The sequence below is a fragment of the Caulobacter sp. SRI_008 genome, from assembly GCF_057586355.1.
In genome coordinates, this window is sequence record NZ_JBYCZS010000001.1 from 55,985 (window position 1) to 110,912 (window position 54,928).

The following is a 54,928-nucleotide window of genomic DNA, read 5'->3' on the forward strand; positions in this document are numbered from 1 at the left end:
CTGGCTGGGGGTGGCGTTCGTCCCCTTCCTGCTGGCGGGCCTGCGCCGACCAGCGGCCCATCGCACGCTGCTGACCCTCGGACTGGTCGCCCTGGTGCTGACCCCGTTCAGCACCGACCTGCTGCAGCTGCGCGCCAACCGGTGGCTGACGCGGTCGGAAGCGGACGTCCCCGCCGGCCTTACCGAGCTGCGCTACGACCACGACGACCCCAACCCCACGGAATACGAGGCGACCGTCACCGTCGCCGATCGTCCATCCGACTGGGTCCTGACCAAGCAGGAAGGCGACCTGGCCCGCCAGGGCAGCCTATGCGTCGCCGGCGTCGTCGCCACCGGCCTGCGCGACCTGCGCTACGTCAAGCGGGTGCGCACCTGGGAATGCCCCGGCCAGGGCCCGCTCGAGGAGCCCTACGTCCCCGAGCCGTAAGGGGGATCAGCACCCGATACCGCGAGCTTATTTTTCACCGAGCGTCCCCGCGAAGGCGGGGATCCAAGCCGAGTCCGGGGATGATCCACGGCCTCATCTCGTCCTGAAAGTCAGCTTGGATCCCCGCCTTCGCGGGGAACGTCGGATCTAGGGATGCGGCAATCGGACGACCGTCGCTCCGAGCCCTAGAAGTCGTTCTTCCAGCGCTGCATCGAGGCCAGCGGCAGCCAGGCCTCGAACGTCAGGCCCTCGGGGCGGAAATCGAAGCGCGAGCGGCCCTTCAGCTCGCGCTGGGTCAGGTTCTCGATCAGCCGCGCGCCGAAACCGAAGGTGGCCGGCTCGCTGACCGTCGGCCCGCCGGTCTCGGTCCAGATCAGGCGCAGTTGGCGGGCCGCCTCGTCCAGGCTCCAGCGCAGGGCCACGCGGCCTTCCGGCGCCGACAGCCCGCCGTACTTGACGCTGTTGGTGGCCAGCTCGTGCAGCACCATCGACAGCGACACGGCCACGTGCGGGCTCAGCGTCACGCTTGGCCCCTCGGCGTCGATGCGGTCGCCATGGGCCCGCACGCAGATCGCCACAACGTCGGTCAGGTCGGCCTCGGTCCAGCCGGTGCGGGTCAGAAGGTCGTGGGCGGCCGAGAACGCCACCAGGCGCTCGGTGAAGATCCGCACCTGCTCGGCGTCGAGCTTGGCGAAGGTCTGGCGGGCCAGCGACTGCACCGTGGCCAGGTTGTTCTTCACCCGGTGGTTCAGTTCGTTGATCATCACCGCCTGGCGGGCCTCGCGCGCCTCCAGTTCGCGGGAGGCGGCGACCAGGGCCTCGCGCACGGCGGCGATCTCGGCCAGGCCGTCGCCCCGTCCCGGACCCAGCGGCCGCCCCTCCCCGATCGTCGCGGCGTCCTCGACCAGGTCGGCGACCTCGCGGTTGATGCGGTTGGCGAAGAACAGCGCCAGGCCGATGCCCAGCAGCAGCAGCAGCGGGAACACCGCCGCCGTGCCCAGCGCCACCGAGACGCCGCTGCGGGACATCTCGTCGCGCGGAATGGCCACCACCAGCGTCCAGCCCGTCCGCGGCGAGCGGGTGTAGGCCACGTGGGTCTTCACCTTCTCCAGTGAGACGCTCTTGCTGATCCCTTCGCTGGCCCGGGCCAGGTTGCGGGCCATGTCGGGCGAGGCCGTCGCCCCCATCCAGCGCTCGTTGCGCACCGAGCGGGCGATCACCTTGCGTTGGTTGTCGAGGATCGTCGCCACCCAGCGGTCAGGCGCGCGCTGCTGGCGGAACACCGAGGTGAAGCTGGAGGCCTCGACCACATAGGCCACGACGAAGGGCTCGTCCTTGATGGTCACCGGCGCGCCCACCGTCACCACGTAGCGCTTGGCCAGCGCCCCCATGCGCAGGTCCGAGACGACGGTGCGGCCCTCCTCGCGGGCGCGGACCATGTAGTCGGGCGGCGGGGTCCTGGGCAGGGACGCGCCCCAGGGAACCAGCGTGTTGACCATCTGCTGGCCGTCGGGCCGGGTGACCACGATCCAGCCGGGCCGGTTGGCGGTCGTGCGCTTGGCGCGGGCGTGAAAGCTCTTCCAGTCGGCGTTCAGCAGGGCCTGGTCGGTGGCCAGGGTCTCGGCCACGGCCACGCCCTCGGCCACCTGGCGGTCGACCGCCCCCGACAGCGCCCGGGCCGTCGCCATAAGCTGCTCGTCGAGCTGGTCGCGGCTCTGGCTGTTGGCGCGCTCCAGCAGCAGGGCCGTGGCGACCAGGGCCGGCGCCAGCAGGCTGACGGTCAGCAGCACCAGCAGCCCGCGGACCGATCCGCGCAGCCCGCGCCGCCGGGAGGCGGGCGTATCGGAGGGAACTGGGGCCATGGGAGGGTTTACGCGACGACTGACCGAAGGTTGCCGGGCGCCTTGTGGATCAACCCGCCCGTCACCGCCATGATCGTCTCCCGCCCAGTCCCGGATGACGCGACCTTACGCGATGCGTCAGCCCTGTCATCCGGTAAGCGATCGGCGTTATTCGGCGGGGCGCGGCTTCAGCAGGACGAGGGCGACGAAGCTGATCCCCGCGGCGACCGCCAGATAGATCCCCACCGGAACCAGACCGCCCTTCGCGGCCAGGGCCGTGGCGGCCATCGGCGTCAGGCCGCCGCCGATGATGCCGCCGACGTTGAAGGCCATCGAGGCCCCGGTGTAGCGCACCCGGGCCGGGAACAGCTCGGGCAGCCACGAGCCCAGCGGGCCGTAGACGAAGCCCATGGCGAACAGGGCGAGCGACAGGAAGGCGCAGATCAGGGCCAGCGAGCCGGCCCCCATCATCACCGGCAGCAGCGCCCCGGCGGCCACGGTCATGGCGCAGCCGGCCATCAGCACCCGGCGCGACGACGAGGCGTCCGACCAGTAGCCCGAGACGACGATGCCGCCGGCCATGAACAGGATCGCGAACAGCTGCACGCCCAGGAACAGCTGGCGGTCGTAGCCCAGGGTCTTGGCCCCGTAGCCCAGCGCGAAGGCCGTGCTCAGGTAGAACAGGGCAAAGCAGCAGACCACGGCGAAGGTGCCGCCCAGGGTCTCTTTCCAGTGGCGCTTGAGCAGCTCGGCCAGCGGCACGGCCGGCGGCGGTTCGTGGGCCAGGGCGGCGGCGAAGGCCGGGGTCTCGGTCAGCTTCAGACGCACCCACAGGCCCAGGCCCACCAGCACGGCGCTGGCCAGGAACGGCAGGCGCCAACCCCAGGCCTCGAACTGCTCGGGGCTGAGCAGCAGCCCCAGGATCAAAAAGAGGCCGTTGGCGGCGATGAAGCCGACCGGGGCGCCCAGCTGCGGGAACATGCCGAAGCGGGCCTTCCAGCCGGGAGGCGCGTTCTCGACCGCCAGCAAGGCCGCCCCGCCCCACTCGCCGCCCAGGCCGAAGCCCTGGCCGAAGCGCAGCAGGCACAGCAGGGCCGGCGCCAGCCAGCCGGCCATCTGGTAGGTCGGCAGGAAGGCGATCAGCAGGGTCGAGCCGCCCATCAGCATCAGCGACGCCACCAGGGTCGACTTGCGGCCGATGCGGTCGCCGAAGTGGCCGAAGGCGATCGCCCCGACCGGCCGCGCGAAGAACGCCACCGCCAGGCTGGCGTAGGAGGCCAGCAGCTGCATCGACGGCGAGTGCGACGGGAAGAACAGCGGCCCGAACACCAGCGAGGCGGCCGTGGCGTAGATGTAGAAGTCGTAGAACTCCACCGCCGTGCCCACCAGGCTGGCCAGCAGCACGCGGCGGGAGGAATTGGCGGTCGGATCGGCGCTGGCGGTCATGGCGTCCTCGGGAACTTGACCACGGCTTGGCTTCCGAAGACCGCCACGTCAACCACGCAGCGGATAAAAATCACCCGCCGCCCTGGAGAATTGCCCCGATATCGATGCGTTTTCTTCTCACGACCGCCCGTTCAGGAAGAGACTTGCCCCGCCGCGCGAACGGCGGGGCCGATCCCGTCAGCGCGCCGAGAAGCCGCCGTCCACCAGGTGGTAGCTGCCGGTGATGAACGAGGCGCGGTCCGACAGCAGGAAGCAGGTCAGGGCCGAAACCTCCTCCGAGCGGCCCAGGCGACCGATCGGGTGCAGGGCCACCAGGCCGGCCATCGCCGCCTCGTCCATCGAAGCGCGCACCGCCGGGGTGTCGATGAAGCCCGGGCCGACGGCGTTGATGCGCACGCCCTGGCCGGAATATTCAATGGCGGTCGTCTTGGTCATGCCGACCAGGGCGTGCTTGGCGGCGACATAGGGGCCCGAGCCGGCCCAGCCATGGCTGCCGAGGATCGAGGCCATGTTGACGATCGAGCCGCCGCCCGAGGCGAGCATCGCCGGGATCTCGTACTTCATCGAATAGAGGACGCTGTGCAGGTCGACGTCGATCACCCGCTTCCAGGCGTCGATCGGATAGTCGGCCGTGGGCGCGCTGGGGCCGCCGATCCCGGCGTTGTTCACCGCCAGGTGCAGGCCGCCATAGGTGTCGATCGCGAACCTGACCATGGCCTCGACCTGCGCCGGATCGCCGACATCGACCTTGAAGGCGGCGGCCGAGCCGACCTGCGCCGCCAGGGCCTCCGCGCCTTCGAGATTGAAGTCGGCGATCACCACCTTGGCGCCGCCGGCCGCCAGCTCGCGCACCACCGCCTCGCCGATGCCCGAGGCGCCGCCGGTGACGATGGCCACCTTGTTCGCGAATTCCGTGCTCATCAGGGACTACTCCACTTACTGTTACACTGTACGCCCCCGACCTCCTATCTGGGGATGGCCGCCCGCGAGCGCCACCATGTCATGCATGCGCCATAGCCCTCCGCCGCGCTCATGCGTTAGAACGGCGCCATGAAAGCCCTGCCCAACATCCTGACCTCCGCCCGCCTGGTCATCGCGCTGTTCATGTTCGTCGCCCTGGCGGCCGCCGCCGGCGGCGTGCCGTGGCTGAGCGAGCAACTGACCGCCGACCAGCAGTTCTCGCTGCAGCGCTGGGCGTTCTGGGCGTTCGTGGTGGCGGCGGTGACCGACTTCTTCGACGGCTGGCTGGCCCGCAAGCTCGACGCGGTCAGCATCTGGGGCGCGATCCTCGACCCGATCGGCGACAAGATCCTGGTCTGCGGCGCCCTGCTGGGCCTGATGGCGCTGGGCCCGAACCCGCTGGTCATCCTGCCGGCCGGCCTGATCCTGTTCCGCGAATTCGCCGTCAGCGCCCTGCGCGAGGTCGGCGCCGGCAAGGGGATCAAGCTGCCCGTCACCCTGCTGGCCAAGTGGAAAACCACCCTGCAGTTGGTGGCCATCGGCGCCGAGATGATCATCGTCTCGTGGGGCGCGTTCAACCTGCCGCAGGACCCGGCGATCTTCGAACCGGCCTCGTGGATCACCCATGGCCTGCTGTGGCTGGCCGCCGTGGTCACCCTGATCACCGGCGCCCAGTACTGGGAAGCCGCTCGCAAGGCCCTGACCTGACCCCTAGCCCGGCCGTAAATTCGACACACGCATAGGACGAGCTTTCACCTTCGACGTTCGATGGCGGGGGCTCGGCTATGCTCGGCTTGCTGTGGCGTGCGGTGTGTGTCGCGTTCCTGCTCGCCGCGCCCATAGCCGCGCGGGCGGAGAGCCGGCTGGTCGACTTCGAGGTCGCCTCGAAACGCTTCGACGGTAACCGGGTCGGCGTCTCCCCGACCCGCAAGGCCGTGGCCTATCTTCCCGACGGCTATGAGACCGGAAGCCGGCGCTATCCGGTCGTCTATTTCCTGCCCAACCTGTTCGACGACCACCGCGCGATCTTCGACCGCGACGGCGCCAGGGCCGTGCTCGATCGCGCCGTCGCGCAGGGCAAGGTTCCGCCGCTGATCCTGGTGTCGGCCGACTTCTCCACCCCGACCGGCAGTTCGTTCTACGCCACCTCGCCGGTGACCGGCGACTGGACGGGGTTCCTGGCCAAGGACCTGGTCGCCGCCGTCGACGGGCGCTTTCGCACCCTGCCCCGCCCGGAAGCGCGCGGCCTGCTGGGCGACCGCATGGGCGGCTATGGCGCGATCCGCACGGCCATGCTGGCGCCCGGGGTGTTCGGCGCGGTCTACGCCCTGCATCCGGTCGGCACGGGCGTGGGCCTCCAGACCATGAACTCACGCCCCAACTTCGAGCGCCTAGCCTCCGCCAAGTCCCTGGACGACCTGGGCGACGATGGTTTCTCACGGGTGTTTCTGGGCATGTACCAGGCCTTCCTGCCCAATCCCGACAGGCCGCCTTTCTACGCGGACTTTCCGGCCAGCGGCCGCGGCGCGAGCCTGGCGACGGATCCCGTCCTGACCGCGAAGCTGCAGAACGCCTTCCTGCTGGATCGCCTGCTGCCGGTCCACGCGGCCGAACTGAAGGCCCTGCGCGGACTGATGTTCGACTGGGGCCGCTTCGACGGCAACGCCGACCACGTGGTCGCCAACCGCGCTTTCGCGGGCCTGCTGGAAGAGTTCGGCGTCGCCAACGAGGCCGAGGAATATCGCGGCTGGTGGGGCGAGCGGCACTGGTCGCGCGGCGGCCGCGTCGAGGACAGGGCCCTGCCCTTCTTTGGGCGGGTGCTCGCTTTCGATCCCTCTCCCGCAAGGCCTACAAGCCCCGCAAGGAAAGAAGGATGAGGGGTCACTCCCCCGCCAGGATCTCTTCTTCGTCGTCTTCTTCAGAGGGGCCGTGCAGCAGCCATTCGCTGTCCGGGCGCTCGTCGCCGCCAGCGCGTTCGGCCATCATCATCAGGGCCAGCCAGCGGGTTCCCGTCATCCGCAACACCATGATCGCCTCCAGGACTCAAGGTCGCTATTGAGAGTGACTCTCAATAGCGACCTGATCAAGGCGATTTCGACGCTTAAGGTTCGCTACTTAGAAGCGCGCCGTAGCGGCGCAACGCGACATCAGCACCTTCTCGCGACGGCGCGAGGCCTCGCGCTCCAGATGGGGCGCAACCTCGGCCGCCTGGCGGCGTTCGTCTGGCGTGCCGCTGACGTCCAGTCGGCGCACATTGCTGAGCAGTTGCGCCAGTTCAGAGTCCTTCAAGGTGGGAATGCGGTCGATTAACGTCATGGTCACGCTCCACTCAAATTCAGCGGTGTTGATAACCACAACGCGCAAAGAGCTTCGAAGGTGACGCTTGCAGGCGAAAAAATAAAATCCCCATATTTCGCTTGCCATCCCCGACCGCGCCTTTTACAGATCACCCATCGAATTCGCTGCCGCTCGATCTGCTACTCCATGCTTCCTTCCAAGGAGCGCCGAGCCAGCCCTCCGACCCTCAACGAAATTGATCGTCGCCGGCACGCGCCTCGCGACGCCCTGAACTATGAACTAAAGGACTACCCAAATGGCTATCGGCACCGTGAAATGGTTCAACGGCACCAAGGGCTTCGGCTTCATCCAGCCGGACGACGGCGGCAACGACGTGTTCGTGCACATCTCGGCCGTTGAGCGCGCCGGTCTGGGCTCGCTGAACGAAGGTCAAAAGGTCAGCTACGAGCTGGAACAAGACCGTCGCAGCGGCAAGATGTCGGCCGGTCAACTGCAGTCGGCGTAAGCCGCTCTGACCTGACGAACTGAGACGGGCCGGCGCAAGCCGGCCCGTTTTGCGTTTACGGCTCCCGTTTTGCACCGCGGCGCCTTCCGGTGGACGCGAGCGCCCGCCCCGCCTAGGTTCGCGCGGTGCCTCCCAACCAGTCCGCCCACCCAGTCGCCATGCGTCCGCTCCGCCTCCTCGCCGCCGCCCTCGCCCTGCTGGCCCTGACCGCCTGCGGCTCGATCTCGCGCGACGCCTACAAGGCCAGCGACATGGTCGGCCCGCCGCCCACGGGCCTGTCGGACATCCGCTTCAACGCCAGCGACAGCGCCGCCGGCATCCGCTTCGCCGAAGCCGCCCGCAACCGCGCCAAGGGCCAGAAGACCTTCGACGTCCTGGCCCTGTCGGGCGGCGGCTCGAACGGCGCCTACGGAGCCGGCGTGGTCACCGGCTGGACCAAGACCGGCGAGCGACCCGAGTTCGACATCGTCACCGGCGTCTCCACCGGCGCCCTCACCGCCCCCTTCGCCTTTCTCGGCCCCACCTGGGACGAGCGGCTGACCGAGGTCTACACCGGCCCCGCCGCCGACCGCATCCTGCAGCCGCGCGGCCTGGGCGTGCTCTTCCACCCCAGCTTCTACGACAGCGGCGCCCTGCGCGGCCTGGTCGAGAAATACGCCGACGCCAACATGATGCAGGCCGTCGCCGCCGAGCACCGCCGCGGCCGCCGCCTGCTGATCGCCACCACCAACCTCGACACCGAGGAGACGGTGATCTGGGACATGGGCGCCATCGCCTCCAAGGGCGACGAGGCCTCGCGCAAGCTGTTCCAGGACGTGCTGGTCGCCTCGGCCAGCATTCCCGGCGTCTTCCCGCCCGCCCTGATCCAGGTCGAGGGCCAGGGCCGGCGACTGTCGGAGATGCACGTCGACGGCGGCGTCTCGATCCCGTTCTTCGTCGCGCCCGAGTCCCTGTTGCTGTGGACCGTCGACAAGGGCGAGGCCCGCCCGGGCCGGATCTTCGTCGTGGTCAACGGCCAGGTCGGGGGCGTCTTCGGCTTCACCAAGGGCAGCGCGGCCTCGATCGTCGGCCGTTCGTGGCAGACCATGAGCAAGGCCCTGATCCGCACCCACCTGGCCGCCAGCGCCGGCTTCGCCCAGCGCAACGGCGGCCAGCTGTTCTACAGCGCCATTCCCGACGCCGCCGAAGCCGACACCTCGGGCCTCGACTTCGCCGCCGACAACCGCAAGGCCCTGTTCCACATGGGCTACGACCGCGCCGTCGCCGGCTGGGCCTGGAGCCTGGCGGCTCCGCCCGCCGAGGTTCCGGTGGTGAAGGCCCCGGCGGCCAAGCGCTAGACCCAGCCCGCCGCGCGCACCGCCGGCGCATGTCGCCGGCTGACCGGCGCGTTCACGCCGCCCGCCAACACCAACTCGCCCGCCCCGCGCCGCCAGCGCACGCCCTCGATCGCTTCGGCCGCCACCCACCAGGACCGGTGCACCTGCAGACCGTGAACGCCGGCGAGATCCTTCAGGGCGTCGGAAAAGCGCAGGGTCAGCAGTTCCTCGCCCGCATCGGTGTGGACCTTCAGGTAGTGGTCGTGGGCCTCGACCGCGATCAGCCGCGCGCCCCGCCGCCGGGCCGACAGGCGGCGACGGAAGGCGGCCTCGGCCTGCGGCAACGGCGGCTCGACCACCACCCGGGTCTCGACCACCCTGCGCGGCGCCCGCCAAACCAGGGCCCGCATGGCCATGACCAGTGTGCTGATCACCCAGACCCGCCACCAGAGCTCGAGCGGCATGTGGACGTCTTCGGCGCCGTAGAGGGCCTCGATCGACGACACCCAGGCCGTGACCAGCGGCGTCATCAGCAGGGTCACGACGACCAGCCGCTTCCAGAAGCCGCCAAGGCGCCGGCCCAGGACCTCGTCTACCGCCACGCCGATGACGCCGCCGCCGACGATGCAGGCCAGCCAGTAGGTGATCTTGCCGACCGGGCCGAGGTCGGCCGTGCCCCACGGGGCCAGCACGCCCATGAACAGGCCCAGAGCCGTCAGCAGCGCCAGGTCCGCCGCCAGCCGCCGCCCGATGGGCCAACCGTCTATGGGCGTCATCCTTGGTCCCCGACCTCCCGCGGCGCCGCTCGCGCAGAATGGGCGCCGCTCGCGCAACCCCGGTAGCGCGCTCCGCCTCCCCTCGCAATCTCGGCGCGAACCCGACCGGAGACCATCCTTGCCCCGCGCTCTTTCCCGCACGCTCTGGACGCTTTGCGCCCTGCTCAGCGTCGCCATCGCCTTCTACGCCTACCGCTACGTGGCGCCGACCACGCCCGCGCCGCCGGGCGTCCGCGCCAACCCGTTCTTCTCGCCGTTCCTGTTGCTGCACGTGACCGGAGCGGCCACCGCCCTGCTGGTGGGACCCGTCCAGTTCCTGGCCGGCCTGCGCGCTCGCCGCCCGGCCCTGCACCGCGCGCTCGGTCGGCTCTATGTCGCCGGCTGCCTGGTCGGCGGGCTCGCGGGCCTGGTCCTGTCGCTCGGCTCGACCGCGGGTCCGATCGCCACGGCGGGCTTCGGCCTGCTCGCGCTCGCCTGGCTGTGGACCACCGTCCAGGCCGTGCGCCACGCGATCGCCCGCCGCATCCCGGAGCACCGGGCCTGGATGATCCGCTCCTTCGCCCTGACCTTCGCGGCCGTCACCCTGCGGCTCTACCTGCCGTTGGCGGCGATCTCGGGCCTGCCGATGCGCGAGGCCTACCTCGCGATCGCCTTCCTGTGCTGGGTTCCCAACCTGGCGATCGCCGAGCTCTGGCTGCGCCGCCCGTCCTGGGCGCAGGCCTCCGCGATCGGGGCCTGACAACGCCCCGACGCCTCGCGCGCCGGCCGCCTAAGCTTCACAGCTAACAGCGCTTTTCCAGACTCCCCGACTCTGGGGTTGCGCCCGCCTGACTCCCTCTCTAAAGGGGCGGCTTAACCTGCAAGATGGTCGACAGCGGGCGCGCGGATGTGCGCGACCGTGTCTTTGCGCGAGTTACCCATGCCCAAACGTACCGACCTCTCCTCGATCCTGATCATCGGCGCCGGCCCGATCGTCATCGGTCAAGCCTGCGAGTTCGACTATTCGGGCGTCCAGGCGTGCAAGGCCCTGCGCGCCGAGGGCTACCGCATCATCCTGGTCAACTCGAACCCGGCCACGATCATGACCGATCCGGACGTGGCCGACGCGACCTACATCGAGCCGATCACCCCCGACATGGTCGCCAAGATCATCGAGAAGGAGCGCCCCGACGCCCTCCTCCCGACCATGGGCGGCCAGACGGCCCTCAACACCGCCCTCGCCCTCGAGGAAGCCGGCGTCCTGAAGAAGTTCGGCGTCGAGATGATCGGCGCCAAGGCCGAGGTCATCGACAAGGCCGAGGACCGCCAGAAGTTCCGCGACGCCATGGACAAGCTGGGCCTCGAAAGCCCCAAGTCCAAGGCCGCCCACAACATGGAAGAGGCCCGTGAGGGCCTGGCCTTCGTCGGCCTGCCGGCGATCATCCGCCCGTCCTTCACCCTGGCCGGCACCGGCGGCGGCATCGCCTACAATCTCGAGGAATTCGAGGAGATCGTCGCCCGCGGCCTCGACCTGTCGCCGACCACCGAGGTGCTCATCGAAGAGAGCGTCCTGGGCTGGAAGGAATACGAGATGGAAGTGGTCCGCGACACGGCGGACAACTGCATCATCGTCTGCTCGATCGAGAACATCGACCCGATGGGCGTCCACACCGGCGACAGCATCACCGTCGCCCCGGCCCTGACCCTGACGGACAAGGAATACCAGTGGATGCGCGCGGCCTCGATCGCCGTGCTGCGCGAGATCGGCGTCGAGACCGGCGGCTCGAACGTCCAGTTCGCGCTGAACCCGGCCGACGGCCGCATGGTCGTCATCGAGATGAACCCGCGCGTGTCGCGCTCGTCGGCCCTCGCGTCGAAGGCCACCGGCTTCCCGATCGCCAAGGTCGCCGCCCGCCTGGCCGTCGGCTACACGCTCGACGAACTGAAGAACGACATCACCGGCGGCGCGACCCCGGCTTCGTTCGAACCGTCGATCGACTACGTCGTCACCAAGATCCCGCGCTTCGCCTTCGAGAAGTACCCGGGTTCGGAGCCGCTGCTGACCACCGCCATGAAGTCGGTCGGCGAAGTGATGGCCATCGGCCGCACCTTCAAGGAAAGCGTCCAGAAGGCCCTGCGCGGCCTGGAAACCGGCCTGAACGGCTTCGACGAGGTGGAAATCCACGGCGCCGAGGATCCGGACACCGGCAAGGCCGCGGTCATCCGCGCCCTGGGCGTGCCCACCCCCGATCGCCTGCGCGTCATCGCCCAGGCCTTCCGCCACGGCCTGACCGTGGAAGAGGTCAACGCCGCCTGTTCCTATGAACCCTGGTTCCTGCGCCAGATCGCCGAGATCGTCCGCCAGGAAGGTCTGGTCCGCGCCGGCGGCCTGCCCAAGGACGCCCAGGGCTTCCGCGCCCTCAAGGCCCAGGGCTTCTCCGACGCGCGCCTCGCCAAGCTGACCGCCTCGAACGAAAAGGCCGTCCGCAAGGCCCGCCAGGACCTGGCCGTCCGCCCGGTCTTCAAGCGCATCGACAGCTGCGCCGGCGAGTTCCTGGCCTCCACGCCCTACATGTACTCGACCTACGAGTTCGGCGCCCTGGGCCAGGTTCCCGAGTGCGAGAGCGAGCCGTCGGGCGCCAAGAAGGCCGTGATCCTCGGCGGCGGTCCCAACCGCATCGGCCAGGGCATCGAGTTCGACTACTGCTGCTGCCACGCCGCCTTCGCGCTCGACCAGATCGGCGTGGAGTCGATCATGGTCAACTGCAACCCCGAGACCGTCTCGACCGACTACGACACCTCCGACCGCCTGTACTTCGAGCCGCTGACGGCCGAGGACGTGCTGGAGCTGCTGCATGTCGAGATGAGCAAGGGCGAGCTGGCCGGCGTCATCGTCCAGTTCGGCGGCCAGACCCCGCTGAAGCTGGCCCACGCGCTTGAAGAGGCCGGCGTGCCGATCCTGGGCACCAGCCCCGACGCCATCGACCTGGCCGAGGACCGCGAGCGCTTCCAGCAACTGCTGAACGGCCTGAACATCGCCCAGCCGGAAAACGCCATCGCCCGCACTTGGGACGAGGCCCGCGCCGAAGGCGACAAGATCGGCTTCCCGTTCGTGATGCGTCCGTCCTACGTGCTGGGCGGGCGGGGGATGGAGATCATCCGCGATCACGAGCAGCTGGAACGCTACATCGCCAACACCGGCGAGATCTCGTTCGAGCACCCAATCCTGCTCGACCACTATCTGAGCCGCGCCACCGAGGTTGACGTCGACGCCCTGTGCGACGGCGAAAGCGTGTTCGTGGCCGGCGTGCTTGAGCACATCGAAGAAGCCGGCGTCCACTCGGGCGACAGCGCCTGCTCGATGCCCCCCTTCTCGCTGAAGGCCGAGACCGTCGAGGAACTGAAGCGCCAGACCGTGCAGATGGCCCTGGCCCTCAACGTGCGCGGCCTGATGAACGTGCAGTTCGCCATCGAAGAGCCGCACGGCGACAACCCGCGCATCTACGTGCTGGAAGTGAACCCGCGCGCCTCGCGCACCGTGCCGTTCGTCGCCAAGACGATTGGTCAGCCGGTCGCCGCCATCGCCGCCAAGCTGATGGCCGGCGCCAAGCTTTCCGAGTTCGGCCTGAAGGACGAGCCCTACGACCACATCGCGGTCAAGGAAGCGGTCTTCCCGTTCGCCCGCTTCGCCGGCGTCGACACCATCCTCGGCCCGGAAATGCGCTCGACCGGCGAGGTCATGGGCCTCGACTGGATCCGTGAAGGCGAGACGGGCCTGGGTCCGGCCTTCGCCCGCGCCTTCGCCAAGAGCCAGCTGGGCGGCGGCGTCACCCTGCCGACCTCGGGCACGGCGTTCGTGTCGGTCAAGGAAAGCGACCGCCCCTGGATCGTCGAGCCGGTGAAGCTGCTGCAAGCGGCCGGCTTCAAGGTCATCTCCACCGTCGGCACCCGCGGCTACCTGGCCGAGCAGGGCGTCGAGGTCGAGCTGGTCAAGAAGGTGCTGGAAGGCCGTCCGAACATCGTCGACGTGATGAAGAACGGCGGCGTGCAGCTGGTGTTCAACACCACCGAAGGCAAGCAGGCCCTGGAAGACAGCTTCGACATCCGCCGCACGGCCCTGATGATGAAGGTGCCCTACTACACCACCAGCGCCGGCGCCCTCGCCGCCGCCCAGGCCATCTCCTCGGCCCCGGCCAAGGCCCTGGAAGTGCGCCCGCTGCAAAGCTACGCGTCGTAAGACGCGCCTATAGCTTCTAGACAGGAAGGCCGCCCGGAGCGATCCGGGCGGCCTTTTTCGTTTGGCCTCACGGGAGCGGCCTCAAAACACGCGCCCCGCGAGAAACTTCACCACGAACACACGCATCCCGCTTGCCTGCCTGGACACCGGTGTCTTAGCATCGAGGAACAACGGTCGCCGAACCATCACGATGGCGGCCGACAAGGGGGAAACGACCATGTTCTTCGCCTGGGGGCATCAGGGCCAACGACGCGTGTTCGCCAACGCCGGCGCGTTCCAGTGCAGTCACTGCGAGAAGGAACAGCCCAGCACCGTGGTCCTGGACTACACCGTGCGGCACCTCTGGTTCCTGTTCCGCTGGACCACCGGCAAGGTCTGGCACAAGGTCTGCGAAACCTGCGGCCACGCCGACCGCCTGCTGAACTCGAAGACCTTCGAGGCGGGCCTCTCCAAGCCGCCGATCCCGTTCATCGACCGTCGCGGCTGGCTGGTGGGCCTGGGCGGCGCCGGCGCCCTGGTCGTGCTGCTCGGCGTCAACGCCGCCATCGACGACAAGAACAACCTGACCTATCTGCACGCACCCCACGTCGACGACGTCTATACGATGGATTTCGGCCGAGACAGCCGCAACACCGAGTGCCCCGATTGCCAGTACGGCGCGGCCGTGGTCAGCGCGGTCAAAGCCGAGGGCGTCTACATCCATCCCAGCAAGAAGATCTACAACCGCTCGTCCGACGTCCCCTGGGGCGCCAGCCCCTCCGACTACGTCGCTGGCGAAACCTACTTCATCTCCAACGCCCAACTGCTCGACATGCACCAGAAGGGCAAGCTGATGGACGTGCGGCGGTAACCCCCTCCGGCCCTCCGGGCCACCTCCCCCAAAGGGGGAGGATCTACGCGGCGCAGATGCTCCCCCTTTGGGGGAGCTGTCGGCGAAGCCGACTGAGGGGGCCGCCGAAGGCGGTCTCCCCTAGCCTCGCTCGCCCGCCTCCCCTACAGACGGGTTCCACGGAACCCGCCATGACCGCCTACGCCACAGCCGAAATCGCCCGCCTGGCCGAGCGCCTGCTCGACCGCAGCCTGCCCAAGGAAGAGTGGACCCACGCGGCCCACCTGACCGCGACGCTGCGCCTCGTGCGCACCCGCGACGCGGGCCTTGAGCGTGACCTGCCGGGCATCATCCGCGCCTATAACGAGGCCGTCGGCGGGGTGAACGACGACACCAGCGGCTATCACGAGACCATCACCCAGGCCTATCTGGCCGCCATCCGCGCCTTCGTCGCCGCCCTGCCCGCCGATGCGGACGACGCCGAGGCCGCCGCCCGCCTGCTGGACACGCCGCTGGGCGACAAGGCCTGGCCGCTGGGCTTCTGGTCGCGCGAGCGCCTGTTCAGCGTCGCCGCTCGCTGCGGCTGGGTCGAGCCCGACCTGGCGCCCCTCGACCACGCCCCGCCGGAACAGGTGCGGTGACCTTCATCGTCGTCCTGGCCCTGCTGGCGGCCAACCTTTTCTGCTTCATGCTGTTCGCCCACGACAAGGCCGCCGCCGTCGAGGGCGATCGCCGCGTGCCCGAGCGGGTGCTGCTGCTGTCGGCCTGCCTGGGCGCCGCGCCCGGCGCGCTGCTGGCCCAGCGCTGGCTGCGCCACAAGACCCGCAAGCAGCCCTTCGGCGCCTGGCTGGCCCTGATCGTCTTCGCCCAGGCCTGCATTGTCGCCGGCCTGGTCGCCCTGGCCTTCCAGCGCGGCTGAGCCGTTCGACAGCGATTTTCGGCGCCATCGCCGGCCCGCATCGCCTATCAAAACGCTCATGACCGCTTCGACGCCCGCGCTCAACACCGATCGCCTGCTCACCCTGCTTCGCGGCAAGACGCCGATCCGGCCGGCCGACGCGCTGAAGGGCGGCGGCGGCGCCCTGCTGGGCCTGCTGTTCGCCGGAGTGCTGGGACGCTTCACCGTCGGCGGCGGCGACTGGCTGCATCCTCTGCTGGTCGCGCCGATCGGGGCCTCGGCCGTGCTGGTCTTCGCCGTGCCCGCCAGCCCCCTGGCCCAGCCGCGCGGCGTGATCGGCGGCAATGTCGTCTCGGCGCTGATCGGCATCACCGTGGCCCTGCTGCTGCCGGCCCAGCCGCTGCTCGCCGCGCCCCTGGCCGTGGGCCTGGCCATCGCCGCCATGGTGCTGCTGGGCTGCCTGCACCCGCCCGGCGGCGCGGTGGCCCTGATCACCGTCATCGGCGGACCGGCCGTGACCAAGGCAGGCTATCTCTTCGCCCTCAATCCGGTGGCCGTGGACTCGATCCTGCTGGTCCTGGCCGGCATGGCCTACAACCGCGCGGTCGGCCGCTCCTATCCGCACAAGGCCCCGGCCCCGCCATCCAGCCCGCACGGCACGGCCGATCCGGCCCCCGCCTCGCGCATCGGCTACAGCACCGGCGACCTCGACAAGGCCCTGGCCCGCTATGGCGAACTGCTCGACGTCAGCCGCGAAGACCTCAACGCCCTGTTCCGCGAGGTCGAGATCGAGGCCCACCAGCGCCTGCACTCGCAGATCCGCTGCGGCGACGTGATGTCCCGCGACGTCATCCGGCTCGACCGCGCCCAGTCGGCCGAAAGCGCCCTGGCCTTCCTGCAGAGCCACGACCTGCGCGTCGCCCCGGTCGTCGACGAGGAGGGCCGCGTCATCGGCATGGCCCGCCGCGCCGAACTCCAGGCCAACCGCCGCCGCACGGTCGAAGCCGCGCTCGACCCCTTCGTCCACCGCGTGCGCGAAGGCACCCCGATCGCCGCCCTGCTGCCGATCCTCTCGAGCGGCCAAACCCACGAGGCCATGGTCGTCGACCGCGACCGCAAGCTGGTCGGCGTGATCACCCAGACGGATTTGATCGCCGTGCTCTACAGGGCGCACATCGTCGAGAGCGTGATTTAGCCCGCTCCCCCTATCCGCCCGTCATTCCCGCCCTTGTGGCGGGAAACCCTGGTTCAGCTGTCACGTGAAATGCCAGCGGCGTGCTCAGCACGCCGCCCCCTCCGCCCTTGCGGCTGACAGAGGGGTTCCCGCCACAAGGGCGGGAATGACGGGAGTAAGGGAAAGGCGAAGGCTCGAAGCCTAAGCCGCCACGCGCCGCCGCGCCGCCGACCGCCCCAGCCTGAACCGCCCCACCAAGGCCTCCAGCCGCGCGCCCTGGCCCGCCAGGGCCTGGTCGGCGGTGCGGGCCTGATCGACCATGACCAAGTTCTCCTGGGTGAAGCGCTCCATCTCGGCGACCTCGGCGTTGACCGCCGACAGGCCCTGGGCCTGTTCGCGCACCGACGAGGCGATGCGGGTGGCGGCGGCGTCGATGCCGGCCATGCGTCCGGCCACGCCGTGCAGGGCCGAGCCGGTACGCTCCACGAGGCCGACGCCCGCTTCCACCCGTACGGCCGAGGCGCCGATCAGGGTCTTGATCTCCTTGGCCGAGCCGGCCGAGCGCTGGGCCAGGGCCCGCACTTCCTGGGCCACGACGGCGAAGCCGCGACCGGCGTCGCCGGCCCGGGCGGCTTCCACGCCCGCGTTCAGGGCCAGAAGGTTGGTCTGGAAGGCGATCTCGTCGATCAGGCCGACGATGTCGCCGATCTGGCGGGCCGAGGCGTCGATCTCGCCCATGGTGGCGGCGGCCTGGGTGACCACCGCACCGCCCTGGTCGGCTTCGGCGCGGGCGGCGGCGACCAGGCGGCGGGTCTCGTCGGCCCCGCCGGCCGCCTCGCCCACGGCCTGGGTGATCTCGTTCAAGGAGCCCGCGGCCCGCTCGATGCCGGCGGCCTGTCGCTCGGTGCGGCCGGCCAGCTCGCCCGAGGCGCGGCTGAGCGCGGTCGTGGCCTCGCCGATGGCGGCGCTGGCCTCGGCGATCTCGCCGATCGCCTGCTCCAGGCTCTCGACGGCGGTGTTGAAGTCGCGGCGCAGCGGCTCGTAGACCTCGGCGAACGGACCGGGGATGCGACGGCCCAGATCGCCCTCGGCCACGGCGGCCAGGGCTTCGCCCACCTGGCGGACCACGTCGGTCTGCTCGTCGATCGACAGGGTCAGGGCCACGGCCCGGTCGCGGTCGGCGTCGGCGGCGCGGCGCAGGCCCTCCTGCTCCTCGCGCATGGCCTGGGCGCGGGCCAGTTCCTGCCGCAGCGTGTCGAGCGCCCGGGCGATGGCCCCGATCTCGTCGGCGCGGGCGGCCTCGGCCACCGGCTGGTCGTAGCGGTGCTCGGCCAGCACGCCCACGGCGCCGCGCAAGGCCAGCAGCGGTTGGGCGATCAGCCGGCGCGAGGCCAGGGCCAGCACGCCCAAGGCGCAGGCCAGAAGCACCAGGCCGCCGATCGCCAGGCCCATGGCCAGCTTGCGGGCCGGCGCCAGCAGCGCGTCCTCGGTGACGTCCACCACCATGGCCCAGGTCGCGCCCGAGGCCAGGCGCACGGGCGCCACCAGCCGCTCGGCCCGCTGGCCCTTGATCTTCACGCCCTCGATCACCGTCGGACCGCCGCCGGCGATCACCGCCTTGACCACGTCGAGGCCGGGATCGGCGTAGGCCTTCATCCGCAGGTCCGCCTCGGGGTGCGACACCCAAAGGCCGCCCGGCGAGACCAGCATGGCCCGGCCGTCGTCGAACGGCTTCAGGGCGGTCAGGCGATTTGCGATATCGTCCAGAGCCAGGTCCGCGCCCATGACGCCCACGGTCTTGCCGTCCACGATCACCGGATAGGTGACCGAGGTCATCAGCAGCATCTTGGTTTCGCCGCCGTCGGTGATGTTGTCGCGATAGGGCTCCAGGATCGCCGGCCGGCCGCTGGCGGCGCTGGTCGTGTAGAAGTCCTCGCCGAACTCGGCGTCCTCGCCCTGCTCCAGGCTCAGGCTGTCGCCGCTTCGCACCCAGTAGCCGATGAACCGGCCCTGCGGGGTCGAGCCCAGGTCGGCGCGGCCGGCGAAGGCGGCGTCGTCGCCCAGGGCGCCGGGGGCGAACATCAGCCAGGCGCCCAGTTCGGTGCGCGAGGCGCTGGCGATCGGCTTCAGCTGGGCCAGATAGACCGCGCGATCGCGCTGGCCGGCCTGGTAGCTGGCCGCGAACAGGCCCGCCGACGAGCGCACGACCGCGTCGGCGTCGTCGAGGTCGTTCTTGATCTCCTGGGCGGTCTGGGCGGTGACGCTGGCGGCGTAGCGCTGGGCCAGGCTTTTCACCGCCTTGCCGCTCTGCCACGAGATCAGCAGCGAGCCGGCGATCAGCAGCACGCCCAGGGCGGCGCCGCCAGCGGCCATCAGCTTGCCGGCCAGAGACAGCCGGCCGAACGTCTTACGCATACTCATCAGGTCCCCCGACTCGACTTGAGGGCGAACAAGACGCGGTAAACCTTGCCGAACGCTGAATGGCCAGCCATCGTCCGGACCCTTAAGCAGAAGGCAGGGAAAGCCCGAATGGTCGTCGTCCACCACCTGAACAACTCGCGCAGCCAGCGCGTCCTCTGGCTGCTGGAGGAGCTGGGCGTCCCCTACGAGGTCAAGCGCTACGAGCGGAACCTGCAGACCATGCTGGCCCCGCCGGAGTTGCGGGCCATCCATCCGCTGGGCAAGTCGCCGGTGATCACCGACGGCGACAAGACCATCGCCGAGACCGGCGCGATCATCGAATACATCCTCGACACCTACGGGAACGGCCGGCTGATCCCGGCGGCGGGAACCCCAGAACGCCTGCGCTATACCTACTGGCTGCACTATGCCGAGGGCTCGGCCATGACGCCGCTGCTGCTGAAGCTGGTGTTCAGCGCCCTGCCCGCCCGCTCGCCGGGCCTGCTCAAGCCCCTGGTCAAGGCCATCGCCGGCAAGGCCCAATCCGGCTTCGTCGATCCGCAGCTGAAGGCCCATATCGACTATTGGGACGCCGAACTGGCCAAGTCCGAATGGTTCGCCGGCTCGGACTTCACCGCCGCCGACGTGATGATGAGCTTCCCGCTGGAGGCCGCCGCCTCACGCGCCGGGGCCAATTCGCGCCCCCGGGTGAAGGCCTTCCTCGAGCGCATCCACGCCCGCCCGGCCTATCGCACCGCCCTGGAGCGCGGCGGCGAATACGCCTACGCCGATTGAGCCAGGGGAACGCAACTCACGGTCAATCTCATCGCCTGCGACATGGCGACGCTCGACCGTGATCTTAAGACTTCGATCACCGTGATCGCGCAAAAGATCGCCCCCTGACGTGCGCGATCCAGGCGCGCCTTGCCCCGGAGATCGAGGTTGTCCCTGCAGCGTGTTCGAACCTGGCGTGATCTGCTTCACGCCCTGGGTCGAACACTGGCCGCAACCTGCGCGATTGTTCTGACGCTTCTGGCGGTGACGTTGTCCAGCGCCTCGCCGCGCGATCCGGGCCGCGTCGCCGCCGTCTTTCCGCCCTGGTGGTCGGCCGCCCACGCCGCGGGCGCGGCGACCACGGCCGGCGACATCGCCGGCGCGGGGTCCGTGCCCTTCATCCTGATCCTGCGCGGCGATCCCGCCACCCTGGGTCAGCGCCTGCGCGCCGCCGGCGCGATCGTCCTTCTCGATCCCGAGGCCGCCGGCGTCTGCGCCGCAAAGTCCGTTCTGGAGCCCCGCCCATGAGCTCGAAGACCTCGAACCTCGACGTCCAGCGCCGCCTCGGCGGTCGCCTGATCCTGACCCTGACCTCGGTCATGGCCCCCATCGTCATCGGCGCCCGCTTCATGGTCGGCGAGCACGTGCTGGGCATCGCCATCGCGGCGGTGATGACCGCCGCCCTGGCCGCCGGCGCCGTCCTGCAACGCGGCGAAACCCAGACGGGCCGCATCCTGTCGGGCGTGGCGCTGATGGCCCAGGTCTCGCTGCTGGTCGCCGCCCTCGACGGCCACGCCTGGCAGATCGACATGCACATGGCCTATTTCGCGGCCCTGGCCCTGCTGGTCGTCTATTGCGACTGGACCGTGATCGCCGCCGCGGCCGCCACCGTCGCCGTCCACCACCTCTCGCTCAGCTACCTGCTGCCCGCAGCCGTCTTCCCGGGCTCGGCGAGCCTTGGCCGCGTGCTGGTCCACGCCGTCATCCTGATCGTCGAGGCCGGCGCCCTGATCATGGCCACCCAAGGCCTGCACCGCGTCATCGGCCTGGCCGAGCGCGCCCGCGCCAAGGCCGAGGAGGCCATGCAGGAGGCCCGCGAGGCCGACGCCGCCGCCGATCACGCCCGTCGCTCGGAAGAGGAAGGCCGCGTCGCCCACGCCGCCGTCCAGGCCGCCGCCGAGCGCCAGCGCGCCGACATGGTCGACGCCCTCGCCCAAAGCCTGTCGCGCCTGGCCAAGGGCGACCTTTCGGTCCGCCTGGTCGAGCAGTTCTCCGAGTCCTACGAGCAGCTGCGCGCCGACTTCAACCAGGCGGCCGTCAAGCTGGCCGACGCCCTGGCCGTCATCGACGAGCGCGCCGGCGGCGTGCGCCGCGGCTCCGACCAGATCGCCGACGCCGCCTCGAACCTGTCGCGCCGCACCGAGCAGCAGGCCGCCAACCTGGCCGAGACCGCCAGCGCCATGGACGAGATCACCGCCACCGTCGGGCAGACGGCCGACGGCGCCCGCAAGGCCGCCGCCGTCGTGGCCCGCGCCCGCGACGACGCCCGCCGCTCGGGCGAGGTGGTCGGCGAGGCCGTCGACGCCATGGGCGCGATCGAGACCTCGGCCACCCAGATCTCGCGGATCATCGGCGTCATCGACGAGATCGCCTTCCAGACCAACCTGCTGGCCCTCAACGCCGGCGTCGAAGCCGCCCGCGCGGGCGAGGCCGGCAAGGGCTTCGCCGTGGTGGCTTCCGAGGTGCGCGGCCTGGCCCAGCGCTCGGCCGAGGCCGCCAAAGAGATCAAGCAGTTGATCACCACCTCGACCCGCCAGGTCGGCGAGGGCGTCGAGCTGGTCGGCCGCACGGGCGAAGCGCTGGAGCGCATCGTCTCGCAGATCGCTGAGATCGACGGCCTGGTTTCCGAGATCGCCGCCAGCGCCCAGCACCAGGCCCAGGGCCTGACCCAGGTCAACACCGCGGTGAACCAGATGGACCAGGTGCTGCAGCAGAACGCGGGCCTGGTGGAGGAGACCGCCGCGGCCACCCACGCCCTCAACGACGACGCCGGCGAGCTGGCCCGTCTGGTCGGCCAGTTCCAGTTGCCCGGCGACCGCCGCCTGGCCTCGCGGCCCGGCGCGCTGAAGCGGGCCTGACGGGAGCTCTGCAGGGGAAGAAGGACCGCCAGCTTGGCCGCGCGCGTCGCCCGACGCGTGAGACTTGCTTATCCAGAATGCGGCGCCTATCCTCTCAGCCCCCGGTCGCGTGCGCCAGCGACTAGGAGTCTTCCTCCCCTTACGGCGAACCGAGCTAAAATCCGCAATGGAAAAAGTGCCGATGACCGTCTTGGGTTATCAAACCCTCGACGAAGAACTGAAGCGTTTGAAGACGATTGAACGGCCCGCCGTGATCGCCGCGATCGCCGAAGCGCGATCGCATGGCGACCTCTCGGAAAATGCCGAATACCACGCCGCCAAGGAACGCCAGGGCTGGATCGAGGGCCAGATCGCCGAGATCGAGGACAAGATCGCCCGCGCCCAGGTCATCGACGTCTCCAAGCTGTCCGGCGCTCAGGTGAAGTTCGGCGCCACGGTCAGCGTGGTCGACGAGGACACCGAAGAAGAAGCCCGCTACCAGATCGTGGGCGACCACGAAGCCGACGTGAAGTCGGGCCGCATCTCGCTGAGCTCGCCGCTGTCGCGCGCCATGATCGGCAAGGAAGTGGGCGAAGTCGTCGAGGTCAACACCCCCGGCGGCGTGAAGGCCTACGAGATCCTCAAGGTCGAGTGGGTCTAGGGCTTAGCCCTAACCCCGCCATGAAGTTCGGCCAATCGCCGTGGATCCGCCCTTTCGAAGGCGGGTCCGCGGCGTTCGCCGTTTGAGGGCTGGACTGATGAGCGCGAGCGAAAAGCCTCGTCCTGAACCGCTGACCATCTGGGCCGTCTCGGACGGTCGCGCCGGCATCGAGGCCCAGGCCGTGGGCCTGGCCGAGGCGATCGCGCGCCAGCGTCCTGCCAAGATCGTGGTCAAGCGCGTGTCCTGGAAGGGCCGCACCGGCCGCTTGCCCTGGTGGCTGGCCTGGCTGCCCAAGCGCTGGATCACCCCCGAAAGCGAGATCACCGCGCCCTGGCCCGACCTGTGGGTCGCCGCCGGCCGCGCCACCCTGCCCCTGTCGATCCGGCTGAAGAAGTGGTCGGCCGGCAAGACCTATGTCGTGCAGATCCAGGACCCGCGCGTCCCGGCCCAGATGTTCGACCTGGTCATCCCGCCCAAGCACGACCGGCTGACCGGCGACAACGTGATCCCGATCACCGGCTCGCCGCACCGCGTCAGCCAGGCGCGCCTCGACGCCGAGTACGAGAAGTTCAAGGACGCCATCGAGGCCCTGCCCCGCCCGCGCGTGGCCGTGCTGCTGGGCGGCAAGTCCAAGGCCTTTGATCTCTCCGTCGAGCGCGCCGCCCAGATGGCCCACGAGATCCAGCTGCCGCTGGAGCAGGAAGGCGGCAGCCTGCTGCTGACCTTCTCGCGCCGCACGCCCGAGCCGGCCCGCGCCCTGCTGGCCGCCCGCCTGCGCGACCTGCCCGGCATCATCTGGGACGGCGACGGCCCCAACCCCTATTTCGCCTTCCTGGCGGCGGCCGACTACATCCTCGTCACCGAGGACTCGACCAACATGGCCACCGAGGCCGCCTCGACCGGTAAGCCGGTGTTCATCCTCAAGATGGAAGGCCACAGCCTGAAGTTCCGCCTCTTCCACGAGGAACTGGAACGCCAGGGCGCGGCCCGCCCCTACGGCGGCGCCTTCCACGGCTGGACCTACGCCCCGGTCGACGAGACCGGCCGCGCGGCGGCCGAGGTGCTGGCGCGGATGGACGCGGCGCGAGCGAAGGACTGAGAGCGATCCGCGTTCAGCGGCATGGCCCTTTTTATCCGAGCCTCCCCGCGAAGGCGGGGATCCAAGCGGACTTTCGGGACCCGGCTCGGCCGTCGATTTTCCGCCAGCTCGGCTTGGGTCCCCGCCTTCGCGGGGAAAGACGGGTTCTGAGCGTATGATGGCCTTCGTTGCCCGGCGGCATTTGGCCCACTACCTTTTGCGCAAGGTGGAGGACTAGCGATGGACCCTCTCGTCTCCATGTCCCTGATGATGCTGCTGGGCGGCGCGCTGTCGTTCGGCGTCTATTGGGCCTTCCAGAAGTTCGACCGCCGCTGACTGCGATCAGCGGTCGTCCTGCAGGAAGACGTAGCGGCCGAAGGCCTCGAGGATCGCCTCGGGATCGAACAGCCCGAAGACCGCCCCCAGGGTGGCGAAGGCCAAAGGCACGGTCCCGGTCTTCACGAGAAGACGACGCGGCGAGCGCCAGACGACGAGCGGCTCCGGCGCGATCCGGCTCATGCCCGCTCCACGTCCTCAACGCCCGGCAACGTCTTCAGCGCCTGCTCATAGGCCCCGCGTTCGAAGACGAACGGCCCGAAGGCCGCATAGGCCTCGTCGCCGGAAAAGCGCTCGAAGCCGCTCCAGCGTACGGCCTGGGCGTCGACTTCGACGCGGCAGAAGAACGGATTGCACCCCCATTCTCCGCAGTCGCAGCCGAGGACGACAACGCGCGTGGGTGACGGAGCCTCGCCCCGCCCCATGAAATGGCGATCCAACGGACCGAAGCGAAAGTATTCCGGTACAAGGCCGTCGCGCCCGCCGGAGCCGCCGCAACGGTATTCACGCTCGAACGTGGCGACCAGATCGATCAGGGCAATCCCGTCGATCAGCGGCATGATGCTGAGCGCGCCGTCCTCCCGCGTACGCCGCTCGAAAACGATCGTACCGAGGGTCACTCGCCCACCATGTCCCAGGCCAGCGGCTCGCCGCGGGTCAGGGCGCGGGCGGCGGGGCGGCCCAGCACCTTGTCGAGGTCGGCCGGCGGCAGGCCGATGCCCGGACGCACCGAGCGGACGTTGTCGCGGCTCAGGATCGCGCCGGCCGGCACGTCGGCGGTGACGTAGAGCGAGCGGCGGTACTGCAGGTTGGCCTGCTCGGAGCCCAGCACGTCGTAATGGGCGCGACCCAGCGCGGCCCAGGCGTTCTTGGTGTCGTTCACGAGCGCCCGGAACTCGGCCGGCTCCAGGCTGAAGGCCGAGTCCGGCCCGCCGTCGGCGCGAGCCAGGGTGAAGTGCTTCTCGATGGCGGCCGCGCCCACCGACACCGCCGCCACCGAGGCGGCCGTGCCCGGCGTGTGGTCCGACAGGCCGATCGGGCAGCCGAAGCGGGCGGCCATGTCGGCCACGGTCCGGACGTTGGCGTCGGCGAAGGTGGCGGGATAGCTCGAAACGCAGTGCAGCAGCAGCACCCCGGCCGCCCCGGCTTCCAGGGCGGTGTTCCGGGCGGTCTCGATCTCGGCCAGGTTGGCCATGCCGGTCGAGATGATCAGCGGCTTGCCCTTGGCCGCCGCGTAGCGGATCAGCGGCAGGTCGACGGCCTCGAACGAGGCGATCTTGTAGGCGGGGGCGTCGAGCCCGGCCAGCAGGTCGACCGCCGTCTCGTCGAACGGGCTGGAGAAGATCGTCACGCCGCGCTTCCTGGCGCGCTCGAAGATGGCCGCATGCCATTCGAACGGCGTCTGGGCCTCCTGGTAGAGCTCATAGAGGCTTCGCCCGTCCCACAGGCCGCCATTGATCTTGAACTCGGGCCGGTCGACGTCGAGCGTGATGGTGTCGGCGGTGTAGGTCTGGATCTTGATCGCGTCGCAGCCGGTGTCGGCGGCCGCGTCGACCATCGAAAGGCAGCGCTCGAGGCTGCCGTTATGGTTCCCCGACAGCTCGCAGATCACATAGGGCGGATGGTCGGCGCCGATCCTGCGGCCGGCGATCTCGATTTCGGGCGAAGCGGTCATGGGCGAACTCACGCGTGTCCTCGCCATATTAACCCTGAAATCGTGGACGAGGCGTCAATCCCCGCCACCGCCTCCGCCGCCACCCCCGCCGCAGCTTCCGCCGTCCGACGAGCCGCCATCGGATGAGGATCCGCAGTCCGACGCGTTCGACGAAGAGTCCGAGGTCGAGGAGCCGCCATCGGAATACGTCGAGGACGATGTATCACCCCCGTCGCCGCCCTTACCGGGCTTCGCCCCGGCCGGCTTGGCCGCCTCCAGCGCCGTGCCCAGGCCCGCCCCGATGGCGACGCCGATCGCGATGCCCATGGCGATGTTGTTGGTCGCCACGCCGAGCGCGACCCCGATCGCCGTCCCGGCCCCGATACCGATCGTCAATCCGCCCTTCATGCCTCCCCCTCCAATTCTCAGCGACCGATCTCGATGACGGCCGCATCTCCCGCCAGAGCCTACCGAAGCTCACTCAAGGCGCTTCCCATTCGCGCCAGAAGAACCTCGCGGCTCATATTTCCAAACCGAACCCACAGCACCCTGGCGCGCGGCGTCCTGTGCCGCGACCATTCGACGAAGTCGCGGTCCTTGGTGATGATGACGTAGCCCTTGCTCAAGGCGAGGTCCCAGAGTTCGCCGTCGGACGCGGACAGCAGTCCAAGTTCCGCCAAGTGATCCGCCGACAGGCCTTGGTCGCGCAGCCACTCGGCCAAGGCCTGTGGAAGCTGGGCGTCGACCAGAAGCTTCAAGCGGCGACGACGGTGGTGTCGGCGACCGCGGCGGCGGCGTAGGCCAGCGCCGCGCGTATGTCGTCCGGTTCCAGGTAAGGATACTCTTGGAGCACCTCGGCGGAGGTCATGCCGGCCGCCAGCATCTCCAGAACATCCTGCACCCGCACACGCAGACCGCGGATGCAGGGACGGCCTCCGGCCTTGCCGGGTTCGATCGTGATGCGTTCCAGCAGCGGGTTCATGGCGTCAATGTAGCGCACGAGCGGAATCGCGCCTAGATATCCGCCATGTCCACCACCGCTCCCCGCCACACGCGCTGCCTGATCATCGGTTCGGGCCCCGCCGGCTACACCGCCGCCATCTACGCCGCCCGCGCGCTGCTCAAGCCCGTGCTCATCGCCGGCATCCAGCCGGGCGGCCAGCTGACCATCACGACCGACGTCGAGAACTATCCGGGCTTCGCCGACGTCATCCAGGGCCCCTGGCTGATGGACCAGATGCGCGCCCAGGCCGAGCACGTGGGCACCGAGCTGGTCAACGACATCGTGCTGTCGGTCGACCTCAGCCAGCGTCCGTTCACGGTGAAGACCGACAGCGGCCAGGACTGGGTCGCCGAGACGATCATCATCGCCACCGGCGCCCAGGCCAAGTGGCTGGGCCTGGAGAGCGAGAGCAAGTTCCAGGGCTTTGGCGTGTCGGCCTGCGCCACCTGCGATGGCTTCTTCTATCGCAACAAGGAAGTCGTGGTGGTCGGCGGCGGCAACACGGCCGTCGAAGAGGCCCTGTTCCTGACCAGCTTCGCCAGCAAGGTCACCCTGGTGCACCGCAAGGACGAATTGCGCGCCGAGAAGATCCTGCAGGAGCGCCTGCTGGCCCACCCGAAGATCGAGGTGGTCTGGGATAGCGCCATCGACGAGGTTCTGGGCGACAGCGATCCGGCAGGCGTCACCGGCGTGCGCCTGAAGAACGTCAAGACCGGCGCGACCACCGAGCTGAAGACCGACGGCGTGTTCATCGCCATCGGCCACGCCCCGTCGTCGGAACTGTTCAAGGGCCAGCTGGAAACCGGCCCCGGCGGCTATCTGAAGGTCAAGCCGGGCACGGCCTCGACGGCCATCGAAGGCGTCTACGCCGCCGGCGACGTCACCGACGACGTCTACCGCCAGGCCGTCACGGCCGCCGGCATGGGCTGCATGGCCGCCCTGGAAGCCGTCCGCTTCCTGGCCGAGGAAGACCACAAGAAGGCTCACCACCCGATCAGCCACAAAGAGGCCAACGAGATCGGGGCCTGGTAGGCTTTCGGACAGAACGAGAAACGAGGGGCGGCCGCCGGTCGCCCCTTTTTCTTTGCCCTTCTCCCCTTGCGGGAGAAGGTGGCGGCCGAAGGCCGACGGATGAGGGGCCTCTCAAACATGAGACGCCTCCGCCCAGCCTGACCGCCGCACGCAGCTTCGATTTCTGAGAGACCCCTCACCCGACCTCGCTCCGCGAGGCCACCCTCTCCCGCAAGGGGAGAGGGATACTAGTTATCCAGCGGGTTCAGCAGGCTGGGCGCTCTCGGCTTCGGCTTGGGCGGCGGAGGCGGAGGAGCCGCCACCACCGGCGGCGCGGGCTTGGCGGCGGCTTGGGCCTGGACCTCGGGCATGGCCTCCAGGGCCTTGTTGATCCGGGCGATCTCCTCGGGCGTGGCGATGCGGCGGCCGGCCACCGTGCCCTCGACCTTCAGCCGCTCGCCGCCCGGCGCGGCGACGTCGGGAATGACGACGATGCGGGCGTCCTTCAGGGCCGCGGCCGGCACGGGTCCACCCAAGGTCTGCGACAGCGTCTGGGCCAGCACCTCCGGCGGCGCGGCCTCCAGCGTGCGCGGATCGGCGCCCATCAGGGTGTCGGCCGAGATCTTGGTCTCGCCGCCGGCGTAGCGCCCCTTGAACGCCGCCAGCGTCCCCGCCGGACCAGTCCAGCGATAGAAGATGTGCGTGCCCACCTGGCGCAGCTTGACCAGGGTCGGCGCCCAGTACGGCGAGACGTAGTCGGCGTGGTAGTGGGTGGCCACGCCCACGTCCTTCATCACGAAGCCCGACAGCGCCCGCCGCGCCACGGCCTCGGCCTGGTTCCACAGAGCCGGCGACACCGCCCGCTCCAGCGAGCCGTCGCAGGTGAAGCTGAACTGGCAGCCGGTGCTGCGCAGCGAGCCCTCGTAGATCACCCCGCAGATCGACTTGGGATAGCCGGGATGGCGCAGGCGGTTGAGCACGGTCTGGGCCACGGCCGCCTGGCCGTCGGCCGGCTCGAAGCCTGCCTCGAAATAGACCGCCTGCGAAAGGCAGTGCAGGGCTCTGGCCCGCTCCTCGCCCGAGGCCTTCAGCACGAAGGGCCGGGCCGCCTCGATCGGCAGGGGCGCGGGCAGGCGGTAGGCGTTGATGCGGCGGGCGTCCTCGAAGTCGAGAACCGCGCCGCTCAGGGTCGGGCCCAGGGTCGGAATGGTGGCGATCTCGATCACCTCCCAGCCCTTCACCCGCCCCCAGTAGTCCTTGCGCGGGCGAGGATCGTGCCGCCGGGCCAGGGCCAGCATGGCCGGGTCCATGTCGGCGACGTAGCGGGCGAGCCCTGCGTCCGACAGCGTGCCGGCCTGGCTCGCCACGCCCGCGGCGCGGCCATGCTGGCGCGGCAGGTGATAGGCGGTGGCGCACGCAGAAAGGCCGCCGACGGCGATCAACGCCGCGGCGGCCTTCAGGTCCCGTTGTCGTCGGATGGACGGCACGCGGGTGCGTTCGGACTACTTGCTCAGGGTCGAGCGCAGCATCCAGGCGTGCTTTTCGTGGGCCGCCAGGCGCTGGGTGTAGAGGTCGGCGGTGGCTTCGTCGCCGGCCTCTTCAGCCGCCGGGAAGGCCGCGCGCAGGGTGGCGATGACCGTCTCGTTGTCAGCCAGGAGTTCCTTGATCATGGCCTCCCAGTCCTTCTCGCCGTCGCCGTCCTTGATGCTGGAGAGGTTGCCGAAGGCGCCGTAGCCCTGCGGGGCCAGCTCGCCCAGGGCGCGAATGCGCTCGGCGATCAGGTCCAGAGCGGCCCACTCTTCGTTGTATTGGCCTTCCAGCAGGATGTGCAGCGACTGGAAATAGGGACCGCGGACATTCCAGTGATAGCCGTGCGTCTTGAGGTAGAGCGCATAGCTGTCAGCCAGGACCTTGTTCAGTCCCTGCGCGATGTCCGCGCGTTGCTTGGCCGAAATGCCGATGTTCGGAGCGGTCGCCATTCATGATCTCCCGTGTTGCGTGTCCTAGGTAAGCGTGTCCATGCTCATGGCAAGCCCGCTTCTGAGCGCGAAGCAAGAATGAACAAAAACGATCCGCTCCCCCAGGCGTCGAAGCCTCGCCGTTCGACATCCGCCCTGCTAAGCGCCTGGCTCATACCCGAGGTTCCCCCGCCCTTCTGGCGCGCGGCGACGGCCGCCGTGGTGGCGACGCTGACGGCCCTGGGCATGCGTTTCGCCTTGCTGGGTCCAGACCAGGCGATCGGCGCCACCCAGGCCTTCTTCCCCGCCATGGTGCTGGTCACGCTGTACGCCGGCTGGCGCTGGGGCGTCGCGCCGCTCGTCTGCGGCGGGCTGCTGGGCTGGTGGCTGTGGGCGGGCCGCTACGGCGAGCCCCTCAGCGAGGCGGAATCGGCCTCGCTGGTCCTCTATCTGATCTCGGCCGCGGCCACGACGGCCGTGGCCCACGGCCTGCGCGAGGCGGTGGCGCACCTGGGCGAGGCCCGGCGACGGCAGGTGCAGGCCGAGGCCCGGCTCGACGTCACCCAGGCCGCCGCCGGGGTCGGTCCCTGGGAGTGGGACGTCGCCAGCGGCGCCCTGCATCTCTCCCCCGCCGCCCGCCGCAACCTGCGCCTGCCGCTGGACGGCCCGCTGAGCTTCGACGACGTCGCCGGCGCCGTGCACCCCGACGACCGCCCCAAGGTGCGCGAGCAGATCCGCCAGGCCATCAAAAGCGGGCCGATCTACGAGGTCGAGTACCGGCTGACCGACAGCCAGGAGGGCGAGCGCTGGATCCACGGCCGCGGCCAGATCGAGCGCGACTCCGCCGGCCGGGCCGTGCGGGTGCTGGGCGTCAATTTCGACGTCACCAAACGCCGCCAGGCCGAGGAAGGCCTGCGCGAGAGCGAGGCCCGCTTCCGGGCCCTGGCCGACAGCGCCCCGGCCCTGATGTGGATCACCGGCCAGGGCGGGGCCCGCGACTTCGTCAACGCGGCTTACGTGGACTTCGCCGGCGCCGACTACCGCGCCGCCCTCACGCTGGACTGGCGCACCCGCATCCATCCCGAGGACCTGCCGTCCATCCTGAAATCCCAGCTCGCCGGCGAGACCTCGCGTAAGCCCTTCAGCCTGGAGGCCCGCTACCGCCGGCCCGACGGCGAGTGGCGCTGGCTCAAATCGTTCTCCCAGCCGCGCTACGGCCCCGGCGGGGCCTTCGCCGGCTTCATCGGCATCGCCTTCGACGTCAGCGAGGCCAAGGAGGCCGAGGCCCAGCTGACCGGCATGAACGAGCTGCTGGCCGACAAGGTCGACACCGCCCTGGCCGAGCGCGACCTGGCCCAGGCGGCCCTCAGCCAGTCGCAGAAGCTGGAGGCCATCGGCCAGCTGACTGGCGGGGTGGCCCACGACTTCAATAACCTGCTGACCGTGGTGATCGGCGCGCTGGATGTGGTGCAGCGGCATCCGGACGACGCCCGCCGGCGCGACAAGATGGTCGACGCGGCCCTGTCGGCCGCCCGGCGCGGCGAGAAGCTGACCCAGCACCTGCTGGCCTTCGCCCGCCGCCAGCCGCTCAATCCCCAGGTCTGCCGCGTCGACCGGGTGATCGCCGAGAGCGAGGCCCTGCTGCGCCGGGCCGTCGGCGAGGTGCTGCCGCTGAAGCTCAGCCTCGGCTCGGGCACCCGCACCGCGCTGATCGACTCCGGCCAGTTCGAGGCCGCCCTGCTCAACCTCGTGGTCAACGCCCGCGACGCCAGCCCGCCCGGCGGGACCATTGTCGTGGAGTCCGGTCCCGAGACCCTGGCCAAGACTCGCGGCGAGCTGAAGCCCGGCGCCTATCTGCGCGTCTCGGTGTGCGACGAGGGCGCCGGCATGGACGCCGACACCATCGCCCGCGCCTTCGAGCCGTTCTTCACCACCAAGGCCTCGGGCAAGGGCACGGGTCTTGGCCTGTCGCAGGTCTACGGCTTCGTGCGCCAGAGCGGCGGCGAGGTCGAGATCGCCTCCAAGCCCGGCAAGGGCACGACGGTGTCGATGCTGCTGCCGGCCAGCCACGAGGGCGCGATCCTGCAGGACGCCCCGGTCGCCGCCCCCGCCCCGCGCCCCGGCGTCGAGGTGCTGCTGGCCGAGGACGATTCCGAGGTCGGCGACCTGGTCGAGGCCATGCTGACGGAGCTGGGCCACCACGTGCGCCGGGCCGGCGACGCCGACGAAGCCCTGAGCGTCGCCCGCGCCCATCCCGAGCTTGGCCTGCTGGTCACCGACGTGATGATGCCGGGCGACAAGAGCGGCGTGGACCTGGCGTCCATCCTCTCGGCCGAACGCCCCGACCTGCCGATCCTGCTGAGTTCGGGCTACACCGGCCAGGAACTGGCCCAGGCCCGCGCCACGCCCTGGCCCCTGCTGCGCAAGCCCTACGCTCTGGACGCCCTGATCCGAGCCATCGACCAGGCGTTCGAGGCCAGAAGGATGCACTAGGTCGGGCCGAAGCTCACCGTTCAAACGCCTCCGAGTCCGTCTCTCCCCGCGAAGGCGGGGATCCAAGCTGACTTTCCGGTAGCGGCCCGGCCGCAGGATATCTGTCGCCTCGGCTTGGATCCCCGCCTTCGCGGGGATGCTCGGTGAAAAATCGGCTCATGGTCGGGGATAATCCAGCCACCCTCATCGATCGACGAAGCCGGTTCAGAAAGCCTGGAAGCGATTTTTCGTCCGCATGCTTTGCATTTCCAAAGCGAGCGGCTATATGTGGATAGCCCCTTATGCTCAATTTCAGCATAAGTCGCGACGCCGGACGGAGCCGCAACTCGGTCTCGGCGTTTTTTGAGGCCCAGGAAATGCTCACTTTGAGCATAAGAGAGGACGACATGGCCGACGGTTTCGCGCCCCTCGCCTTCACCGCCGACATCGAGGCGGAGACCGCCGCCGTATGGGACAAGGTCAAGCACCATGTCACCCCGATGGAATGGCGCCTGCACGCGCCGCTGATCGTCGAGATCAACCGGCTGAAGCGCGAGAAGAACGCCGCCATCCTGGCCCACAACTACATGACGCCGGACATCTTCCACGGCGTGGGCGACTTCGTGGGCGACAGCCTGGCCCTGGCCAAGGAAGCCGCCAAGAGCGACGCCAAGATCATCGTGCAGGCCGGCGTGCACTTCATGGCCGAGACCAGCAAGGTTCTGAGCCCCGAAAAGAAGATCCTGATCCCCGACCTGCTGGCCGGCTGCTCGCTGGCCTCGTCGATCACGGGCGCCGACGTGCGGCTCATCAAGCAGCGCCATCCGGGCGTGCCGGTCGTCACCTACGTCAACACCCCCGCCGACGTGAAGGCCGAGACCGACATCTGCTGCACCAGCGCCAACGCCGTGCAGGTGGTCGAGTGGGCCGCCAGGGAATGGGGGACCGACAAGGTCATCCTGATCCCCGACGAGTTTCTGGCCCGCAACGTCGCCCGCCAGACGGACGTCAAGATCATCGCCTGGGCCGGCCACTGCGAGGTGCACAAGCGCTTCACCGTGCAGGACATCGCCGACATGCGCGCGGCCTGGCCCGGCGCCGAGGTGCTGGCCCACCCCGAATGCCCGGCCGAGATCCTCGAGGCCTCGGACTTCGCCGGCTCGACCGCCGCGATGAACGACTACGTGGCGGCCCGCAAGCCCGCCCAGGTGGTGCTGATCACCGAGTGCTCGATGGCCAGCAACGTCCAGGCCGAAAGCCCCGGCACCCAGTTCATCGGCCCCTGCAACATGTGCCCGCACATGAAGCGGATCACCCTGCAGAACATCTACGACGCCCTGGTGCACGAGCAGTACGAGGTGACGGTGGACGCCGACATCCTCGACCGCGCCCGCCAAGCCGTGCAGCGGATGATCGACCTGCCCCCGCCCGCCGCCCCGGCCCGCTACGACCTCGTCAAGGCGCGCCACCACGTGGACGTGGAGCTGATCTGACCATGCCTGAGATCACCGAGCAGAATGCATGGGATCTCGTCCGCAATTCGGTTGTCGCGGGCGAGCGTCTAAGGACCTGGTCAGTGGCTCACGGCGAAGGCAATACGTCCTTCGTCATTGAGGAGATTTTGCCCGATCGCTTGAAGGTTCGTCTCGACAGTACAGGCGGTATCCGCACGTTGTCGCACCGTACCTTCAGTCGTCTAGGCGAGGTTTGGTCTCGCTATCTCGACGGCGACATAGCTCGCCATGAGTTGCGTGAGCGCTCCCACCATACTTCCTACGCCCTGCCGCTACTAAGACGAGCAGCAAGCTTATGACCAAGAAGCTTACCTTCGACGGCCCCGTCATCCTCGGGGCGGGCCTCGCCGGCCTCACCGCCGCGCTAGCCGCGAAGACGGCGCTGGTGCTGTCGCCGACGCCGCTGGCGACCGGCTGCTCCAGCGCCTGGGCGCAAGGGGGGCTGGCCGCCGCCCTGGCCGGCGACGACACCCCGTCGCTGCACGCGGCCGACACCATCGCCGCCGGCGCCGGCCTATGCGACGGCGACGCCGTGGCGCTGCTGACCCGCGAAGGCCCCGCCGCCGTCCGCGCCCTGGCCGCCCTCGGCGCCCCGTTCGACCGCAAAGCCGACGGCGACTTCGTGCTCAGCCTCGAGGCCGCCCACTCCAAGGCCCGCGTCGCCCGCGTCGGCGGCGATGGGGCTGGGGCCGCGATCATGGCCGCCGTCATCGCGACGGTGCGCGCCACGCCGACCATCGAGATCCGCGAGAACGCCCGCGCCCGGCGCCTGCTCCAGGACGCCGCCGGCCGCGTGGTCGGGGTGCTCGCCGAGATCGACGGCGAGCTCGTCGAAGTCCGCGCCAAGGCCGTGATCCTGGCCACCGGCGGCGTCGGCGGCCTCTACGCCGTCACCACCACCCCGACCCAGGTGCGCGGCGAGGGCCTGGGCCTGGCCGCCCTGGTCGGCGCCGAGATCGCCGACCCGGAGTTCGTGCAGTTCCACCCCACCGCCATCGACATCGGCCGCGATCCCGCCCCCCTGGCCACCGAGGCCCTGCGCGGCGAAGGCTCGATCCTGCGCAATACTGATGGCCGCGCCTTCATGGCCGACTATCACCCGGCCAAGGAACTGGCGCCGCGCGATGTGGTGGCCCGCGCCATCCACGCCGAGCGCACCGCCGGTCGCGGCGCCTTCCTCGACGCCACGACGGCGGTCGGCGCCCACTTCCCGCACGAGTTCCCGGCCGTGTTCGAGGCCTGCCAGAGCGCGGGCGTCGATCCTCGCCGCGAGATGATCCCGGTCACGCCCGCCGTGCACTATCACATGGGCGGAGTGGCCACCGATCTGGACGGCCGCGCCAGCCTGCCGGGCCTCTACGCCGCCGGCGAATGCGCCTCCACCGGCGTGCAGGGCGCCAACCGCCTGGCCTCCAACAGCCTGCTGGAAGCGGCCGTGTTCGGCGCCCGCGCCGGTCGCGCCGCCGCGGCCGAGGCTGCTACCGGCGGCGAGCCGGTGTCGCTCGCGCCCCTGCCCGACCTGCCGGACGAGGCCTTCCAGGCCCTGCGCCGCGCCATGAGCCGCGACGCCGGCGTCATCCGCGACGCCGAGGGCCTGGCCCGTCTGCAAGGCGAGGTCGCCGCGCTGGAGGCCGCGCATGGCCCCTGCCCGCCCCTGGTCGCCGTCCGCCTGATCGTCGACGCCGCCCTCGCCCGCCAGGAAAGCCGGGGCGGCCACTACCGTTCGGACTTCCCCGAAAAGGCCGATCCGGTTCGCACCTTCGTCACCCTCGACCCCGTCCAGGCCGGTTTGCGCCACGCCGCGGAATAGTGGTACGTAAGGAGAACGGAGACGCGACCATGAGCACGCCGTTCGGTCCATCTGACAGCTCGTTCGACGGTCCTGCCGACGGCTTCGCCGAGCAGGGCGTGACCGAGTTCCTGCTGACCGTCGACGACCTGGAGACCATGCTGCGGGCCGGGATTTTCGATCGCGACGACGCTACGCGGGTGGAACTCGAAGACGGAAGGCTGGTGCGGATGTCGTCGGAGTCGCTGCCCCATGCGCGGACCGCCGCCCGTCTGTCGCTGGCGCTGAACATGGCCCTATCTCAATTGGGCCTGACCGACCGCTACGAAGTGCTCAACGGCGGAACTGTCCGTGTTTCAGATATCTCGGCCTTCGACCCGGACGGGGCGGTGATCGCTCGCGACGCCGAAGGCTTCTTCATGCGCGCCGACCAGGTTTTCCTGGTCATCGAGTCATCGCTCGCCACCCTCAAGCGCGACCTCGGCTCAAAAAGCCGCGCCTACGCCGGCGCCGGGATCGCCGAATACTGGGTGATCGACGTCAAGCAGGCCAAGCTTCACATCTTCCGCCGCCCGTTCGAAGGCGACTGGACCGAGCGCCTGCTCCTGACCGCCGACGACAGCGTCTCGCCGCTGTTCGCCCCCGACGCCGACATTACCCTGAAGAGCGTATTTTGACCGTCCTGCCCCGCATCGAGCCGCTGCCCGACCTTCTCGTCCGCCCCATCGTCGATCTGTCCCTGGCCGAGGATCTGGGCCGGGCCGGCGACATCACGGGCCTGGCCTGCATCGACGCCGACGCGCGGCTGTCGGTGCTGTTCGCCAGCCGCCAGGACGGCCGCGTCTCGGGTCTGGCCTGCGCCCGCCTGGCCCTCTTCGCCCTCGACCCGACCGCGACCTTCGAGGTCGTCACGCCCGACGGCGCCGACGCCCCGCCCGGCACGGTGCTGGCCCGCGCCGAAGGAAACGCCCGGGCCGTGCTGGCGGCCGAACGCACGGGGTTGAACCTGCTGGGCCGCCTGTCGGGCATCGCCACCCTGACCCGCGCCTATGTGCGCCTCGTCGAAGGCACGGGGGCGACCATCGTCGACACCCGCAAGACCACGCCGGGCCTGCGCGCCCTGGAGAAGTACGCCGTGCGCTGCGGCGGCGGGGTCAACCACCGCTTCGGCCTCGACGACGCGATCCTGATCAAGGACAACCACGTCGCCGCCTGCGGCGGGGTCGGCGAAGCCGTCCGCCGCGCCCGCGCCTTCGCCGGTCACCTGGTGAAAGTGGAAGTCGAGGTCGATGGCCTCGACCAGCTGGAAGACGCCCTCAAGCACGGCCCCGACGTCGTCATGCTCGACAATTTCAGCCTGGGCGACCTCGCGACCGCCGTGTCGCTGGCCAAGGGCCGCGCGGTGCTGGAGGCCTCGGGCGGCGTCAACCTGACCACCGTCCGCGCCATCGCCGAAACCGGCGTGGACGTCATCAGCGTCGGCGCCCTGACCCACTCCGCGCCGGTGCTGGATATCGGGCTCGACGCGGCCTGAGGACGTTCCTCTTTTAAACTCCCGTCATTCCCGCCCTTGTGGCGGGACCCCCTGGTTCCGTTCGCACGTGAAGCGCAAGCGGACTGCTCGGCAGTCCGCCCCTCCCGCCCTTGCGGTTGATAGAGGGGTTCCCGCCACAAGGGCGGGAATGACGGGAAGAAGGGTGCGCTTCTAGCGCCCCCTGCCCCGCACCCACGGCATGATCCGGTCCTGCACCGGCTGGTCGATATAGGTGTGGAACACCCAAGCCGCGCCGATGGCCAGCGGGAAGCCGGCGATCCACATCAGCCATTGCCAGCCGATGCCGATCGGCACGCTGTCGATCAGCTTGTGCACGGCGCTCCAGTAGATCACGCCCACGAGAATGTGGGTGATGAACAGCGCGAAGGAGAGCTTGGCGCCCTCCTCGATCCAGGCCTGGGGATGCTTCACCGGCAGGCGGCCGGCGCCGAGGATGATGGCGGCCAGACACACCAGGCTGGGCAGGTCGAAGCGGCCGATCAGTTGCAGGATCACCAGGCCCGCGCAGCCCAGGGTCAGCAGGATCTTGGCGGCCTTTTCCGTCGGCCAGTTCAGCTCGACCGCCCGCGCCAGGCACAGGCCCAGCAGGAACAGCGGCAGGGCCCGCAGCACGCCGATGCGCAAGGGCAGGTCCGACAGGCCGATCGACACTTCGGAGAAGCCGAAGCCGTTGGTCTGGCGCGAGGCGACGTCGAAGGCGACCACCACGGCAGCGGCCAGCACGATCGGCAGCCACGGCCGGCGGGTCAGGTTGGCGGCGCGCCAGAACCACGGGAACAGGGCGTAGCAGACGATCAGCGCCGACAGCGACCAGCTGGGCAGGTTCCAGCCGTCGCTGTTGAAGCCCCAGGCGTGCATCAGCATGGCTTGCAGCGGCAGCTGGTCCCAGGCGAAGCGCGAGGGCTTGTGGGCGTCGGTGCCGATGACGTTGAGGGCGAAGACCAGCCCCGCCATGGCGGCCAGCACCATCAGGTGGCCCGGCCAGACCCGCGCCGCGCGGCGCAGCCAGAACTGGAAGTGGGTGATGCGGCCCGAGATCGCCGACGGCCCGTAGGCGCGGCCCAGCACGTAGCCCGACAGCATCAGGAAGAAGTCCGTGGCCAGATAGCCGCGCGCGAACACCGGGTGGAAGCGCTCGATGCGCAACGGGCTCTCGGCGCCGAAGTGGTAGACCACGATCAGCAGGGCGGCGACCAGGCGCAGAAGGTCCAGCGCGCCGCCGCGGGTGGCCGGACGGGGGGCGTGGACGACGGGTGACGCGACTGGTGGCGCCACGGGGGCGACTCTGGGGGCGGCGTCGGACGGGGGGACCGACTCCGAGGATGACGACGGACTGCTCACGCCCGTGGCCTTAACAAAGCCGAGCCCCGGGGGGAAGCGGCGGAAGGTCGCGCTGGGCCATGCTTGACCACCGACACGCGAGCCCCCATCTGTAACCGTACAAGTATCTAATTGGACTTCGCCGCCATGACCCGCATGCCCGCCCTCTTCATCGGCCACGGCTCGCCGATGAACGCCATCGAGGACAACGCCTGGAGCCGCGCCTGGGCGCAGCTGGGCCGCGACCTCCCCCGCCCCAAGGCGGTGCTGATGGTCAGCGCCCACTGGGAGACCATGGGCGGCACGGCGCTGAGCGCCTCGGAGCGTCCGGAAACCATCCATGACTTTGGCGGCTTCCCCCAGGCGCTGTTCGACGTGCAGTACCGCGCGCCGGGCGATCCGGCCCTGGCCGCCCGCGCCGCCGAACTGCTCTCACCCCAGCGCACCGTGCAGCATCCGACCCGCGGCCTCGACCACGGCGCCTGGAGCGTGCTGCGGCCGATGTATCCCGACGCCGACGTGCCGGTGGTGCAGGTCAGCCTGGATCGCGGCCAGGGCGCCGCCTGGCACTACGAAGCCGGCCGCCGCCTGGCGGCCGTGCGCGACGAGGGCGTGCTGATCATCGGCAGCGGCGACATCGTCCACAACCTGCGGGCCGTGAACTTCCGCACCGGCGAGACGCCGGACTGGGCGCCGCGCTTCAACGAAACCGCCAAGGCCCTGATCGCCTCGGGCGACCACCAGCCGCTGATCGACTGGGAAAGCCTGGGTCCCGACGCGGACCTGTCGATCAACAGCGCCGAGCACTACCTGCCCCTGCTCTACGTGCTGGGCGCGCAGCAGAAGGACGAGCCGGTGTCGTTCTTCGCCGACGACGTCTTCGCGGCGATCTCGATGACGGGCGTGCTGGTGGGTTAGCGCCTCTCCACCCTACTTTCCTCCCGTCATTCCCGCCCTTGTGGCGGGAACCTCTCTGTCAGCCGCAGGTGAGAGTGAGGCGGCGTGCTGAGCACGCCGCTTGCGCCGCCCGTGCGGACGGAAGCAGGGTTTCCCGCCACAAGGGCGGGAATGACGGGAGTTCAGGGGACGGCTTGCTCAAGCCGGAACCACCTCCCCCTTCAGCTTCGCCGCCGCGGCCACGGCCGCCGCTACGCGCTCGTCCATGCCGTTGTCGTAGATCCGCCGCACCCGAGCCAGCACCTCCGGCGGGGCCAACTCGGGTCGCCCCGACTGGAACGGCGGATCCGGCGCGTACTCCACCGCCAGCTGGATGGCCTGGGCCACGCCCGGGCCGGCGATCTCGGCGACCAGGGTCAGGGCGAAGTCGACGCCCGCCGTCACCCCGCCGCCGGTGACGAAGCGGCCGTCGCGGGCCACGCGGCGCTCGTCGGGGATCGCGCCGAACAGGGCCAGCTGGTCGCGCCAGGCCCAATGGCAGGCCGCCCGCTTGCCCTCCAGCAGTCCCGCCGCCGCCAGCACCAGCGAACCGGTGCAGACGCTGGTGACGTAGCGCGCGCTCCAGGCCAGCCGCTTGACCTGATCGAGGAACGCCGCGTCGCCCATCGCCTGGGTCACGCCGAAACCGCCGGGAATGCAGAGGATGTCGCACGCCTCGATCTGGTCGAGCCGCGTCAGATGGGCGAAGATCAGGCCGTCGGCCTCGACCTCGCCGCCCTCCAGGCTGGCGACGGTGATCTTGGCGCCCGGCAGCCGCGCCAGGATCTGGTGCGGACCGGTGAAGTCGAGATGGGTCACGCCCGGGAACAGGGCGAAGACGATGCGGATCTGGTCGGTCATGGAGAGCCCTCCTCATTTGACGACCAAGGGTCTCCCAGGTAGCGTTCGGCGGAAATGACGGAGATCCCTCGATTTCCGCCAGGCATTACCGCCAGACAGGGTCAATCAATGCCTCGCGCCGTCGGCATGCTGGTCTATCCCGGCTTCCAGTTGCTGGACGCCGCCGGCCCGATCTCGGCCTTCGAGATCGCCGCCCGCTTCGATCCCGGCGCCTACGGCCTGTTCCTGGTCTCCCGCGACGGCGGCTGGACGGCCAGCAGTTCCGGCGCGGCCTTCGACACCCTGCCCTTCGACAAGGCGCCCGCCTTCGACACCCTGCTGGTCTCCGGCGGCGACGGGGTGAAGGCGCCGGCCACCTGCGAGACCACCCTCGCCTACGTCCGCGAAACCGCCCGCACCGCCCGGCGCACGGCCAGCGTCTGTTCGGGAACCTACGTCCTGGCCGCCGCCGGCCTGCTGGAAGGCAAGCGCGCCACCACCCACTGGAGCCGCACCAAGGACTTCCAGCGCCGCTTTCCCGGCGTGCGGCTGGAGGCCGACCGCATCTGGGTGCAGGACGGCCCGATCTGGAGCTCGGCCGGCATCACCGCCGGCATCGATCTCGCCCTGGCCATGATCGGCGCCGACCTCGGCGAAGCGATCGCCAAGCGCACGGCCCAGCAGCTGGTCGTCTATCACCGCCGTCCGGGCGGCCAGTCGCAGTTCTCGGCCCTGCTGGAGATGAAGGGCGGCCGGTTCGATCCGCTGCTGGCCTGGGCCCGCGAGAACCTGGCCCGCCCCCTCACCGTCGAGGAACTGGCCGAGCGCGCCGCCATGAGCCCGCGCAACTTCGCCCGCCTGTTCACCGCCGAGACCGGCGCCACGCCCGCCAAGGCCATCGAGCGCCTGCGCGTCGAAGCCGCCCGCGCCCTGCTCGACAGCGCGCCCCTGCAGGTCGAGGACATCGCGCTGGAATCCGGCTTCGGCGACTCCGAACGCATGCGCCGCGCCTTCATCCGCGTCTACGGCCAGCCGCCCCAGGCGCTGAGGCGCGCGGCGAAGGCGGGTTGATCCTTCACCCGTAAAATCCCCGCGAAAGCGGGGACCCAGGTGTTTTATCGTCGAGCGCCGCGCGTTTCAGAAAAAGCCTGGGTCCCCGCTTTCGCGGGGATTTTACGGGAGAGGGTTAGCCCCGCAGCGCCCTGACCTCGGCCCGCAGCTCGTCCAGGCACACCGCATTGGCCCGCGCCATCTCCGACAGCTCGGCCACCCGCAGGGCGTCGAGCTTGTCGTGCAGGCGCATGATCTCCAGTTCGGCCCGCAGATTGACGACATAGTCGTGCTCGGCCGCCTCGCGGTCCTTCGTGGCCTGGCGGTTCTGGCTCATCATGATGATCGGGGCCTGGATCGCCGCCAGGGTCGACAGCACCAGGTTCAGGAAGATGAAGGGATAGGGGTCGAAGGCCCTGTGGAACGGCATCAGCGCCAGGTTCAGGATCACCCAGGCCGCCAGGATCGCCGAGAAGCTGCCGATGAAGCCCCAGGAGCCGCCGATCGCCGCCACCTTGTCGGCCAGCCGCTCCCAGTAGGTGCCCTCCTTCTCGCGCAGGCTCGGCGCGACGGCGGTCGGGGCCTCGGCGGCGATCAGGTCGATGACGCTACGCTGGACTTCGGTGAGATCGCCATAGGACACGCCCAGCAGGGTGCGCGACAGGTGGTCCAGTTTTTCGGCGCTCATCGAGATCCCGTCCGCTTGGTGCAAGCGGCATCATCCGGCGCCCCGAGCGTCACGGCAACGCGGTTGACACCAACGCATCCGGAGCGCGAGGCTCCCATCCGTCGGCTGGCCGACCAACGGCCCGCCATCATCGTGGGAGTTCCAGATGGCCCATAAGTTCGTGATCAAGAAGAACAAGGCCGGCGAGTTCGTCGCCTACTTCGTCTACAACAGCGAGAACATCTTCTGGACCGAGGGTTATTCCTCGAAGGCCGGCGCCAAGAACGCCATCGAGTCGATCAAGAAGAACGGCCCGCCGGCCGAGACCGACGACCAGAGCGACGACTGATCCCCCTAAAACTCCAAGTCATCTTGACCCCTCCCCGTCGATCGCTGTCTGATCGGCGATAATCAACAACGACGGGGAGACGGCCATGGCGGCGCGCAAGGCGATCTTCATCACCGGGGCCGCCAGCGGCATCGGCCTGGCCAGCGCCCGGCGCTTCGCCCGCGAAGGCTGGCTGGTCGGCCTGTCCGACATCGACGAGGCGGGCCTGGCCCGCGCCCAGGCCGAGATCGGCGTCGACGACGCCTCGGTCCATCCCCTCGACGTGCGCGACCGCGAGGCCTGGACCCCGGCGCTCCAGGCCTTCACGAGCCGCTCGGGCGGACGGCTGGACGTGCTGTTCAACAACGCCGGCGTCGCCCGCTTCGGAGCCTTCGCCGAGATCGATCCCGAGGGCGACGACCTGATGCTGGCGGTCAACATCCGCGGCGTGATCAACGGCGCGCGGGCCGGCCTGCCCTTCCTGAAGGCGACGCCCGGCGGCGGGCGGCTGCTCAACATGGCTTCGTGCGCGGGGATCTATGGCGCGCCGGGCCTGGCGGTCTATTCGGCCACCAAGTTCGCGGTGCGGGGCCTCTCCGAAGCGCTGGACGCCGAGTTCGCGCCCCATGGCGTGGGCGTGGCCTGCGTGATGCCGTGGTTCGTCGAGACGCCGATCCTGCACAACTCCCAGCCCGGCAAGAACATCGACATGGGCGAGGAGCTGCGCAAAAGCGGCATGCCCGTCTACGGCGTCGACGAGGCGGCGCAGACGGTGTGGCAGGCGGCCCACGGCCGCGAGCTCTATTATCTGGTAGGAAAGCGGGCCAGGCAGATGCGGTTCATGGCCCGCCTGGCCCCCGGGTTCCTCAGGAACCGGCTCCGGTCGCAACCGCAACCGGCCTGACGTCGGACTTGTCGGAGCCGGTCTTGGTCGGGTGCATGGCCGGGGCCGAGGCCGGCTCGGGGCCGACCTTTTCCGGACCGCCCATGCCGCCCTCGACCGTCTTGGCGACGGAGAGCGCGCTGGCGACGTAGATCACCGGCTTGCCGTCGGCCGTGGGGGCCTGGGGCAGAGAGGTCAGGACGGGCGCGTCGGGCAGGTCGTCCACCGTCGAGGGACGCGGCTGGCCGGTGAAGGCCCCCGGCGCCCCGGCGCGGCCGCCGAAGCGGTAGAACACGTGCATGCCGACCTGGGCGACGCGCATCAGGCGCGGACCCCAGTTGGGGGCGACGCCCGTGGTGTGGAAGTGGGTGGCCGAGCCGACCTCGGACATCACCGTGCCGGCCAGGGCGCGCGAGGCGACCTTCTTGGCCCGGTTCCAGGCGCCGCGCTCGTGCGGGCTGCGCATCGAGCCGTCGCAGGCGAAGCTGAACTGGCAGCCGGTGCGGGCGTAGGCGCCCTGGAACACGACGCCGCAGATCGACTTGGGGAACGAAGGGTGGCGTACGCGGTTTAATACGACTTGAGCCACCGCGGCCTGGCCGCTGGGCGTCTCGCCCCGGGCTTCGTAATAGACCGCCTGGGCCAGGCACTCGAGTTCGCGCGAGCTTTCGAGGGCGCTGGTCAGGTGGAACGGCGCGGCGGCCGGGCTGAACGCGCCGCCGAGGCTGGCGCGCAGCAGAAGCGGTTGGTCGTCGGACTTTTCGCCGCCGCTCTGAAGGCGGGCGGCGAGCAGGGAAGCTTGGCGATCGCGTTGGGCGTCGCCGGCGACGGTATAGGGGTCATGGCGGCGGGCGATGGCGAGCGCCCCGGCGTCCATGCGAGACGCGGCCTGATGCAGCGCCGCTTCGGAATAACTTCCGGCGGCGCCGTCGGCCAGGCGCGTAACGCGAGCGTGCTGAGAGGCGGTCTGGGCCATGCCCCCCGCCAGATAAACGCCGCCCAAGGCCAGACCCGTGACGGACCCAACCAAAACGGCGCCGATCAGCCCGCGCGCGTCAGCGCACGTCTGCGACTTGATAAACAAAACTTGCGTCCTGCGCGACGAGGGCGCTCCGGCCCCCCGACAAAAACACTTCCAAGACACCCGGAAAAAGCACTATCGGGCCGGTCTGGAAGCGAGGTTCGACCGTTCGCAATAAGGTCGAGATCCTGCTTATGCCTCGCCTTATGACCGAACTATGACCGAGTCGCAAGCGCATGCTGCACTGCGGCATTGATTTTGCCCGGCTTTTCGGCTTCGCGCGCTATTAACACTTTGATTCACAGGAAAAACCTCGACGCGCGAGAAAACGCCGCAGCAGCGGGATTTTCGACGCGTTCGTTCCGCTCTGTCGGAACCCCGACCAAGCCTCACCGTTAACCCGTGCGGTAAATTCGCCGTTCGGAAAGCCCCATGACCCGTCTCACGCCGCACGTCCCGCGCCTGGCCGCGATCCTCGCCCTGGCCGCCCTCGCCTCGGCCTGCGGCCACAACATGGAACAGCGCGCGGCCACCGGCGCCATCGCCGGCGCGGTCGTCGCCGGCCCGGTGGGCGCGGTCGTGGGCGCAGGCGCCGGAGCGGTCGTGGACGCGGCCTCGAAGCCAGCGCCGAAGAAGCGGCGCTGACATCCGCCTGCTCCTCGCGGAAGCAGGCGCCCCCTTGCCGGCCAAGCCCCGCCCGCCGAGCTTCAGCGGGGAGCCCGCTTCACCATGGCGACGGTGAACTTGCGGTATTCGTCCCACGAGACCTTCTTGTCCTTGTTCTCGTCGTAGTCGGCGATCCAGAGATCCTTGCCGCCCGTCTCGGACATGGTCTGGCCGTTCTTGGTCTTGGTGACGCGCTTATCCGGCGCCTCGCTGTAGTCGATGAAGCCGTCGCCGTTCTTGTCGGTGCGCTGGAAGCTCTCCTTCAGGAACTTGTCCAGGGCCTCGGGAGACAGCGACTTGAGGTCGATGCGGCGCGGCGTGGCGGGCGTGGCGCCCTCGGGCTGGGCCAGCGCCGTCGTGAACGGGGCGAGCGTCAGGACGGCGGCCAGGATCGAAGCGACAGGTTTGGACATGGGCGAACTCCTGTGGGTTGGCGTCAGGTGCGGCCGGCGGGACGGCCGCCCAGAGTGCGGGTGAGACCGATGTAAAAGGTCGTGCCGGGATCGCTGCGGACCGTGCGGTCGCGCAGCACGTCGGAGGTGGTGCGAGAGGTCCACTTCTGTTGCAGAAGCGGATTTTGCAGGCTCGCGCTCAGCGCCCACCGCGGCGCGAGCTCGCGCCGGTAGGACAGGCTGCTGATGATGATCGGCCGCACCTCCTCCTCGCGCGTCAGCCGCTTGCCCTGCGAGGAGATGAACAGCGACAGCGAGCTTTTGCGGTCCAGGCGATAGGAGGCGTTGATCTTGTATTCGGCGACAAGGGCCGAGCGCTCGAACGCTCCAGCGAGGTTCGACGAGCGGATCTTCGCCTCGTAGATCGTCGTCGACAGGTTCAGCGACACCGACCGGATGGGCCGCAGCCCCAGCGAGGCCTCGAGGCCCAGCGACGTCATCGAACCCTGATTGTCCTTCGTGGTCAGCACGATGGTGTCGTCGATGATCTGGCTGACGTTGGCGATCAGGTCGCTGGTGCGGCGATAGAAGGCGCGCAGGGCGTAGTTGGTCTGGCCGCGGCCGTATTCGTACCCCGCCTCGAAGCCGTGGCTGATCTGCGGCTCCAGATCGCTGGCGCCGGAGGTCCAGTTCTGGGCGTCACGATAGACGATGAACGGGTTCAGATCCTGCGGCTTGGGGCGCTCGATGCGCTTGGCGTAGGAAAAGCGCCAGCGCGCGTCCGGCGAGACCACATAGGTGAAGTGCAGGCTGGGAAAGAGGTCGGCATAGTCGTCGGAGCGCGTGACCCCGGTGGTGGTCTGGCGCAGGTCGAGGTCGGTTCCCTCCGCGCGCAGGCCGGCCATCACCAGCCACTTGTCGCCCAGCGGCCGCTCGTAGGTGACGTAGCCGGCGCCGACGGTCTGGGTGTAGTCGAAGCGGTTCGAGAGCGCGGTGTTGAGCGTCGGCGCGCCGCTCGACGGGTCCAGCACGTAGAACCGCGTCTCCAGCTGGCCGTCCTCCCGCTGGATCGACCAGCCGGTCTTCAGTTCGCCCGCGCCGACGACCTGGGTGTAGTCGCCGGTGAAGCCCAGGATCTCGATCTCGTTGTCGCGGTAGTTGCGGTTGGACGACGGGAGGCGGCCGACGGGCAGGCTGTAGGTCGAGACATAGGCCTGCTCGTTGTCGTCCAGGCTGCGGCTGAAGGTCAGGTTGATCTTCAGGCCTTCGCCGGTCAGGTCGCCCTTCAGATCCCAGTAGAGGGCGGCCGAGAGGTCGCGCCGCGAGGTGTGGCTGCGCGAGACCCGGTCGTACCGGCTGGCCAGCACGTCGCCCGCGCCATAGACGCTGGTGTCGCCGTCGATCGCGAAATCGACCTGGCGGCGGGCCAGGGTGAATTCGCCGCCGAGCGTGCCGGTGTCGGAATAGCGGACGTCGGCGCCGCCGGTCACGGTGAAGCTCTCGATGTCGGCGCTGTTGCGGTTGCGGCTCGCCAGGCGCGTGGAGGCGCCCGTCAAGGCGTTGATGTTGTTCCGGTCCGAACTGCTGTCGGTGTCGTTGCCGCTGCGCTGGGCGTTGGCCGTCAGATTGTAGGTCACCGCGCCGGTGTTGTAGGAGCCGACCAGGGCGGTGTTGTAGCGACCTTCCTCGCCGAGGTTCAGGCGCACCGAACCGCCGCCGCCCAGCGGCGCGTCGCGACGCGTGACGATGTTGATGATGCCGCCGGAGCCGTCCGCGCCGAACTGCGCCGACGGATTGGTCATGACCTCGATCGAGCTGATCGCCGCGCCGCTCATGCTCTGCAGCGTCAGGGCCCGGTTCTCGCCCTTGACCATCGCGGTCTCGCGGCCGTTGATCAGCACCTTGACGTTGCTGTCGCCGCGCAGGGAGATCCCGCCCTCGGAATTGACCGATACGCCGGGGATCTTGTTCAGCGCGTCCGCCGCCGTGCCGTTCTGCGCGTCCTGGTCGTTTCTGACGTCATAGGTCTGCCGGTCGGCGCGATTGGCCGGCGGCTTGGCGGCCTCGACCACCAGACCGGAGACCGCGGGGGCGTCCGCCTGCGCCGGTTTGGTCGGCTTGGCCGGCGGGCTCGGCGCCTGGGCGTGAGCCGTCGTGACCAAAGCGATGTTGGCCGCGACTAGGCCGCAGGCCGAGACGCACAGCACGCGCGAACGTCCACGCAGCGACATGTAAAGCCCCCAACTTTTACGCGATTACTGTGACTTTAGATTGTGTTCCAATTAAAGCAAAACAAGACACGCCCCATGACGCCCCTATCCGGCAATGCGATCGCCATAGTCGCCCATCGTTACTTCGATAGATAAGTCTATGTACGCCCTCATGATTTCGCTTATGCGGGAGACGAACTCCGCCCACGAACCACGGAACACAAGATTACTCATCCTTTCGGACATCTCACCTTCGAACAGGATGATCACGGACGAGATCGCCAGAGGCGTCCCGCCGTCATCGCCGGTCTGAAGCATGGCGGCGAAGAGCTGGCGCGCCGTGCGGCCGTTTTCATCCGCGTAGGGATGGATCAGAAGGAACAGCGCGTAAGCATATATCGCCGTGAGCAGCCACGAGCGCTGGCGATTACGAGCGATGAAGGCGCTCAGGTCCTTCAGGCGCTCGGGGATCGCCCTGGCCGGCGCGCAGGCGATCCCGCCCTTGGGTCCCTTTTCCAGCACCCTGACCCGGCGCGTGCGCAGCCCGCCCAGCTCCGGCGCGAGGGCCTCCAGCCGGTGCAGGCCGGCGCGCAGGCGCGCCTGCTCGACCCGACGCCTGGAAAGCGGCGCGGCCCGGCTTTGCGCCTTCGCCCGCGAGTCCGGCATGGGCGCGGTTCGAAGGGGCGGCCTGGTCTCGACGGACGCCCGAGCCAGCCGCGCCTCGAGGTCGTCGGGCGCGTCCTGGCGCGAAAGGGCCTGGAGCCGTCCCGGCAGGTCGCCGAGATAGATCTCCAGATCCGGGTCCACGTCCAGCGTCGCGATCCGCGGATCGAAGCACCAGCCGTCCCGCTCGCGCACGAAGGCGCCGATGGGCGAGGAAAGCAGCATCAGACGATCGGCTTGCAGTCCTCGCACTCGGCCTTGTCTTCTTCCTTGCGGCCGTTCTTGGCCAGGAACTGCACCTTCGCCAGGTACTCCTCCCAGCTGACCTTCTGGTCCTTGTTCTTGTCGAAGCGGCCGATCCAGACCTGCGGGCCGGTGTCGGTGTTGACCACTTCGCCGTTCTTCTTCTTCGTGACGCGCGCCTTGGGCGCCTCGCTCTGCTCGATGAAGCCGTCCTTGTTGCGGTCGGTCATCACGAAGCTGGTCTTGGCGAACTCCAGGACCTGGGTCTCGTTCATCTTGGTGAGGTTCTTGCGGGTGTCCTTGGCCGACGGCTTGATGGCCACGCCCTTGTCCATGGTCGTGAGGGCCCACACCCCTCCCCCGCCCAGGCAGAGCAGAACGGCGCCAGCGGCGATGAGGTTACGCACAGCCTTGTTCATTGCCTTATCTCCCGGTGTTTACGCTCTGACCGCCGCGGCCGCGGCGGGCATGGGTTTGGCGAGCCGTTTCAGCCCCCCGGCCTCCAAGACCAGCACCCTGTCCATCAAGGTCAGGATGCCGGGGCGGTGTCCGACGTAGACGATGGTCGGAATGACCTCGCAAAGCGCCAGCATCGTCTTGGCCTCGGTGTCGGCGTCCAGGTGCGAGGTGCTTTCGTCCATCACCAGCAGCTTGGGACGCAGATAGATCGCGCGGGCCAGGGGCAGCCGCTGCAACTGGCCCGACGACAACGGCCCGCGCGGCGAAACCACCGTCTCCAGCTTGAGCGGCAGGCCCTGGACCACGGCGCGCAGGCCGATCTTGTCGAGCGCCTCCCAGGCCCGGGCCTCGTCGGCCTCGGCGGCGAAGTTGGTGACGTTCTCGAGGATCGAGCCCTTGAAGACGGCCATTTCCTGGAACAGGAACAGCGCCTCCTTCTCGCCGACCTCGGCGGCGCGCCCGACCCGGCCCTGGTCGGCCGGATAGAGCCCGGCGAGCATCTTCACCAGGGTGCTCTTGCCCGCGCCCGAGCGTCCGACGATCGCGATGCGCTCGCCCTTGCGCACCGCCAGGTCCAGGTTCTCGAAGATCGGACGCGCCCCGCGATTGCGCCGGAACGACACCCCCTCCAGGCTCAGGGCGACTTCCGGATCCTCTGGCGTGACGAACTGGCCGGAGGCGGTCCTCGCCGCCTCGTCCGAGACGGGGAACAGCGTGTCGAGCGCCAGGTTGTCGCGCTCGATCCGCGCCAATTCGGCCCGCGCCGCCGTCAGCCTGACCACGGCGTCGAATAGGACGTGGAACAGGGCCGCGACCGAGATCATCACCGGCCAGCCGTAAACGCCCCGCACCACGGCGAAGACGTTGAAGAACGAGAAGCCGAGATAGGCCGCCGCCCGGATCAGCTCGGCCAGTTGCTCGACACCCTCGCGCTTGATGGCGCCGTCCATCTGCAGAACCCGGAAATGGTCGTCCCGTCCCCTCCAGAGACTGAAGCGCTGCGCGCCCGTGCCGGAAGACCGCAGCGTGTCGGCGTGACGCAGATTCTCCTGCAGAACGGCCTGGGCCCAGCCCGTGACCGACTTGGCGTAGTTGGCGTCCATCTCCTGGCGACGCTGCAGGAACAGGCGCGTGGCGGCGGTGATGATCGCCGCGCCGATGGCGATCACCGCCAGGACGGGACTGAAATAGACCAGGGCCGACAGCACGACGGCGATCAGGAATAGCGAGACGGGCTGATCCATCCGCAGCCGCAGCACGCGGTCGACATTGGCCAGGCGCTTGGAGAGCACGCCGGCGACCTCGTCGCCCTCGGCGCCTTCGGCGACATGGAAGGGAATCTGCTCGAAGCGCTCGGTGATCCGGGCCCGTTCACGGCGGCCCGCGGCGTCGGCCGCGCGCGCCAGCATGCCGGCGATCATCTGCGCGCAGAGATAGCGGATGAACGCCACGCCGGCGAAGGCCACGACCACCAGCAGGGCGATGATCTCGATCGCGCTGGCGTTCAGGAAACGGAACAGCAGACCCGGAAAGGCCGCCAGCAACACCGTCAGCAGCGAAACGACGGCCGACAGCGCGAACGTGGGCAGCACCACCAGATCGGGAAGGCGCAGCCGCGGTAGCGTCGGAACCCACGACGTCCTGGCCGGCTTGTCCGGGAACACCAGGCAGTAGCCGGTGAAGGAGGCCGAGAACTGCTCGGCGTCGAGCCGCATGCGCCCGACCGCCGGATCGAAGATCACGTAGCGCTCGCCGATCTCCAGCAGGACGACGTAGTGGTTGAAGTTCCAGTGCAGCACGGCCGGCAGCGGCAGCTTGGCCAGTTCGTCCAGCTCGACGAAATGGGCCTGGCAGGTCATGCCCTCGGCCTCGGCCATCCGCTTGATGTCGAGCAGGGTGCTGCCCTCGGCCGAGATCAGCCGCTCGTAGCGGGCCCGGTTGAGGAAACCCGAAACGCCCCGCGCGGCCAGCACCGCGTTGAGGCAGGCCACGCCGCATTCGCCGGCGTTGAGCTGATTGACGTAGATCGCGTCGCGTCCCATGCTCCTATCCCGCCTCCGTTCCGGAAATCAGTCGCGCCAGGATGTTGGTCGGGGGCGCGCCCGTTTCGATGATCGCCGGCGCGAACGGCGCTTTCAGGCAGACGTCCTTCGGCGACAGGCGAACCATGTCGCCGTCCAGCTCCACGCTCGCCATGAAGAACTTGCGGCTCGACGGCCCGGGCGCCACCCGAACCACCTGCGCCTGGCTGATCAGCGGCTTGATCCCCGGATCGGCCTTGAAGGCCAGCACCACGCCGCAGGGCTGCTCGTTGCGCCCGAAGAAGAAGATGTCGATCGTGTTCTCGGGCCTGCCGATCGTCAAAGCGCGCGGATCGGCGGCGTCGACCGGCAGCACCACCTGGTTGGAGGTCGCGATGCCCGTGAGCAGAAACCCGACCAGGGCGGCGGTGACCCCCACGGCGACGGGAGCGCGCCAGTCGAACGACTGCAAGCGCGCCGTCCGATCCCATCTGCCACGCCGCCCCAGCAGGGCCGCTTCCCGATACTTCACCAAAGCTCAGCCCCCCAGCATCCGCTTCAAAGCGGTCAAATAGGCCGCGACCCGTTCCTTCTCGAGCGGCAGCCCCCGCGCGAGATCGATCGCGAGGACGTCATCGACGGAAGACGGACGTTCGGCGGTCGTCCGATCCAATAGCTGCCACTCAACCCAAGTGCGATCAATCTGACCGACAGCGGCGAAGTTGGCGAAGGTCGCCATCGGCTCCAGGCGGAAGGTCGGATCGTCCATCAGCGCCCAGCGCTTGGTCAGTTGCATGCAGCGATCGCTCCCGAAGAAAGCCCGCCACGAACCAAGCCCTCCGAGAAAGACGCCGCCGGTCTGGCCGCGCCGCGCCAGGACGGCGTCCAGCAGGTCCTGACGATCGGCCGGGACGACCACACGTGGCCCGCGCCCATCCGTCGGGAACCCCGCCGCGTCGGACAACCGAAGGAAATCGTCGGCGCCGATCCAGTCGCGTCCTTCGTGCAGGTCGAAGACATCCAGGCTGGCCGGAAGCAGGGCGCGCCTGAGTTCCGCCAGTTCAAGCCGGTCATCGACCGCGTCGGAGAGAAATACTCGTACAACATCGGAACTCAGGCTTTCCGGGCGAGGCTGCCGGTTCACGGCGCCCCGAAGGGCGCCGTGAACCTTTGCATCAGCCTCGATCAATAGACCAAAGCAAACCCAGCTATTAGCAGGGGCCGATGAAGTAGTAGCATTCGGTGTAGCACCAGAATTCATAGTACGAGCTACCATCTTCGAACTCGATGTAGTATTCTTCGCAGTAAGTCCAGCAGTCTTCATAGTAGCAGGTGCTGGTATCGTAACCGCCGCTGACTTCCGAAAGCAGCGCATCGCTCAGCAAGGACATTAGAACAACCCCCTAGTTGAGTTCACTGGGACAACCCCAGCTTGCTTTCGGTAGCGCAACAACCGTCGGTATGACAAGTGCTAGTTGTATGTTTATATGCCTCAACCTCATAAGAAAGCGGATTTTGCGGAAATTCTGGCCGCCGCTCACGACGACGCATTGACCCCAAAAGGCGACTTCAAGCGCAGCGACGCATCGTCGGGAACGTGATCGAGCGTGCGGCCACACCGACAAAACTTCCCGAAAAACAATCGGATAGATTGTATTTTCATGCCGCACGGCGAAGGCGATCACGACCGGCGTCCGACCGCGGTGGACCCGCCGTCAGGCGCCTCGGACGCAATGACGGGTTGAGCGATTTTTTCGCACCCCTGCCTCGCCGCGAGCCTCCGGCAGGCGCCACGGCGACCGGGCGGCTCTCCATGAACGGGGACGGATCTGGGTCCGACAGGAGCCTTGAGTCGATCGCCTCATCCCCCGCAAGCGGGGAGAAGGATCAGGAGAGGGTCACGAACAGCTCGTTCTCGATCACCCACTGCCCGGCGATCTTGCGCCAGGTGGCCAGATACGTTCCGCTCTGGGTCGCGCCCTCGCCTTTCCAGTTCCCGACCCAGCGCCCGCGCTCGGCCGCCCGCGCGCCATCGGCGTCGAGCTCGATCAGTTCGCTGGTGCGCACATAGGAGACGAAGTCGCGGTCGGCGAACTGGCCGGCGAAGGCCTCGATGATCTGGTCTCGGCCCAGCAGCAGCGAGCCGTCGCCGGCGATCAGCTTGGCGTCGGGCAGGAAGAACGGGACCAGCCGGCCCGCGTCCTTGCCCGCGATCAGGCGGTTGGTGAGCTTGCGGCGGGCGGCGACGGCGTCCTGCGGCGAGGTCATGAACTTGCGGGTCCCCTAGTGCTGCACGGCGATATAGGCTGCGCCGTCGCTCCTCCGCAAACCCGGACCCCGATGCCGCCCCTCGACGATATCGCCCCCCGCGCTTCCGCCCCGCCCGTCCTGGTCACCGCGCGGCTGACCCTGAGCCCGCCGCAGCTGTCCGACTTCGACGACAGCGTCGCCATGTGGTCCGATCCGGAGGTCTATCGCTATGTCGGCGGCCGGGCCTCGACGCGCGAGGAAAGCTGGGCCCGACTGCTGCGCGCCCGGGGGCTGTGGGCCCTGCTCGGCTACGGCTACTGGGCGGTGCGCGAGACCGCCACCGGCCGCTATGTCGGCGAGGTCGGTTTCGCCGACTTCCATCGCGACATCACCCCGTCCTTCGAAGACGTGCCGGAAATGGGCTGGGTGCTGGCCAGCCGCATGCACGGCCAGGGCTTCGGAACCGAGGCCGTGAACGCCGGCCTGGCCTGGGGCGAAACCCGCTGGGGCGCGGGTCCCGTCGTCTGCATCATCCACCCCGACAACGCCGCCTCCCTGGCCCTGGCGGCCAAGACCGGCTTCGTCGAACAGGCCCGCACCACTTACAAGGAAAGCCCGACGGTGCTGCTGCGACGGGGGTGAGGCTTCCTCTACCCGTAAAATCCCCGCGAAAGCGGGGACCCAGGTGTTTTATCGTCGAGCGCCGTGGGTGGCAGAAAAAGCCTGGGTCCCCGCTTTCGCGGGGATTTTACGGATGGGAGAGGCTTACGCCGCCTGAAGCTGCTGCTTCACCCGCTCCGCCAGGGTCTTGATGTCGATCGGCTTGGGCAGGAAGGTCACACCCGTCTCGCCTTCCAGCAGGTCGCTGAACTCGGCCTCGGCGTAGCCCGAGATGAACATCACCGGCGCGTTGCCCAGATAGCCGCGCGCCTTCTTGAGCAAGGTCGGGCCGTCGATGCCGGGCATGATCACGTCGCTGATCAGCAGGTCGATCTTGCCGGCGTTCTCCTCGGCGATGACCAGGGCTTCCTCGCCGTCGCTGGCCTCCAGCACCTCGTAGCCTCTGGCGCGAAGAAGCCGGGCGGCGACGCCGCGCACGGCGTCCTCGTCCTCGACGAACAGGATGCGGCCGGCGCCCGACAGGTCGCGGGCGGCGCGAGGCTTGGGCGGCTCGGCGGCTACGACGGCCGCGGCGGCGGCCTGGGCCGGGGTCGGCTCGTGCACCGGCAGGAAGATACGGAAGGCCGCGCCCTCGCCCGGACGGCTGTGGACGTGGATCCAGCCGTCGCTCTGCTTGACGATGCCGTAGACGGTGGCCAGGCCCAGGCCCGTGCCCTCGCCCACCGGCTTGGTGGTGAAGAACGGGTCGAAGATCTTGCCCATCACCTCGGGCGGGATGCCGGGGCCGTCGTCGCTGACCTCGATGAAGGCCTGGTCGCCCTCGGCGCCGGGGAAACCGAGACTACGCGCCTCGTCCTCGTTGAGGCGCGCGGTGCGGATGCGCACGACGCCGCCGCCCTTGGCCGCGCGCACGGCGTCGCGGGCGTTGACGGCCAGGTTCATGACCGCCGTCTCGAGCTGGCTCTTGTCGGCCCGCACCTGCGGCAGGTCGCGGCCGTAGTCGGTGATCAGCTTGACGTCTTCGCGCAGCAGGCGGCGCAGCAGGACCTCGAACTCCGAGATCAGCTCGCCCAGCTCAAGCACCTCGCGCTGGACGGTCTGCTTGCGCGAGAAGGCCAGCAGCTTGCGCACCAGGTCGGCGGCCCGCACGCCGGTCTGGCGGATCTCGTTGAGACCCTCGTACGAGGGGTCGCCCACCGGGTGACGGTGCAGCAGCTCGTCCAGGCGCAGTTGGATGGCGGTCAGCAGGTTGTTGAAGTCGTGCGCCACGCCCCCGGCCAGCTGGCCGATGGCCTGCATCTTCTGGGCCTGGGCCAGTTGCAGCTCGATCTGCTTCTGCTCCGACACGTC

General features: G+C 69.3%; 57 protein-coding genes (2 of these 57 cut by a window edge). 29 read left to right on the forward strand and 28 right to left on the reverse strand.

Annotated features, from left to right (window positions below; genetic code table 11):
* Window positions 1-427: the 3' end of a hypothetical protein gene (locus tag AC2YHT_RS00275; protein WP_487287628.1), read on the forward strand. It extends 689 nt beyond the left edge of the window; only the last 427 of its 1,116 coding nucleotides appear in the window; its start codon lies beyond the left edge, outside the window; it ends in the stop codon at window positions 425-427.
* Between the two features lie 185 nt (window positions 428-612).
* Here AC2YHT_RS00275 and AC2YHT_RS00280 read toward each other — a convergent pair whose 3' ends face one another.
* The 3 genes from AC2YHT_RS00280 to AC2YHT_RS00290 form a co-directional block, all read right to left on the reverse strand.
* Window positions 613-2,289 (reverse strand): sensor histidine kinase, encoded by a 1,677-nt coding sequence (locus AC2YHT_RS00280; protein WP_487287629.1) that lies wholly within the window; start codon window positions 2,287-2,289, stop codon window positions 613-615.
* A gap of 147 nt (window positions 2,290-2,436) precedes the next feature.
* Window positions 2,437-3,714 carry an MFS transporter gene (locus AC2YHT_RS00285; RefSeq protein WP_110118150.1) on the reverse strand — a complete coding sequence of 426 codons (1,278 nt, stop codon included), beginning with the start codon at window positions 3,712-3,714 and terminating at the stop codon, window positions 2,437-2,439.
* Between the two features lie 177 nt (window positions 3,715-3,891).
* Window positions 3,892-4,635 carry an SDR family NAD(P)-dependent oxidoreductase gene (locus tag AC2YHT_RS00290; RefSeq protein WP_487287630.1) on the reverse strand — a complete coding sequence of 248 codons (744 nt, stop codon included), beginning with the start codon at window positions 4,633-4,635 and terminating at the stop codon, window positions 3,892-3,894.
* 129 nt (window positions 4,636-4,764) lie between these two features.
* Between AC2YHT_RS00290 and pgsA the strand changes: the two genes are divergently transcribed.
* Together pgsA and AC2YHT_RS00300 are read left to right on the forward strand one after the other, a co-directional pair.
* Window positions 4,765-5,382: a CDP-diacylglycerol--glycerol-3-phosphate 3-phosphatidyltransferase gene (pgsA, locus tag AC2YHT_RS00295; RefSeq protein ID WP_487287631.1), complete on the forward strand. Its 618-nt coding sequence runs from the start codon at window positions 4,765-4,767 to the stop codon at window positions 5,380-5,382.
* A 77-nt stretch (window positions 5,383-5,459) separates the two neighbouring features.
* Window positions 5,460-6,551, forward strand: a complete 1,092-nt coding sequence (locus AC2YHT_RS00300) for an alpha/beta hydrolase-fold protein (protein WP_487287632.1) — start codon at window positions 5,460-5,462, stop codon at window positions 6,549-6,551.
* Between the two features lie 4 nt (window positions 6,552-6,555).
* On the opposite strand, the gene AC2YHT_RS00305 is transcribed toward AC2YHT_RS00300, so the two are convergent.
* Together AC2YHT_RS00305 and AC2YHT_RS00310 are read right to left on the reverse strand one after the other, a co-directional pair.
* Window positions 6,556-6,702, reverse strand: a complete 147-nt coding sequence (locus tag AC2YHT_RS00305) for a hypothetical protein (protein WP_199228314.1) — start codon at window positions 6,700-6,702, stop codon at window positions 6,556-6,558.
* An 87-nt stretch (window positions 6,703-6,789) separates the two neighbouring features.
* Entirely contained in the window at window positions 6,790-6,990 is a 201-nt protein-coding gene (locus tag AC2YHT_RS00310; RefSeq protein WP_487287931.1) for a hypothetical protein, read from the reverse strand.
* Between the two features lie 277 nt (window positions 6,991-7,267).
* Here AC2YHT_RS00310 and AC2YHT_RS00315 point away from each other — a divergent pair, with 277 nt between their 5' ends.
* Both AC2YHT_RS00315 and AC2YHT_RS00320 read left to right on the forward strand, forming a co-directional pair.
* A complete protein-coding gene (locus AC2YHT_RS00315; protein ID WP_110118155.1) occupies window positions 7,268-7,477 on the forward strand; it encodes a cold-shock protein in 210 nt (69 codons plus the stop codon).
* 158 nt (window positions 7,478-7,635) lie between these two features.
* On the forward strand, window positions 7,636-8,814 hold the full coding sequence (locus AC2YHT_RS00320; RefSeq protein ID WP_487287633.1) for a patatin-like phospholipase family protein: 1,179 nt from the start codon (window positions 7,636-7,638) through the stop codon (window positions 8,812-8,814).
* On the opposite strand, the gene AC2YHT_RS00325 is transcribed toward AC2YHT_RS00320, so the two are convergent.
* Complete coding sequence (locus AC2YHT_RS00325; protein WP_487287634.1) at window positions 8,811-9,569, reverse strand: LytTR family DNA-binding domain-containing protein; 759 nt, start codon at window positions 9,567-9,569, stop codon at window positions 8,811-8,813. The two genes, AC2YHT_RS00320 and AC2YHT_RS00325, sit on opposite strands and share 4 nt — an antisense overlap.
* A gap of 118 nt (window positions 9,570-9,687) precedes the next feature.
* On the opposite strand from AC2YHT_RS00325, the gene AC2YHT_RS00330 reads away from it, so the two are divergent.
* The 6 genes from AC2YHT_RS00330 (at window position 9,688) to AC2YHT_RS00355 (ending at window position 16,707) form a co-directional block, all read left to right on the forward strand.
* Entirely contained in the window at window positions 9,688-10,308 is a 621-nt protein-coding gene (locus AC2YHT_RS00330; RefSeq protein ID WP_487287635.1) for a DUF2306 domain-containing protein, read from the forward strand.
* 180 nt (window positions 10,309-10,488) lie between these two features.
* Window positions 10,489-13,785: a carbamoyl-phosphate synthase large subunit gene (gene carB / locus AC2YHT_RS00335; protein WP_487287636.1), complete on the forward strand. Its 3,297-nt coding sequence runs from the start codon at window positions 10,489-10,491 to the stop codon at window positions 13,783-13,785.
* Between the two features lie 217 nt (window positions 13,786-14,002).
* Entirely contained in the window at window positions 14,003-14,635 is a 633-nt protein-coding gene (locus AC2YHT_RS00340; protein ID WP_487287637.1) for a hypothetical protein, read from the forward strand.
* 170 nt (window positions 14,636-14,805) lie between these two features.
* Window positions 14,806-15,255: a hypothetical protein gene (locus AC2YHT_RS00345; RefSeq protein ID WP_487287638.1), complete on the forward strand. Its 450-nt coding sequence runs from the start codon at window positions 14,806-14,808 to the stop codon at window positions 15,253-15,255.
* A complete protein-coding gene (locus AC2YHT_RS00350) occupies window positions 15,252-15,533 on the forward strand; it encodes a DUF1294 domain-containing protein (protein WP_233245151.1) in 282 nt (93 codons plus the stop codon). The genes AC2YHT_RS00345 and AC2YHT_RS00350 overlap by 4 nt, the downstream gene beginning before the upstream one ends.
* A gap of 58 nt (window positions 15,534-15,591) precedes the next feature.
* The gene (locus tag AC2YHT_RS00355) at window positions 15,592-16,707 is read left to right on the forward strand and encodes an HPP family protein (RefSeq protein WP_487287639.1); all 1,116 of its coding nucleotides are present in this window, start codon (window positions 15,592-15,594) and stop codon (window positions 16,705-16,707) included.
* 180 nt (window positions 16,708-16,887) lie between these two features.
* Here the strand turns inward: AC2YHT_RS00355 and AC2YHT_RS00360 are convergent, their stop codons facing one another.
* Window positions 16,888-19,107, reverse strand: coding sequence for a methyl-accepting chemotaxis protein (locus AC2YHT_RS00360; RefSeq protein ID WP_487287640.1), 2,220 nt, complete (start codon window positions 19,105-19,107; stop codon window positions 16,888-16,890).
* A gap of 108 nt (window positions 19,108-19,215) precedes the next feature.
* On the opposite strand from AC2YHT_RS00360, the gene AC2YHT_RS00365 reads away from it, so the two are divergent.
* The 5 genes from AC2YHT_RS00365 (at window position 19,216) to AC2YHT_RS00385 (ending at window position 23,737) form a co-directional block, all read left to right on the forward strand.
* Window positions 19,216-19,881: a glutathione S-transferase gene (locus tag AC2YHT_RS00365; RefSeq protein WP_487287641.1), complete on the forward strand. Its 666-nt coding sequence runs from the start codon at window positions 19,216-19,218 to the stop codon at window positions 19,879-19,881.
* A gap of 147 nt (window positions 19,882-20,028) precedes the next feature.
* Window positions 20,029-20,388: a hypothetical protein gene (locus AC2YHT_RS00370; protein ID WP_233245327.1), complete on the forward strand. Its 360-nt coding sequence runs from the start codon at window positions 20,029-20,031 to the stop codon at window positions 20,386-20,388.
* Window positions 20,385-21,998 carry a methyl-accepting chemotaxis protein gene (locus AC2YHT_RS00375; protein ID WP_487287642.1) on the forward strand — a complete coding sequence of 538 codons (1,614 nt, stop codon included), beginning with the start codon at window positions 20,385-20,387 and terminating at the stop codon, window positions 21,996-21,998. The genes AC2YHT_RS00370 and AC2YHT_RS00375 overlap by 4 nt, the downstream gene beginning before the upstream one ends.
* A 166-nt stretch (window positions 21,999-22,164) precedes the next feature.
* On the forward strand, window positions 22,165-22,638 hold the full coding sequence (gene greA / locus AC2YHT_RS00380) for a transcription elongation factor GreA (protein ID WP_110121313.1): 474 nt from the start codon (window positions 22,165-22,167) through the stop codon (window positions 22,636-22,638).
* Between the two features lie 97 nt (window positions 22,639-22,735).
* The gene (locus tag AC2YHT_RS00385; RefSeq protein ID WP_487287643.1) at window positions 22,736-23,737 is read left to right on the forward strand and encodes a mitochondrial fission ELM1 family protein; all 1,002 of its coding nucleotides are present in this window, start codon (window positions 22,736-22,738) and stop codon (window positions 23,735-23,737) included.
* 321 nt (window positions 23,738-24,058) lie between these two features.
* On the opposite strand, the gene AC2YHT_RS00390 is transcribed toward AC2YHT_RS00385, so the two are convergent.
* The 6 genes from AC2YHT_RS00390 to AC2YHT_RS00415 are packed head-to-tail and all read right to left on the reverse strand — an operon-like array spanning window position 24,059 to window position 26,706.
* Window positions 24,059-24,235, reverse strand: a complete 177-nt coding sequence (locus AC2YHT_RS00390; protein WP_487287644.1) for a hypothetical protein — start codon at window positions 24,233-24,235, stop codon at window positions 24,059-24,061.
* Entirely contained in the window at window positions 24,232-24,672 is a 441-nt protein-coding gene (locus AC2YHT_RS00395) for a hypothetical protein (RefSeq protein WP_487287645.1), read from the reverse strand. Before AC2YHT_RS00395 ends, AC2YHT_RS00390 begins: the two co-directional genes overlap by 4 nt.
* A complete protein-coding gene (gene pseI / locus AC2YHT_RS00400; protein ID WP_487287646.1) occupies window positions 24,669-25,727 on the reverse strand; it encodes a pseudaminic acid synthase in 1,059 nt (352 codons plus the stop codon). The genes AC2YHT_RS00395 and pseI overlap by 4 nt, the downstream gene beginning before the upstream one ends.
* A gap of 54 nt (window positions 25,728-25,781) precedes the next feature.
* A complete protein-coding gene (locus AC2YHT_RS00405) occupies window positions 25,782-26,114 on the reverse strand; it encodes a glycine zipper domain-containing protein (protein ID WP_487287647.1) in 333 nt (110 codons plus the stop codon).
* 59 nt (window positions 26,115-26,173) lie between these two features.
* A complete protein-coding gene (locus AC2YHT_RS00410) occupies window positions 26,174-26,464 on the reverse strand; it encodes a DUF5615 family PIN-like protein (protein WP_487287648.1) in 291 nt (96 codons plus the stop codon).
* Window positions 26,461-26,706, reverse strand: coding sequence for a DUF433 domain-containing protein (locus AC2YHT_RS00415; protein ID WP_487287649.1), 246 nt, complete (start codon window positions 26,704-26,706; stop codon window positions 26,461-26,463). The genes AC2YHT_RS00410 and AC2YHT_RS00415 overlap by 4 nt, the downstream gene beginning before the upstream one ends.
* 27 nt (window positions 26,707-26,733) lie before the next feature.
* On the opposite strand from AC2YHT_RS00415, the gene trxB reads away from it, so the two are divergent.
* Window positions 26,734-27,741 carry a thioredoxin-disulfide reductase gene (gene trxB / locus AC2YHT_RS00420; protein ID WP_487287650.1) on the forward strand — a complete coding sequence of 336 codons (1,008 nt, stop codon included), beginning with the start codon at window positions 26,734-26,736 and terminating at the stop codon, window positions 27,739-27,741.
* Between the two features lie 227 nt (window positions 27,742-27,968).
* Here trxB and AC2YHT_RS00425 read toward each other — a convergent pair whose 3' ends face one another.
* Window positions 27,969-29,207 carry a cell wall hydrolase gene (locus tag AC2YHT_RS00425; RefSeq protein ID WP_487287651.1) on the reverse strand — a complete coding sequence of 413 codons (1,239 nt, stop codon included), beginning with the start codon at window positions 29,205-29,207 and terminating at the stop codon, window positions 27,969-27,971.
* Window positions 29,208-29,222: 15 nt separating this feature from the next.
* Entirely contained in the window at window positions 29,223-29,699 is a 477-nt protein-coding gene (locus tag AC2YHT_RS00430) for a Dps family protein (protein WP_487287652.1), read from the reverse strand.
* A gap of 198 nt (window positions 29,700-29,897) precedes the next feature.
* Between AC2YHT_RS00430 and AC2YHT_RS00435 the strand changes: the two genes are divergently transcribed.
* From AC2YHT_RS00435 to nadC, 6 genes are all read left to right on the forward strand, one after another.
* Window positions 29,898-32,171 carry a hybrid sensor histidine kinase/response regulator gene (locus AC2YHT_RS00435; RefSeq protein ID WP_487287653.1) on the forward strand — a complete coding sequence of 758 codons (2,274 nt, stop codon included), beginning with the start codon at window positions 29,898-29,900 and terminating at the stop codon, window positions 32,169-32,171.
* Between the two features lie 386 nt (window positions 32,172-32,557).
* On the forward strand, window positions 32,558-33,643 hold the full coding sequence (nadA, locus tag AC2YHT_RS00440; protein ID WP_487287654.1) for a quinolinate synthase NadA: 1,086 nt from the start codon (window positions 32,558-32,560) through the stop codon (window positions 33,641-33,643).
* 2 nt (window positions 33,644-33,645) lie between these two features.
* Complete coding sequence (locus AC2YHT_RS00445) at window positions 33,646-33,963, forward strand: hypothetical protein (protein ID WP_487287655.1); 318 nt, start codon at window positions 33,646-33,648, stop codon at window positions 33,961-33,963.
* Window positions 33,960-35,474, forward strand: coding sequence for an L-aspartate oxidase (locus tag AC2YHT_RS00450; protein ID WP_487287656.1), 1,515 nt, complete (start codon window positions 33,960-33,962; stop codon window positions 35,472-35,474). The genes AC2YHT_RS00445 and AC2YHT_RS00450 overlap by 4 nt, the downstream gene beginning before the upstream one ends.
* A 29-nt stretch (window positions 35,475-35,503) precedes the next feature.
* Window positions 35,504-36,130, forward strand: a complete 627-nt coding sequence (locus AC2YHT_RS00455; protein WP_487287657.1) for a Uma2 family endonuclease — start codon at window positions 35,504-35,506, stop codon at window positions 36,128-36,130.
* A gap of 14 nt (window positions 36,131-36,144) precedes the next feature.
* A complete protein-coding gene (gene nadC, locus AC2YHT_RS00460) occupies window positions 36,145-36,987 on the forward strand; it encodes a carboxylating nicotinate-nucleotide diphosphorylase (RefSeq protein WP_487287932.1) in 843 nt (280 codons plus the stop codon).
* A 171-nt stretch (window positions 36,988-37,158) separates the two neighbouring features.
* On the opposite strand, the gene AC2YHT_RS00465 is transcribed toward nadC, so the two are convergent.
* A complete protein-coding gene (locus AC2YHT_RS00465) occupies window positions 37,159-38,283 on the reverse strand; it encodes an acyltransferase family protein (protein ID WP_487287658.1) in 1,125 nt (374 codons plus the stop codon).
* 192 nt (window positions 38,284-38,475) lie between these two features.
* Here AC2YHT_RS00465 and ygiD point away from each other — a divergent pair, with 192 nt between their 5' ends.
* Window positions 38,476-39,246: a 4,5-DOPA-extradiol-dioxygenase gene (gene ygiD, locus AC2YHT_RS00470; protein ID WP_487287659.1), complete on the forward strand. Its 771-nt coding sequence runs from the start codon at window positions 38,476-38,478 to the stop codon at window positions 39,244-39,246.
* Between the two features lie 177 nt (window positions 39,247-39,423).
* Here ygiD and AC2YHT_RS00475 read toward each other — a convergent pair whose 3' ends face one another.
* Window positions 39,424-40,125 carry a DJ-1/PfpI family protein gene (locus AC2YHT_RS00475; protein ID WP_487287660.1) on the reverse strand — a complete coding sequence of 234 codons (702 nt, stop codon included), beginning with the start codon at window positions 40,123-40,125 and terminating at the stop codon, window positions 39,424-39,426.
* A gap of 108 nt (window positions 40,126-40,233) precedes the next feature.
* On the opposite strand from AC2YHT_RS00475, the gene AC2YHT_RS00480 reads away from it, so the two are divergent.
* Window positions 40,234-41,175, forward strand: coding sequence for a GlxA family transcriptional regulator (locus tag AC2YHT_RS00480; RefSeq protein ID WP_487287661.1), 942 nt, complete (start codon window positions 40,234-40,236; stop codon window positions 41,173-41,175).
* Between the two features lie 115 nt (window positions 41,176-41,290).
* On the opposite strand, the gene AC2YHT_RS00485 is transcribed toward AC2YHT_RS00480, so the two are convergent.
* Complete coding sequence (locus tag AC2YHT_RS00485; protein WP_487287662.1) at window positions 41,291-41,842, reverse strand: DUF1003 domain-containing protein; 552 nt, start codon at window positions 41,840-41,842, stop codon at window positions 41,291-41,293.
* A gap of 145 nt (window positions 41,843-41,987) precedes the next feature.
* Here AC2YHT_RS00485 and AC2YHT_RS00490 point away from each other — a divergent pair, with 145 nt between their 5' ends.
* Window positions 41,988-42,170: a YegP family protein gene (locus AC2YHT_RS00490; protein WP_110120140.1), complete on the forward strand. Its 183-nt coding sequence runs from the start codon at window positions 41,988-41,990 to the stop codon at window positions 42,168-42,170.
* Between the two features lie 85 nt (window positions 42,171-42,255).
* The gene (locus tag AC2YHT_RS00495) at window positions 42,256-43,053 is read left to right on the forward strand and encodes an SDR family oxidoreductase (protein ID WP_487287663.1); all 798 of its coding nucleotides are present in this window, start codon (window positions 42,256-42,258) and stop codon (window positions 43,051-43,053) included.
* On the opposite strand, the gene AC2YHT_RS00500 is transcribed toward AC2YHT_RS00495, so the two are convergent.
* Complete coding sequence (locus AC2YHT_RS00500) at window positions 43,016-44,008, reverse strand: cell wall hydrolase (RefSeq protein WP_487287664.1); 993 nt, start codon at window positions 44,006-44,008, stop codon at window positions 43,016-43,018. The genes AC2YHT_RS00495 and AC2YHT_RS00500 overlap by 38 nt on opposite strands.
* Window positions 44,009-44,485: 477 nt before the next feature.
* On the opposite strand from AC2YHT_RS00500, the gene AC2YHT_RS00505 reads away from it, so the two are divergent.
* Window positions 44,486-44,698 (forward strand): hypothetical protein, encoded by a 213-nt coding sequence (locus AC2YHT_RS00505; RefSeq protein WP_487287665.1) that lies wholly within the window; start codon window positions 44,486-44,488, stop codon window positions 44,696-44,698.
* 62 nt (window positions 44,699-44,760) lie between these two features.
* On the opposite strand, the gene AC2YHT_RS00510 is transcribed toward AC2YHT_RS00505, so the two are convergent.
* The 8 genes from AC2YHT_RS00510 to AC2YHT_RS00545 form a co-directional block, all read right to left on the reverse strand.
* Complete coding sequence (locus AC2YHT_RS00510; protein ID WP_487287666.1) at window positions 44,761-45,132, reverse strand: EF-hand domain-containing protein; 372 nt, start codon at window positions 45,130-45,132, stop codon at window positions 44,761-44,763.
* Between the two features lie 23 nt (window positions 45,133-45,155).
* Entirely contained in the window at window positions 45,156-47,342 is a 2,187-nt protein-coding gene (locus tag AC2YHT_RS00515) for a TonB-dependent receptor domain-containing protein (RefSeq protein WP_487287667.1), read from the reverse strand.
* A gap of 84 nt (window positions 47,343-47,426) precedes the next feature.
* Entirely contained in the window at window positions 47,427-48,209 is a 783-nt protein-coding gene (locus AC2YHT_RS00520) for a Fic family protein (protein WP_487287668.1), read from the reverse strand.
* A complete protein-coding gene (locus tag AC2YHT_RS00525; RefSeq protein ID WP_110120864.1) occupies window positions 48,209-48,646 on the reverse strand; it encodes an EF-hand domain-containing protein in 438 nt (145 codons plus the stop codon). The genes AC2YHT_RS00520 and AC2YHT_RS00525 overlap by 1 nt, the downstream gene beginning before the upstream one ends.
* Before the next feature lie 18 nt (window positions 48,647-48,664).
* Window positions 48,665-50,728 carry a cysteine peptidase family C39 domain-containing protein gene (locus AC2YHT_RS00530; protein ID WP_487287669.1) on the reverse strand — a complete coding sequence of 688 codons (2,064 nt, stop codon included), beginning with the start codon at window positions 50,726-50,728 and terminating at the stop codon, window positions 48,665-48,667.
* A 4-nt stretch (window positions 50,729-50,732) separates the two neighbouring features.
* On the reverse strand, window positions 50,733-51,179 hold the full coding sequence (locus tag AC2YHT_RS00535; protein ID WP_487287670.1) for a hypothetical protein: 447 nt from the start codon (window positions 51,177-51,179) through the stop codon (window positions 50,733-50,735).
* Between the two features lie 66 nt (window positions 51,180-51,245).
* Complete coding sequence (locus AC2YHT_RS00540) at window positions 51,246-51,851, reverse strand: hypothetical protein (RefSeq protein ID WP_487287671.1); 606 nt, start codon at window positions 51,849-51,851, stop codon at window positions 51,246-51,248.
* Window positions 51,852-52,594: 743 nt separating this feature from the next.
* A complete protein-coding gene (locus AC2YHT_RS00545) occupies window positions 52,595-52,975 on the reverse strand; it encodes a YybH family protein (protein ID WP_487287672.1) in 381 nt (126 codons plus the stop codon).
* A 72-nt stretch (window positions 52,976-53,047) separates the two neighbouring features.
* On the opposite strand from AC2YHT_RS00545, the gene AC2YHT_RS00550 reads away from it, so the two are divergent.
* Window positions 53,048-53,599, forward strand: a complete 552-nt coding sequence (locus tag AC2YHT_RS00550; protein WP_487287673.1) for a GNAT family N-acetyltransferase — start codon at window positions 53,048-53,050, stop codon at window positions 53,597-53,599.
* A 123-nt stretch (window positions 53,600-53,722) separates the two neighbouring features.
* On the opposite strand, the gene cckA is transcribed toward AC2YHT_RS00550, so the two are convergent.
* A protein-coding gene (cckA, locus tag AC2YHT_RS00555; RefSeq protein WP_487287674.1) for a cell cycle histidine kinase CckA crosses the window boundary here: on the reverse strand, window positions 53,723-54,928 show its 3' portion. The gene runs 858 nt beyond the window's last position; the window shows 1,206 of its 2,064 coding nt (coding positions 859-2,064); its start codon lies off the right edge, out of view — the gene reads right to left on this strand; it ends in the stop codon at window positions 53,723-53,725.

Bases quoted from the DNA above. Each gene is read 5' to 3' on its own strand.
- AC2YHT_RS00280 (WP_487287629.1), bottom strand. From the start codon at position 2,289: ATGGCCCCAGTTCCCTCCGATACGCCCGCCTCCCGGCGGCGCGGGCTG.
- AC2YHT_RS00285 (WP_110118150.1), bottom strand. From the start codon at position 3,714: ATGACCGCCAGCGCCGATCCGACCGCCAATTCCTCCCGCCGCGTGCTG.
- AC2YHT_RS00290 (WP_487287630.1), bottom strand. From the start codon at position 4,635: ATGAGCACGGAATTCGCGAACAAGGTGGCCATCGTCACCGGCGGCGCC.
- pgsA (WP_487287631.1), top strand. From the start codon at position 4,765: ATGAAAGCCCTGCCCAACATCCTGACCTCCGCCCGCCTGGTCATCGCG.
- AC2YHT_RS00300 (WP_487287632.1), top strand. From the start codon at position 5,460: ATGCTCGGCTTGCTGTGGCGTGCGGTGTGTGTCGCGTTCCTGCTCGCC.
- AC2YHT_RS00305 (WP_199228314.1), bottom strand. From the start codon at position 6,702: ATGGTGTTGCGGATGACGGGAACCCGCTGGCTGGCCCTGATGATGATG.
- AC2YHT_RS00310 (WP_487287931.1), bottom strand. From the start codon at position 6,990: ATGACGTTAATCGACCGCATTCCCACCTTGAAGGACTCTGAACTGGCG.
- AC2YHT_RS00315 (WP_110118155.1), top strand. From the start codon at position 7,268: ATGGCTATCGGCACCGTGAAATGGTTCAACGGCACCAAGGGCTTCGGC.
- AC2YHT_RS00320 (WP_487287633.1), top strand. From the start codon at position 7,636: ATGCGTCCGCTCCGCCTCCTCGCCGCCGCCCTCGCCCTGCTGGCCCTG.
- AC2YHT_RS00325 (WP_487287634.1), bottom strand. From the start codon at position 9,569: ATGACGCCCATAGACGGTTGGCCCATCGGGCGGCGGCTGGCGGCGGAC.
- carB (WP_487287636.1), top strand. From the start codon at position 10,489: ATGCCCAAACGTACCGACCTCTCCTCGATCCTGATCATCGGCGCCGGC.
- AC2YHT_RS00340 (WP_487287637.1), top strand. From the start codon at position 14,003: ATGTTCTTCGCCTGGGGGCATCAGGGCCAACGACGCGTGTTCGCCAAC.
- AC2YHT_RS00345 (WP_487287638.1), top strand. From the start codon at position 14,806: ATGACCGCCTACGCCACAGCCGAAATCGCCCGCCTGGCCGAGCGCCTG.
- AC2YHT_RS00355 (WP_487287639.1), top strand. From the start codon at position 15,592: ATGACCGCTTCGACGCCCGCGCTCAACACCGATCGCCTGCTCACCCTG.
- AC2YHT_RS00360 (WP_487287640.1), bottom strand. From the start codon at position 19,107: ATGAGTATGCGTAAGACGTTCGGCCGGCTGTCTCTGGCCGGCAAGCTG.
- AC2YHT_RS00365 (WP_487287641.1), top strand. From the start codon at position 19,216: ATGGTCGTCGTCCACCACCTGAACAACTCGCGCAGCCAGCGCGTCCTC.
- AC2YHT_RS00375 (WP_487287642.1), top strand. From the start codon at position 20,385: ATGAGCTCGAAGACCTCGAACCTCGACGTCCAGCGCCGCCTCGGCGGT.
- greA (WP_110121313.1), top strand. From the start codon at position 22,165: ATGGAAAAAGTGCCGATGACCGTCTTGGGTTATCAAACCCTCGACGAA.
- AC2YHT_RS00385 (WP_487287643.1), top strand. From the start codon at position 22,736: ATGAGCGCGAGCGAAAAGCCTCGTCCTGAACCGCTGACCATCTGGGCC.
- AC2YHT_RS00390 (WP_487287644.1), bottom strand. From the start codon at position 24,235: ATGAGCCGGATCGCGCCGGAGCCGCTCGTCGTCTGGCGCTCGCCGCGT.
- pseI (WP_487287646.1), bottom strand. From the start codon at position 25,727: ATGACCGCTTCGCCCGAAATCGAGATCGCCGGCCGCAGGATCGGCGCC.
- AC2YHT_RS00405 (WP_487287647.1), bottom strand. From the start codon at position 26,114: ATGAAGGGCGGATTGACGATCGGTATCGGGGCCGGGACGGCGATCGGG.
- trxB (WP_487287650.1), top strand. From the start codon at position 26,734: ATGTCCACCACCGCTCCCCGCCACACGCGCTGCCTGATCATCGGTTCG.
- AC2YHT_RS00430 (WP_487287652.1), bottom strand. From the start codon at position 29,699: ATGGCGACCGCTCCGAACATCGGCATTTCGGCCAAGCAACGCGCGGAC.
- nadA (WP_487287654.1), top strand. From the start codon at position 32,558: ATGGCCGACGGTTTCGCGCCCCTCGCCTTCACCGCCGACATCGAGGCG.
- AC2YHT_RS00445 (WP_487287655.1), top strand. From the start codon at position 33,646: ATGCCTGAGATCACCGAGCAGAATGCATGGGATCTCGTCCGCAATTCG.
- AC2YHT_RS00450 (WP_487287656.1), top strand. From the start codon at position 33,960: ATGACCAAGAAGCTTACCTTCGACGGCCCCGTCATCCTCGGGGCGGGC.
- AC2YHT_RS00455 (WP_487287657.1), top strand. From the start codon at position 35,504: ATGAGCACGCCGTTCGGTCCATCTGACAGCTCGTTCGACGGTCCTGCC.
- ygiD (WP_487287659.1), top strand. From the start codon at position 38,476: ATGACCCGCATGCCCGCCCTCTTCATCGGCCACGGCTCGCCGATGAAC.
- AC2YHT_RS00475 (WP_487287660.1), bottom strand. From the start codon at position 40,125: ATGACCGACCAGATCCGCATCGTCTTCGCCCTGTTCCCGGGCGTGACC.
- AC2YHT_RS00480 (WP_487287661.1), top strand. From the start codon at position 40,234: ATGCCTCGCGCCGTCGGCATGCTGGTCTATCCCGGCTTCCAGTTGCTG.
- AC2YHT_RS00485 (WP_487287662.1), bottom strand. From the start codon at position 41,842: ATGAGCGCCGAAAAACTGGACCACCTGTCGCGCACCCTGCTGGGCGTG.
- AC2YHT_RS00490 (WP_110120140.1), top strand. From the start codon at position 41,988: ATGGCCCATAAGTTCGTGATCAAGAAGAACAAGGCCGGCGAGTTCGTC.
- AC2YHT_RS00495 (WP_487287663.1), top strand. From the start codon at position 42,256: ATGGCGGCGCGCAAGGCGATCTTCATCACCGGGGCCGCCAGCGGCATC.
- AC2YHT_RS00500 (WP_487287664.1), bottom strand. From the start codon at position 44,008: ATGGCCCAGACCGCCTCTCAGCACGCTCGCGTTACGCGCCTGGCCGAC.
- AC2YHT_RS00505 (WP_487287665.1), top strand. From the start codon at position 44,486: ATGACCCGTCTCACGCCGCACGTCCCGCGCCTGGCCGCGATCCTCGCC.
- AC2YHT_RS00510 (WP_487287666.1), bottom strand. From the start codon at position 45,132: ATGTCCAAACCTGTCGCTTCGATCCTGGCCGCCGTCCTGACGCTCGCC.
- AC2YHT_RS00515 (WP_487287667.1), bottom strand. From the start codon at position 47,342: ATGTCGCTGCGTGGACGTTCGCGCGTGCTGTGCGTCTCGGCCTGCGGC.
- AC2YHT_RS00520 (WP_487287668.1), bottom strand. From the start codon at position 48,209: ATGCTGCTTTCCTCGCCCATCGGCGCCTTCGTGCGCGAGCGGGACGGC.
- AC2YHT_RS00525 (WP_110120864.1), bottom strand. From the start codon at position 48,646: ATGAACAAGGCTGTGCGTAACCTCATCGCCGCTGGCGCCGTTCTGCTC.
- AC2YHT_RS00530 (WP_487287669.1), bottom strand. From the start codon at position 50,728: ATGGGACGCGACGCGATCTACGTCAATCAGCTCAACGCCGGCGAATGC.
- AC2YHT_RS00545 (WP_487287672.1), bottom strand. From the start codon at position 52,975: ATGACCTCGCCGCAGGACGCCGTCGCCGCCCGCCGCAAGCTCACCAAC.
- AC2YHT_RS00550 (WP_487287673.1), top strand. From the start codon at position 53,048: ATGCCGCCCCTCGACGATATCGCCCCCCGCGCTTCCGCCCCGCCCGTC.